Here is a 56706-nt window from a genome sequence, read left to right on the forward strand (position 1 = left end):
GTCGCGGGCTCATCGTTCGGCGGCACGCTCTCCGACCGCACCGGCAGGCGCAAGCCGTTCGTGCTCGGCGCCGGCCTGGTCGTCGCCGCCTCCCTCGTGATCATCGCGTTCGCCCACAGCTTCCCGCTCTTCCTGGTCGCGGCCGGGCTGTTCGGCGTCGGCGAGGGCGTCTACCTCGCGGTCGACCTGGCCCTGGCCACCGACGTACTGCCGGACCCGGACGACGCCGCCAAGGACATGGGCGTGCTGAACATCGCCAACGCGCTGCCGCAGTCCCTCGTCCCGATCCTGGCCGCGCCGATCCTCGCGATCGGCAGCAGCGACAACGCGAACTACAGCCTGCTCTTCCTGCTCGGCGCGGTCGTCGCGGTGGCCGGATCGCTCCTGGTCCAGATGGTCCGCGGCGCTCGCTGAAATCCCCTTGGAGTAGAGATGCACCCCTACCGGAACCCTGAGCTCGGCATCGAGGAGCGGGTCACCGATCTGCTCGGCCGGATGACCCTGGCCGAGAAGGCCGGCCTCATGTTCCACACGATGGCCGCGATCAACCCGGACGGCACCCCCGCGGCCGGCGACGCGATGATCCCGGCCACCGAGGAGCTGATCCGCAACGGTCAGCTGAACCACTTCAACATCCTGACGTTCGGCCCGGTCACGCCCCGGAAGATCGCCGAGTGGCACAACCGGATCCAGGAGATCGCCGCCGGCAGCCGCCTCGGCATCCCGGTCACCGTCTCCACGGACCCGCGCCACGGCGTGATCGACAACCCCGCCGCGTCGGCCGCGGCCGGTGGCTTCTCGGCCTGGCCCGAGCCGATCGGGCTGGGAGCCACCAAAGACCCTGATCTGGTACGCCGTTTCGCCGACATCGCGCGGCAGGAGTATCTGGCGGCCGGCATCCGGGTCGCGCTGCACCCGATGGCCGACCTGGCCACCGAGCCGCGGTGGGCGCGCACCAGCGGCACGCTCGGCTCCGACGCCGATGTGGTGTCGGCGCTGATCACGGCGTACGTGCAAGGTTTTCAAGGACCCTCGCTCGGGCCGGACAGCGTGGTCGCGATGGTCAAGCACTTCCCCGGCGCCGGCCCGCAGAAGGACGGTGAGGACGCGCACTTCGCCTACGGGCGGGAGCAGGTCTACCCGGGCGGGAGGTGGGACTACCACCTCAAGCCGTTCGAGGCGGCGTTCGCGGCCGGGGCGGCGCAGATCATGCCGTACTACGGGATGCCCGTCGACACGACGTACGAAGAAGTCGGGTTCGGCTTCAACCGGCAGGTGATCGAGGGGCTGCTGCGCCGGCGGTACGGCTTCGACGGCGTGGTCTGCACCGACTGGGGCCTGGTCACCGACGCGGAGATCATGGGCTCGCCGATGCCGGCCCGCGCCTGGGGCGTCGAGCACCTCGACCGGCACGCCCGCGTCCTGAAGATCATCGAGGCCGGCGCGGACCAGCTCGGCGGCGAGCAGTGCCCGGAACTGATCATCGAGCTGGTCTCCTCCGGCCGGCTCGGCGAGTCCCGGATCGACGTCTCCGTCCGGCGGATCCTGCGCGACAAGTTCCGGCTGGGGCTGTTCGACGAGCGGCGGTTCGTCGACCCGGAGGCGGCGGAGAAGATCGCCGGGCAGGCGGCCTTCCGGGCGGAGGGGCTGGAGGGGCAGCGGCGCTCGATCGTCGTCCTCACCGACCGCCCCTCTCCTTCGGTGGGGCCGGTGCTGCCGCTGGCCGAAGGGATCACCGTCTACCCGGACGGGGTCGACCCGGTGGTGGCGGCCGCCTACGCCAAGGTCACCGACAACCCGGCGCTGGCCGACGTCGCGATCGTCCGGCGGGCCGCGCCCTACGAACCGCGCGGCGGCGGCTTCGAGGCGTTCTTCCACGCCGGCCGGCTCGACTGGACCGACGACGAACTCGCCCCGGTCCTGCTCCTCGCCGGCACTCTGCCGACCGTCGTCGACGTCCTGCTCGACCGTCCCGCCGTCCTCACCCCGCTCGCCGGGAAGGCCGCCGCGCTGGTCGGCACGTTCGGCGTCAGCGACGAGGCCCTGCTGGACGTACTGTTCGGCCGCGCGCCCGCGACCGGCACACTCCCGTTCGAGCTGCCGTCGTCGATGGCCGCGGTGCAGGCGTCCCGGGAGGACGTACCCAACGACACGGAAGACCCGCTTTTCCCGTACGGCCATGGTTTGCCGCTCTAGTTCCGCCGGCCGAACGCCCGGTCGCGCCTCTCGCGCGCCCGGGCGTTCGCCTTGTCCCCACCCCACGCCGCCCCTGGAAGCCGGCCGTGCTCGTCCGGCTGAGCCCGAGCGATGTGTCCGGGAACGCGAAACACCCCCGAGAGCCGGCCGGGGACAGCGGGCTGGGCCTCAGGGGTGTCTCAGCAGGGAACTACGACGTCAGTGGGCCATCGCGGGCGGCGCGTCCGGGTCCACGTCCAGCGGACCGGTCCGGAACAGCACCGCCGCCACCACCGCGGCCAGCACGAAGAACCCGGCCGACCACCAGAACACCGTGTGGTAACTCTCCAGTGCCGCCTGCGCCTGCACCAGCGGCGTCGGCTGCTTCCCGGCGATGTAGTCGGTGGCCGCGTTCGCCGCGAACGAGCTGAGCAGCGCGGTGCCGATGGAACCGCCGATCTGCTGCACCGTGTTGATCATCGCGGAGGCCACGCCCGCGTCCCGGTGCTCGACGCCCGAGGTGGCGGCGTTCTGCGTCGGGGCGAAGACCAGGCCGAGGCCCAGACCGATGACGATCAGACCGGGGAGGACCCCACTGGCGTACGTCGAGTCGAGCCCGAGCCGGGTCAGGAAGACCATGCCGCCGGCGGCGACGAGCGCGCCGACGGGGACGAGCGGGCGCGGCCCGACCCGGGGGGCCAGGATCGAACCGGCCGTCGTCGCGGTCAGCATGACCGAGCCGAGCATCGGCAGGAACGCGAGGCCGGTCTTGACCGGGGTGAAGTGCAGGATCGACGACAGGTAGTAGGTGAGGAAGAGGAAGATGCCGAACATACCGGCGCCGGCAATCGCGATCGACGCGTAGGACCCGCCGCGGTTGCGGTCGAGGACGACGCGCAGCGGCAGCAGCGGGTGCTCGACCCGCAGCTCGATCAGCACGAAGACGATCAGGGCGACCACGCCGACGGCGATCGGGCCGAGCGTCCACCCGGCGGTCCACCCGTCGGTCTCCGCCTTGCCGAGACCGTAGACCAGGCCGACGAGGCCGACGACGGCCGCGATCGTACCCGGGATGTCGATCCTGCCGTGCGCCTTGACCGGCTCGTCCTTCAGCTTGATCAGCGCGCCGGCGACGGCGATCGCGGCGATGACCAGGTTGACGTAGAGGCACCAGCGCCAGGACACGTACTCGGTGAGCACGCCGCCGAGCAGCAGGCCGATGCCGCCGCCGGCGCCGGAGATCGCGCCGAAGATGCCGAACGCCTTGCCGCGCTCGGCGGGCTCGGTGAACGTGGTCGAGAGCAGCGAGAGCGCGGCCGGGGCCAGCGCCGCGCCGAACGCGCCCTGCAGCGCGCGAGCCACGATCAGCAGCTCGAGGCCGTTGGCCGCGCCGCCGAGCGCGGAGGCCAGGGCGAAACCGATCAGGCCGATGAGGAACATCTTCTTGCGGCCGAAGAAGTCCGAGAGGCGACCGCCGAGTAGCAGCAGGCTGCCGAAGGCGAGCGCGTACCCGGTGACGACCCACTGGCGGTCGGCGTCGGAGAAGCCGAGGTCGGCCTGAGCCGTCGGCAACGCGATGTTCACGATCGTGGCATCAAGCACCACCATCAGCTGCGCTAGAGATAGAACGACGAGCGCCCACCAGCGCCCGCTATCGGACGGCGCGCCGACCGGCGCCTCACGTCCGGCTCCCCGGGGTCGATCAGTAAGCGTGCTCATCATTGCCTTTCCGAAAGTTGAGGTACGCCCTCCACTTCGGCAGGTTAGCAGCCGAAGTTGAGGAATAACCTCCGCTTAGTTGTAGGCTTGGACACATGACAGAGACCGCCCGCCCGCTCCGCCGCGACGCGCAGCGCAACCGGGAGCGGATCCTCCTGGCCGCGCACGACGCGTTCGCCGCCCGAGGGTTCGCCGCGACCCTGGATGATGTGGCGCAGCTCGCAGGCGTCGGGGTCGGCACCGTCTACCGGCGGTTCCCCACCAAGGAGGCGCTGATCGAGGCGCTCTTCGCCGACCGGCTGGAGGATCTGGTCTCCCTCGCCGAGGACGCGCTGGCCCTGCCCTCCGGGTGGGACGGGCTGACCATGTTGCTGCGGCGCTCGATCGGCATGCACGCCGTCGACCGCGGGCTGCGCGACGCGGCGCTCTGCATCGGCATCGACAAGCACCAATTCGCCAACGTCGGCGAGCACCTGTTGCCGCTGGTCCAGGAAATCTTCGACCGCGCGCACGCGGAGGGCTCGCTGCGCGCCGACGTCGGCATCCACGATCTGCCGATCATCCTGGCGACCGTCACCGACCTGGCCCGGCACACTCCCCCGGGCCGGCCGGAGATCTTCCGCCGGTTCCTCGAGCTGATCATCGACGGGCTGCGCGCCCGGCCCGACAACGGCGATCTCGGCCCGGCGGTCACCCAGGCGGACGTCGAGGCGATCGTGCACGACTGCGTGCCGCCGATCGACTCCCGCCGTCGCTCCTGACGATCACGATCAAGAGCCGCTTTTCCCGTACGGCGTCAGCAGTCGCTTTTCCACGACCCGCTCGGCCCGCCCGTCAGGGAGCGGGCTTTTCGGACACGCCCGCGCCACGCACGATCAGGGCTGGGCTTTTCGGACACGCCCGCGCCACGCACGATCAGGACTGGGCTTTCTCGGACACGCCCAGCATCGTCTGCCAGCGGGCCAGGTTGTGCCGGGCGTCCACGAGCGCGTCGTGCCGACCGGACATCTCGGGCAGCGTGGGCCGCCCGAGATCGTCCCACCGCTGACGCAGGTCCTTGGTGAACCGGGGGATCTCCCGCGGCAGCGCCGGCATCGCCCCCCACAGCTGGGCGAGCGCGACGTGGTCATACGCCGCGTACCACGCCCAGAGCTCCATCTGCTCGGAGCGACCCCGCAGCGGTTCCATCAGGAACTCGTAGAGGTCGTCCCGGATCCGCTCCCGGCTGCGCCAGGACTTGTCGGAGGGAGACGGGAGCTTGTCGAGGACGTTGCGGCGCACCCAGGGCACGGCGCGGCTGTCGTCGAACTCCGTGGACACCGCGTAGAACTCGCGGCCGAACTCGTCGACGACACCGATCGAGACGAGGTCGACCAGGCGGCCGTCCTCGATGAACTCGCAGTCGTAAAAATACCGGTACACCATTGCCGTACATCCTCGCCCATCGTCACCCGGGCATGGACTCCAGGGCCTCCCTCGCCAAGTCCAGGCCGGTCAGGCAGCCCCAGCGCGCCGATCGGTCGGCCAGCACGGCCCACCGCAGCCGCAGCAGGACGGGCAGCGCCACCTCCAGCTCGTCGGCCGCGACCGGTCCGCTCGCGCGGTAACTGTCCAGGAACTCCTCGGCCCGCTCGATCCCGCCCGCGTAGAGCACCGCCGCCGCCACGTCGTAGACGAGCGGGCCGGTCCCGCACGCGCCGCAGTGCATCAGGCCGGAGCGGCCGGTCGCGGCGTCCAGCACGAACGCGTCCGGGGCAGGGTCGCCGTGCAGGACCCCGTACGTCAACCGGTCCGTGACCGTCAGCCGGGTCGCCGCCGTGACCGCCCCCGCGACCGCACGCCGCAGCCACGGTTCCGCGTCGAGGTGCGGCGCGTCCGGGTCGATCGGCTGCCACGGACGCAGCCCCGGGTGCCGGAAGCCCTCCAGAGCCCGGTGCACGGCTCCCAGCCGCTCCCCCCACCACTGCTGGTCGACCGGGTCCGCACCGTCCAGGTGACGCCCGGGCGGCCGCCGCAGCACCGCCAGCGCCCCGTGCGCCGTCTCCACGGTCAGCGCACCGCCCAGCGTCCGCACCGGCTCGCCGGCCTCCATCCGCACCCCACGCAGGTGGACAGCGGCGGCCAGGCCGGCCTCGACCGGCAGCCGCGCGGCGCTCTCGGCGAGCCGGGCCACATAGCGGTCGCTCCCGGCGAGGACCTCCCAGCCGCGCGACATCACCGCCATCGGGAGCTCGGTGATCTCGGACGGAGAAAGGTGCCACTCGTCGCGGAGCACCGTTCGCACAATCTCGTCTTCCGGCACCGCGGGATTATCGCGGCACACCACTCAAATCCGACGGACAGCCAGGGCGACAATCACAGAAGGCGATGGGGTGTTTACAGAAAGCGACCGAAGGGACATGATCGTGGGTGGCGAGCTTCGATGTCCGGAGTAGAAATGGCGTTCGGAGCGCGTCATGTGCTAAGAGTGATCGTTCGCGTCGTGGGGCCGGCGCTCGCCGGGTCGACGCGGTCCCCAATCGGGGGAGGGATTAACGTCGTGGACCATCGCCTGCCGGATTCCGGCGACGCACTGACCGGCGTGGAGATGTTCGCCGGGCTTGAGCCGGACGTGCGACAGCGGGTCATCGCCACGGCGGTTCCTCGCCACTACCGGAAAGGGCAGATCCTCTTCGTCGAGCACGACCCCGGGGACTCCCTGATCATCATGAAACGGGGTGCGGTCGCGGTCTTCCGCACCGCGCCGACCGGTGAACGCGCGGTCCTCACCGTCGTGCGACCACCCGACGTCCTGGGCGAGGTGTCGCTGCTGGACGCGTCCACCCGCAGCGCCTCCGCCGAGGCCATCGAGGACTCGCAGGCGCTCTCGCTGTCCCGCGCCGCGTTCATGGACCTGGTCCACTCCAACCCGCGCATCCTGGACGCGGTGATGCGCTCCGTCGGCGGCCTGATCCGCCGCCTCACCGAGCAGAACGCGGACCACGTCTTCCTCGACCTGCCCGGCCGTGTCGCCAAGACCCTGGTCCGCCTCTCCGGCGAGAGCCAGGCCCCGATGATCACCATCGAGCTGAACCAGAGCCAGCTCGCGGAGATGGCCGGCGGCTCGCGCCAGAGCGTCAACCAGGCGATCGGCTCGTTCGCCAACCGCGGCTGGCTCCGGACCGAGGGCCGCCGCATCGTCGTCACCGACGTCCAGGCCCTCAAACGCCGCGCCGGTATGAACTGACGCTGGTCACTTCAGGTCCGGGCCGCTGCCGGTCCGGGCCGCTTCGATTTGCGCGTACGGCCGGAGCGGCGCCCGCCGCGACCCGGCCTCCCGTCCGTGTGCACGCGGCCACCGCTGTTGGTCCGGCCCCGGCCGCGCTCCCGGCCCCCGGCCCCGGCCGCGCTCCCGGCCCCGGCCGCGCTCCCGGTCCCGGCCGCTTGTCGCCACCGGGCACGCCGCTGACCGGCGGGCGCCGCAGCCGACGGTCGCCGCGTGGGGCCCGGGCGGCATGGGCCTACGCCGGCACCGGCCGGCGGGCGCCGCGCCGGGGCGCCGTGGCCGAATGTTGTCGCGGGCCGGCGGTCGGCGGGGTGGGACGCCGTGGCCGAGTGTTGTCGCGGGCCGGCGGTCGGCGGGGTGGGGCGCCGTGGCCGAGTGTTGTCGCGGGCCGGCGGTCGGCGGGGTGGGGCGCTTCAGGGCGTACGCGCCGATGGGCGGGAGTGGGGTCAGGCGGGCTGGGGGTCTTTGAGTTTGGCGGCGTAGACGTCCACGTACTCACGACCGGAGAGAGCCATCAGCTCGAACATGATCTCGTCGGTGATGGCACGCTCGACGAAGCGGTCGCCGCGGGACTGGGCGTAGCGGGAGAAGTCCAGCGGCTGGCCGATGCGCATGCGGACGCGCTTGACCGTGGGGATCAGCGTGCCCGTGGGCTGGATCTCGTCGGTGTTGAGCAGGGCCACCGGGACGACGACGGCGCCGCTCTCCAAGGCCAGCCGGGCGACGCCGGTCTTGCCGCGGTAGAGGCGGCCGTCGGGCGAACGGGTTCCCTCCGGGTAGATGCCGGCGATGTTGCCCTCGCGCAGCACCCGCAGGAGCGTGTCCAGCGCCGCCTGGGCCGCCTCACCGCCCGAACGGTCCACCGGGATCGTCCCCGCGCCGACGAAGAACATCCGCGAGAACCACCCCTTGATCCCCTTGCCGGTGAAGTATTCAGCTTTGGCGACGAAGGTCACTTTCCGCTTCATCACCAATGGGGTGAATATCGAGTCGGAGAACGAGAGATGGTTGCAGGCCAGGATCACCGGACCGGAGCGTGGCACGTTCTCCAGGCCCTCGACCTCGGGGCGGAAGACAAGCTTCAGTACGGGTCCGAGGACCACCAACTTGAGCAGCCAGTAGAACACTGCCGTCCTTTCAGCGGATGCCGCCGGCGTCCCGGGGCGCAAGAAGGGTACGAAGCGGGGGCGGCGCGCCACAACGCACTCCCGCAACAGGCGTCTGCCGTGTCACCATTCAAGGCACGGTCGGCTGGGAGGGTGTGCATCGGTGACAGCGGGCGGCGCCCGTCGCGGGCGGCGGGACAACGGACTCGACGCGACTGACTATGCGGTCGCGGGCGACGTGGACCCACGCGTGGGTGAGCACCTGCTCGACGTGCTGGCCGCCGGCGGCATCGCGGCCTATCTGCAACCCACGGCGGATCTGAACCCGATTCTGCGGGCGACGACCCTCCCGGCTCGGCCGATCGACCGGCTCTACGTCGATCGCACCCACCTGGATACCGCGCGGGAGCACCTTCAGCAGGTGACCGGCGGCCTGCCGGCGACCCCGCCGGCCGAGCCCGCTCCGGCGCCCCGGCCACAGGCCGAGGTGGACGCCGAGTGGGAGAAGATCATCGCCGGCTTCCACACCACGGTCGAGCCGGAGGCGGCGTCCTGGCCCGAGGCCGAGGGCACCACGTCGGACACGAAGGCCCGGCCGGTCGACGAGGAGGGGCGCCCGCTCAACCGGCGGCGCACCGACCCCCCGCCGGAGCCGGTCTTCTACCCGGTGCTGGACCCGTTCGGCTTCCCCGACGTGGCCGACGACGACGAGCGCTACGTTCCGCCGCCGCCCCCGCCGCTGCCGAAGATCTCGAAGTATGCGGCGTTCGGCATCCTCGGGGTGATCTTCGGGTTCGTCCTGTTCCTGTGCCCGACGCTGCTCCCGATCGACTCGTTCTTCGTGATGCTCTTCGGCTTCGCGGCGATCGTGGGCGGGGCGGCCACGCTGGTGTGGCGGCTCCGGTCCGGCGATGACGACGACGAGTTCGACGACGGCGCCGTGGTCTGAAGACGGCGCCGTGGTCTGAATCGGTCACGCTGCCCGGCCGCCGGGGGCATCGACAATCTTCGGTACGCGACCGGTAACCTACGGTGATGCGTCAGAGTTCGCTCGTCGTCGTCGCCAACCGACTGCCCCTCGATGACAGCGCCGCGCGGGACGGTGCCTGCGAGTGGCGCCGCAGCCCCGGCGGGCTCAGCGGGGCCCTGCACGCGATCCTGCAGCAGACCCCGGCCACCTGGGTCGGGTGGGACGGCGAGATAGGCCTGTCCCCCCGGCTGCCCGACATCGGCAGTGTGCGGCTGCGGCCGGTCGCGCTCTCCGCCGAGGAGCAAGCGGGTTACTACGAGGGGTTCGCGAACTCGACGCTGTGGCCGCTCTACCACGACGCGGTGCAGCAACCCGTGTTCCAGCGGGAGTGGTGGGAGACCTACCGGTCGGTCAACCAGCGCTTCGCCGAGGCCGCCGCCGAGGTGGCCGGCAAGCACGCCGCGGTCTGGGTGCAGGACTACCACCTGCAACTGGTGCCGCGGATGCTCCGGGAACTGCGGCCCGACCTGCTGATCGGCTTCTTCATGCACGTGCCGTTCCCGCCGCCCGAGCTGTTCATGCAACTTCCCCGCCGGGTCGAGCTGCTGCGCGGGATGCTCGGCGCCGACCTCGTCGGCTTCCAGCGCGAACAGGCCGCGCACAACCTGGCCCAGCTGGCGCAGAAACTGCTCGGGGCCGACGCCACCGACGACGCGATCACCGTCGGCGGGCGGACCGTGCGGACCGGCGCGTTCCCGGTCTCGATCGACGTCGGGGAGATGCGCGCCCTGGCCACCCGGCCCGACGTGGTCGCGCAGGTCAAGCAGCTCCGCCACGACCTCGGCGAGGCGAAACGGGTGCTGGTCAGCGTGGACCGGCTGGACTACACCAAAGGGATCGAGCACCGCCTGACGGCGTACCGGGAGTTGCTGCGGGACGGGCACGTCAAAGTGCGGGACACCGTGCTCGTGCAGGTGGCGGTGCCCAGCCGGGAACGCGTCGAGAGCTACCGGGACCTGCGGGACCGGATCGAGGGCGAGGTCGGGCGGATCAACGGGGAGTACGGGCGGGTCGGCGAACCGGCCATCCACTACCTGAACCAGCCGTTCTCACGGGCCCAGCTGGCGGCGCTCTACCAGACCGCGGACGTGATGGTGGTGACGCCGCTGCGCGACGGGATGAACCTGGTCGCCAAGGAGTTCGTGGCCGCCCGGGAGGACGGGGCGGGAGCGCTGGTGCTCAGCGAGTTCGCCGGGGCGGCGGCCGAGCTGTCCCAGGCCTACCTGGTGAACCCGCACGACGTGGATGATCTGAAACAGACACTGCTGCGGGCGCTGGAAGCCGGTCCGGAGGATCGGGCCGCGCGGATGGAAGCCATGCGGCGGCACATCGCCGAGCACGACATCCTGGCGTGGGCGCGAGCGTATCTGACCGAGTTGGATCACACGGGGCGGCTCGCGCGCCGCTTCATCGGCCGCCCCTGACCGCCGCCTCCGGCGACCGGCCACCGTGCCGGCGCCGTCTGCCGCGCGTGACCGAAGGCGACGGGAACGGTGACGAGGCGGGGGTGTGGACGGGTTTGGTGCTCTGAGCGGGACCACCCACGGACGTCGCCCTTGCGGGCCTCGCGTTCAGGGCCGGCCACGGCCCTGCGAGGACCGGAAGGGTCCCCGCGGGAGCGACGATCGGGACCACAGCGGAGACAGGCAATGGATCTCTTTTATTTGATCTGTTCGGTGAGCCAGTCGAGGATCGCGTCGATCGGTTCGGACCAGCTCAGCTCGAGCATCAGGTCGTGGCCCATGCCGGGGAACATCAGCGGGGCGCCGGAGTAGGCCGCGGCGGCGCGGTCGAGGGCTTTGCGGGAGACGACGCGGTCGTCCGGGCTGCCGATGACGAGCACGGGCGGGGCGCCGACCGGGCGGGGCGGTGCGGTGCGGCGGAGCAGTTCGGCGCGGGGTTTCGGGTCCAGGCGGGACAGGTAGTCGGTGGCCTGGTCCGCCGGGAGAGGCGCCTGGTCCGCCGGGAAAAGGGCCTCATCGGCGGGGGCAGTGGGCTGGTCAGCGGGGTGAGGACGCTGGGTGGCCGGCGGGCCGGAACGGAACAGCTGGCGGGCGGAGAGGCGGAGGCGGCCGCCGACCAGGGCGGGCACGGTGCCGGCCGGGTTGGCGCGCAAGGCTGAGCCGAGGGTGGACCAGCCGCCGAGCACCGGGGCGGACAGCACCGCGGCGCGGGCCGGGTAGCGGCCGAGGGCCCGGGCGACGACGAGCGCGCCGACACCGTGACCGACGAGGACCGTCTGGCGGGGCAGGGACGCGGCGGTCTGGACCACGTCGTGGACCTGGGTGCGCAGGTCACCGCCGGGGCGTGGGGTCAGGGCGTGCGCCGGGAAGCCGCGGCCGGCGGTGTGCGGGAGCCAGTGTTCGGCGAACGCCCAGGCGCCGTGGCCGAGGCCGGGGACGAACAGGATCGGCGGACGGCCCTCGTCGTCGTCCGGGAGCAGGGAGACCACCTCGCGGTCGGCGGGCGGGACCGGGTTCGTCCAGTCGTCGAAGCGGAGCAGATCGAAAGCGGTCACGACAACTCCAGGCCGATGCGGAGCAGATGGACAACGGTCAGATCGACAGTGGTCACGCCGGTTCCATCTCGTCGAGCAGGCTCTGCAGCGAGCGCAGATAGTCCAGGTGGTCGACCTCGAACCAGTGCCGCTCGGTCTTGATCACGCGCCGCTTCGACCAGGACCCCAGCGGCTTGGCCGACTCCTTCTGCTGGACCGCCGCGGCCTTCGCCGGGTCGGTGAGGCGCAGCCGCAGCCAGCGCGCGGTGGCCACACTCTGCCAGTGGGCGAGCGGGAACACGCCGGAGTCGGGCTGGACGAGGCCGATCACGGCGAGTGTCGGGTTCTTCCGGGCGAATGTGTGCAGGTGCAGGTCGGGGCGTCCGTGCTCGTCGGCGTCGAGCAGCTCGGGGGCGAGGAACTCGAAGCGCGGACGGTAGCCGGTCGCGGTGATCACCAGGTCGGGCTCGATGCGGCGGCCGTCGGCGAGTTCGACCGCGGCGTCGTCGAACGCGGTCACGTCCGGTACCGGGGTGATCCGGCCGTGGCCCAGGTAGTACGGCAACTGGCTGTTGACGATCGGGTGGCTCTCGTACGGCTGGTGGTCCGGCGACGGCAGCCCGAAGCGGGTCAGGTCACCGGTGGTCATCGCGACCGTGCGCCGGTACAGCCACTGGCGCAGGCGCAACGGCAGCCGCCACCGGAGCAGGCGGTCGTTGACCTGGTCGGCGGGGCGGCCGAGCACGTACTTGGGGGCGTACCAGTACCCGCGGCGCGTCGAGTGCCACACCTGGCGGGCCTGCTGGGCGGCTTCCACGGCGATGTCGCAGCCGGTGTTGCCACCACCGATGACCAGCACTTTCCGGTCGCGCAGGAGCGACGGATCCTTGTACGCCGAGGAGTGCAGCACCCGCCCCCGGAACTCCCCCGGGATCGACGGTTTGCGCGGGTCCCAGTTGTGGCCGTTGGCGACGATCACCGCGGCGTACCGGGACGTCCGCGACGATCCGCCGCCGGTCGACTGCGTGGTCACCTCCCAGCCGCCGTCACCGGCCGGGACCGCGGACACCACCTCCATCCCGAACCAGATGTGCTCGCCCAGCCGGAAATGCGCGGCGTACCGCTCCAGGTAGGAGAGCACCTGACTGTGGTGCGGGTAGTCCGGCCAGGTGTCCGGCATCGGGAAGTCGGGGAACTCGGTGAGCGGCCGCGACGAGATCAGGTGGGTGCCGGCATAGACCGGGCTGCGGTCGTGACGCCAGTTCCAGGCGCCGCCGACGGCGGTCTCCCGCTCGTAGCAGTCGACCTGGAAGCCCAGCTCGAGCAGGTTCTTGACGGCGGTCAGGCCGCTGGCGCCGGCGCCCACGACGCACACGGCGTCGCGACGGTCGCCCGGGTCCGGGGAGTCGTGCACCCGGCGATCCTGCCAGACGTGAGGCTCAGCCGGAAGGGAGCGAAAGGTCCGCGAGGACCGGTAAATGATCACTCGCGGCACGTGCCCGATCCGTCGCGATGATCTCGTAACGTTCGATGGTGATGTCCGGGCTGACGAAAAGCCCGTCGATGCGCCGGCTCGGCGCGGCCGCCGGGAACGTCGGCTCGTCGTCCTTCGTGGTGGCCAGCCCGTCCTCGACGGTGCGCCAGGCGCCACCGCCCGGGCCCTCGTTCAGGTCGGCCGCCACGATCAGCGGACCCTCGACCCGGCCCAGCTCGGCCTTCCACGCCGCGGCCTGCGCCGGGCGCTCGGCCGGATCGGTGGCCAGGTGCGAGCCGGAGACCGTGAACGACCCGCCCCGCACCCGGCACCCGGCGAAGAACGCGCCCCGCAGGTGCCGGCCCGGGGTCAGCGGATAGCGCAGATTCCACGTCTCACCGATCGCGACGCGCAGGCTGACCAGCAGCAGGTTGCCCAGCGCGGGCAGCCCCCCGGCGGCCACCACCAGGCCACACTCGCCGGCCAGGGCGGCCGACTTCTCCCGCCAGCGGAACCGGCGTGGGGCCTCCTGCACGACCAGGACGTCCGGGGCGAGCTCACGGACCAGGCCGACGAGTTCGGCGCGGTCGTCCTTCAACCCGTGCACGTTCCAGCTCAGCACGCGCAACGGCACCCCGGACATTCCGGCTTCCCCCGCCTTACCCGCGCCGGGCCAGGTCGGCCGCACCGACCACGCCGGCCACGTTGCCCATCTGGGCGGCGCGCACCTCGGCGACCGGGAAACGGTCACGCTGGGCGAGCTGATCACGGTACGTCCGCTCGGCCGGGCCCATCAGCAGCGGACCGGCGTCGACCACACCGCCGCCGATCACCAGGATCTGCGGGTCGAGGCTCTGCGCCAGGTCGGCCAGGGCGACCCCGAGCCAGTAGCCGATCTGCGCGAACGCGTCCATCGCGACACCGTCGCCACCCCGGGCCGCCTCGGTGATCTGCCGGCCGGTGATCGCCAGCGCGTCCCCGCCGGCCAGCTCCAGCAGCTTCGCGGCGCGCTCCGGCTCCTGCCGCGCGCCCGCCCGGGCGAAACGGACCAGGGCGTTACCGCTCGCGTACTGCTCGAGGCAACCGAGCCGGCCGCAGCCGCACGGGTGCCCGTCCGGCACCGACTGGATGTGACCCAGCTCGCCGGCGATGCCGTGCGCCCCGTGCCAGAGCTTGCCGTTCAGCACGATGCCGCCGCCGATGCCGGTGCCCACGGTGATCATCACCATCGAGTCGTCGGCGTGCTTGGCCACGCCGTAACGGAACTCGGCCCAGGCGGCGACGTTCGCGTCGTTCTCCAGCACCGTCGGCAGGCCGACCGCCTTCGACACGTAGTCCCGCAGCGGCTCGTCACGCCAGGCCAGGTTCGGCGCGAACAGCACGGTCGAACCGGCGGCGTCGATCCACGCGGCAGCACCGATCCCGACCGCGGTCGCCTGCGGGAACTGCGCCGCCAGCTCGGCGGCCACCTCGGCGATCGTGTCCCGGGTGCCGGCCGGGTCCTCCGCCGGTGTCGGCCGGCGCGTCGACGCCAGCACGTTGCCGTGCTCGTCGACCACCCCACCGGCCACCTTGGTGCCGCCGACGTCGATTCCGATGGTCAGCGTCACGCTGCCCGTCCCCTCTTCACACCGCGTCGTCGTCACGGGCGTCGTCGCCCGGTCGCACGCCACGATCCTCGGGCGCCTCGGCGCCCCGCTCATGATCCACGCTACGTCCCCCGGCCGCGCCGTCTGCGGCGGCCTCCGAGGTGACCACGGACCAGACATCACCACCCGGCTTGCGCCGGACATCCCCAGCCTTGCGCACTGCGGGCTTCCCGGCCGCCGGGTCCGCTTTTTCGTGCTCTTCCCGATTCGCGGGTACGGCCTGAGCCGCGCCCGTGGCGGCGCTCGAAGCCGCGCCCGTGGCGGCGCTCGAAGCCGTCCCCGCGGCGGCGCTCGAAGCCGTCCCCGCGGCGGCGCTCGAAGCCGTCCCCACAGCGGGGCTCGAAGCCGTCCCCACAGCGGGGCTCGAAGCCACGCCTGTGGCGGCCTCGCCGGGGGTGGCGCTCACCGGCGTGCCGGTGTCAGCCGTGCCGGGGACGGTGCTCGTCGCCGCGCCCGCGGCAGCGCTTCCGGCCGCCGCGCGGCGGGCGTCGGCCACCGCTTGCGCCACCGCACGCTCGGCGGCGCGCGCACGAGCCCGGGCGGCCTCGGCCTCACGGGCGCTCTCGGCGGTCGCGGCCGCCCACGCGTCGGCGGCCGGATCGGGCGCGGACGTCCCGGACGGCGCGGACCGGGGCGGGGCGGTCGCGCGAGTGGCGGCGGACCACGCCTGGTCGGGGCTCGGCGCGTGCCGGGCCGCTCCCCCACCGGGTGATTTCGGGGCGGGGCGGTCGTTCAGCACCGAGCCGGCCAGCGCGGAGAAGCCGCGGAGCATGCCGGCCGCGCCCGCGGCGATGTCACCGGCGCCGGTGGCGACCTTGAACACGGTTTCCGGGCTGGGGTTGCGGGCCGCCGCGATCGCCTTGCAGACCGGACAGACGCAGCACTCGGCGCTGCCGGTGGCCCAGCCGCTGCCGGGGTGGGCGGGATCACCGGGCTCGGGGCGGGACTCGCCGCGGGCCACGTTGTTGAGGGAGCCGAAGAAGCCGTCGACCAGGTTGCCGACCGCGGTCGCGGCACCGGAGACGGCCGAACCTGAACTGGACCCGCGCGAGCGGGAGGAGCCGGAGCCGGACGCACGTGAACGGGACGAGCCGGAGCCGGGAGAGCCAGACGAATCGGGCGAATCCGCGGCAGGGTGGGCGGCTGACGACGTACCGCCGACATTCATGGAGTCGCGAAAACCGCGAGTCGCGGCCGCCGAAGCGGCCCTCGCGAGGATCGCGGCCACCAGGCGCTCGGCCTCATCACGTGCCGAACCGGCCATAACGCCCTCCCCCAAGACGCCCGCGGGTCAGGCCGCGGGCAGGCTCTCCACGCGACGCTTGAGCTCTTTCAGCGCCGTGTCGATGATCATTTTCTCGGCCTTGCGGCGGAACATGCCGAGCATCCCGATCGCGAGGTCCACCGCCAGCGTGTACGTCACCGTGGTGGTGCCGTCGGCGTTCTCCACCAGGTCGTAGGAGCCCTCCTGGGACTTCTGCGTCTTGGAGGGCGCGACCAGGTGCCACTCGATCCGGGAGAGGTCGTCGGCGTAGGCATACTCCAACGTGTACTCGTCGGCCATCACGCCGGCGTCGATGCGGAAACAGACCTGGGCGGCGAAACCGTCCTCATACTCCTCGAGGACGGTGACCTGCTTGATCGCCTCCGCCCACTCGGGATAGCTCGGGAAGTCGCAGATGACCGTGGCCACCCGGGCCATGGGGGCAGCGACCTGGATCGACTGGGTCGTGGTGTCCGCCATGCACGGCAGGCTACCCGCTGCGTACGACAAAGCTCGCGACCGCCCCGTCGCCAGGAGGCCGTTTCGCGCCATCCCCGCTACCATCCGTGACGTGCCAGCCCTTACCAGCGGATCCACGCGTATCCGTCCGCTCGAAGCCGCGGCCCGCGTGATCATGCTCGCGCTGGTCGCCGTGCTCACCTACATCGCCACCAACGACGCCCGGCAGCTGGGCTGGGTCGCCCTGCTGGCGGTCGCCGCCCTGCCCGCCTTCGTGGCCCGGCGCCACCCCGTCCTCGCTCCGGCCGGCCGGTTCGCCGAGGTGATCGTCACCGGGGTGGCCGCCGGTTTCATCGCCCACGCGGCCAGCGGCGTGGCCGAGGGGTTCGGCGCCGAGGCGATTTTGCCGTACCTGGCCGTGCCGTTGCTCACCGCCGCGCTGCGCCGCCGGGTGACTGAGGGCGCGGCCCTGCTCGGCGTCGCCGCCGTGGCGATCGTGCTCGGCGGCGCCGTGACCGATCCGAAGACGGTGCTCGCCGGCACGGGCTATCTGGCGGCCGGCGGGCAATGGCTGGTGCTGGGCGCGATCGTGACGTTCGCCGCCGAGGCGATGCGTCAGTTCCTGCAGCCGGCCGAGATCACCCCCCAGCCCTACGCGGAGGCGACGCGCCTGCTCACGCAGCTGCGCAGCGTGGCCCGGTCGCTGCCGGGGGCGACCCTGGACCCGGGCGGCATCTCCGAGCACCTGCTGGAGGAGCTGCGCGCGGTCGCCCCCGGTCATCGCGCCGCGGTCCTGTCGGCCAGCGGCGGCGGCCGCCTGGTGGTGCTGGCGCAGACCGGCGCCGAGCGGGTCGACTGGGAGACGACGCTGGACGCGGATTCCGCGATCGCCGACGCCTGGGCCACCCAGCAGCCGCACGTGGCGAGCCGGTCGCAGGCCCGTACGCATCGCGGCGGCGAGGTGTCCTCACTGGTCATCCCGCTGGTCGCCGGCGTGCGCACGATCGGCCTGGTGATCCTGGAGGCGGACGCCCCGGGGGCGTACCCGCCGGCGGTGGTGCAGGCGGTGACCGAGGTGACCGATCCGGCCGCGCTGCGCCTGGAGGCGGCACTGCTCTTCGACGACGTGCGCTCGCTGGCCACCAACGAGGAGCGGCAGCGCCTGGCCCGGGAGATCCACGACGGCGTCGCCCAGGAACTGGTGATGGTCGGCTACGGGATCGACAACGCCCAGGCCACGCTGCCGGAGGGCGCCGAGGAGACGGCCGAGGAACTGCGGGCGCTGCGCGGCGAGGTGACCCGGGTGATCACCGAGCTGCGGCTGAGCCTGTTCGAGCTGCGCTCGGAGGTCGACCGCAACGGCGGGCTGGCCGCCGCCATCGCGGAGTACGCGCGGACGCTCGGCACCAGCGCCGGGCTGCGCGTGCACTTCACGTTCGACGAGTCGACCGCCCGGCTGCCGGCCGCGACCGAGGCCGAGCTGCTGCGCATCGCCCAGGAGGCGATCACCAACGCGCGCAAACACGCCGGGGCGTCGAATCTGTGGGTCACGTGCACGGTGGATCCGCCGTACGCGGAAATCGAAGTCTCTGACGACGGCAAGGGTTTCGCCGACAATCGACCCGATGGCCGGTACGGTCTCACCATCATGGCCGAGCGGGCCGAGCGCATCCGGGGTCGTCTCAAGATCACCCCGCGACACCCCAGCGGGACAACCGTCGCCGTAGTGCTCGGAACCCCGCCTCGGCGCGATAGCGTGCGGGATAGCGTTTCCGCTCCAGAAGGGGAGTAACCCGAGCATGTCGACCAGTCCTGCGCCGACGACGCGCACCAAGGTCCTCCTTGTCGACGATCACGACTTGATCCGTAAGGGGCTGCGACACGCATTCGAGCGCGACCGGCAGTTCGAGGTCGTCGGCGAGGCGGCGACGGCCGCGGAGGCGGTGCGCCAGGCGGGCGCGCTGCAGCCCGATGTCGTGATCATGGATCTACGGCTGCCCGACGGCAGCGGCCTGGAGGCCACCCGCGCCCTCCGGAAGAACAACTCGAACATGGGCATCGTGGTCCTGACCATGTATGCCGGCGACGACCAGCTCTTCGGCGCTCTCGAGGCCGGGGCCAGCGCGTTCGTGCCGAAGACGGCCCCCGCGGACGAGGTGGTGGCGGCCGCCCGGCACGCCGCGTCGGCGCCCAGCGCGTTCACCGCCGCCGACCTGGCCGAGGCGATGAAGCGCCGGCTCGCCCCGTCCGGCCCGCAGCTGTCCCCGCGCGAGGGTCAGGTGCTGCGGCTGCTCGCCGACGGCATGAGCGTCGCCGGGATCGCCAAGCAGCTGTTCGTCTCCGAGTCGACGGCGAAGACCCACATCTCGAAGCTCTACGAGAAGCTGGGCGCGGCGAACCGGGCCCAGGCTCTCATGACGGCCCTGCGCCTGGGGCTTCTGGAAGCTCCCGACGCCCCGAAGTTCTAGGCATTACCGACACTTTCGGCGTTTCTGCCTGTCAGCCTACGAATCCCCAGATAGGCCTCGCAGCCCAGGCACAACCCGAAAGCAGCGTTGAGGAACGCCGCGAGCAGCCCGAACGCCGCGGCGACAACGCCGAGAGTCTCCGCGCCCGTGAGGTATCCCCCCGCGGAGACGCTCAGGAACACGAAGCCGACCAGTTGCGCGAAACGGACCGGCGCCGCGGGCTCCTTCTCGCCGCTCGGCGTCCAGAAACGTCGGTAGACGAGGGCATAAGGGCCCCGCTTCGGGCGGTACGCGGTGATCGCGAAGACCACCGCCTGCGCCAGTGCGAGCCAGCCGGAGCCGGTGATCAGCACGAGCGCGACGACGATGCTGGTCATGGCCGCGGCGAAGCGCTGGCCGCGTGGGTCGATGTCCATGAACCCATTATTCCCCCAGGGATAGTAGGACTTTGCGCAGCAGGGCGTTGAGCTGCCTCAACTCGTCCAGTGAGAGCGCCCGCAACGCCTCCTGATCGCGCTCCATGCCCTGGAAGATGTAGCTGTTCCACTTGTCGCGCCCGGCGGGCGTGGGCCGGATCAGCACCCGGCGCCGGTCATGGGCGTCGATGGTCCGGGTCACCAGCCCGGCCGCCTCCAACCGGTCCAGGCGGCTGGTCATCGCCGCCCGGGTCACGTTCGCCGCCTCGGCCAGCTGCGCGGGAGTCGCCTCAGTGGGCCACGGCTGGACCATCAGCACATGCAGGGTCTTGTAGTCCTGCAACGTGAAGTCCTCCTCGCCGCGGGCGAACGCGGCCGCGTCGGCGCGCTCGATCCACCGTGAGATGTGCTTCATCCGCACGAGCGCGCCCTCGACCTCCGGCGCGAACTTCGGCTCGTCCTTCCAGAACGACGCCCACCGGGCCACGTGCTGGTCCACACCGTCTTCCATGACTCGATTCTGCCACGCGTCTGATTATTAGTTGCTTGATAGTTAGACGGTGAATTACTTTGACGGCATGACACGCGACTTCCGCCTCCTCGCCGCCGGGCAGACCCTGTCCTGGCTGGGCAACGGCTTCCAGACCGTGGCCCTCGTGGTCGCCGTCGTCACCCACGGCGGCACCGAGGACCTCGGCCTGGTCATGGCCGCCTCGATCCTCACCATGCTGGCCGGGGCGCTCTTCGGCGGCGTCTGGGCCGACCGGCTCCAGCCCCGGCACGTCATGGTCTTCTCCGACCTGGTCCGGCTCGTCGCCACGGCCGGGATCGCGATCATGTTCGCCGGCGGTGGCTACCACCTGGGGCTGCTCTGCGCGCTCACCGTCGTCTCGGCCGGCGCCGGCGCGTTCTTCACCCCGGCCATGAGCTCGCTCAAACCGCTGCTCGTCCCGGCACCGCAACTCCAGCGCGCCAACGCAACGCTGAGCATGCTGCAGACCGGCTGCGGCATCGCCGGCCCGGCCCTCGGCGGCCTCACCGTCGCCGCCTTCGGCGCGCCGACCGGCTTCGCGATCAACGCGCTCAGCTTCCTCCTGTCCGGGGTCGCGGCCGCTCTTCTGCGCGTACGGGCGGAGCGCGGCTCCCGCTCGCCCATGCTCCGTGAGCTGGCCGCGGGATGGCGGGAGATCCGCGGGCGGGACTGGCTGATCGGCGGCCTGCTCGGAGCGACCGTCTACCACGTCGCCAACGGGATGATCCTGGTGCTCGTCCCGGTCGTCGCCATGCATCGCCTCGGCGGGGCACACGCGATCGGCTGGATCTCGGCGGCCGAAGGGCTCGGCGGGCTGATCGGATCCGGGCTCGCGCTGCGCTTCCAGCCGCGGCGGCTGCTCCGGGCCGGATGGTTCACGCTGCTGCTGATGCCGTTCTGGGCGTTGTCGTACGTGTGGCCGGGCGTGCTCACCGCCGTCCTGGCCGGGGCGATCATCGGGTACGGCGGGCTGATGTTCTTCGGCGTGGCCTGGGAGACCGCCATCCAGGACCACGTGCCGCAGGCCATGCTCGGCCGGGTCGCCTCCTGGGACTACCTGACCTCGTTCCTGGCCATGCCGCTGGGGAATGCGCTGGCCGGGCCGCTGGAGGCGCACTTCGGGACGGACCGGGTGCTGGTCGCGTGCGCCCTCGTCCTCTTCCTCTCGGCCGCCTCCCAGCTGCTGATCCCCGGCTCCCGCAACCTCACCCGCGCCCCCGGGCCCGAGCCCGCCCCGGCCCTCGCCGCCGCCTGACGCCCGCTCCCCGACTGGTGCTCATCGTGGTTCCGAGGCACGAACAGCCACGGTGAGCACCGGCGGCCGGGAACGGGGCGCGGCCGCGAAGCGACCAACCGGCCACCTCGGAGGCTTCGACGGGCGGACTCCGCGGCCGCTTGAGCGCGTCGACGGGCGGCGGCGCCGGACCGGAGCCGGGGCGGGAGCCGTGGACGGGTTCGGTGCTCTGAGCGCGACCACCCACGGACGCCGCCCTTGCGGGCCTCGCGTTCAGGGCCGGCCACGGCCCTGCGAGGCCCGGAAGGGTCCCCGCGGGAGCGACGGTCCGGACCACGGCGGACCCAGGACATGAAGATCTTGATCTTTATCGGTCAGGCGGGGAGGAGATCGGCCAGGGCGGCGATCAGGTGCGGCTTGGTCGGAACGCCGGTGGCGCGGCGGGTGACCCGGCCATCGGCGTCGAGGATCAGCAGGGTCGGGGTGCGCCAGATGTTGAGCAGGCGGACCTCGTCGAGGTGGCTCTCGGCGTCGACCTCGACGTGCCGGATCTCCGGGAGCAGGGCGGCGACCTCGGCGCTGACGCGGCGCACGGCGCGGCACGGGGCGCAGAACGCGCTGGAGAACTGCAGCAGCGTGACCCGGCCGGGCTCGGCGCCGAGCCGTTCCAGCAGAGCCTGGTCCAGCTTGTCGATCGTGTCGGTCTCCGCGGCGTCGGTCATGCCGTCAGTCTGCTCCGGCCGGACGCCCGGCAGCACCGTGCTGTCCGCCACGCCGGGCTTCCGTTCCGAGGACGAGGACGAGGACGACGGCGGCGGTGCTGTGGTGACGGGGCGGAGGCGGCCGTCGGTGCGACGGCGCCACCAGCCGGCCGCGGTGCCGGCCGCGAGCACCACGCCGACGACCGTTATCCCTACCGTTTCCATGGGACTACTGTGACACTTGATCAGGCGGATTGATAGGCACTGGCCTGCAGAGTGAACAACTGGGAGTACAACCCGGCAGCCGCCATCAGCTCGTCGTGGTCACCCTCCTCGACGACCCGGCCGTGGTCGAGCACGTAGATCCGGTCGGCCTCGCGGACGCTCGCCATGCGATGCGTGATCAGCACGACGGTGCGGCCCTCGGCCAGTTCCCGCAGCCGGCGGTAGACCTCGTGCTCGGCCCGCGCGTCCAGGTTCGCGGTCGGCTCGTCGCAGATCAGCAGCGGCGCGTCGCGGTGGAAGGCGCGACTGACGGCGAGGCGCTGCCACTGGCCGCCGGACAGATCCGCGCCGTCGGTGAAGTGGCGGGACAGGATCGTGTCGTACGTCCGTGGCAGTTCCATGACGAAGTCGTGCGCGTCGCCGGCCCGTGCCGACTCCTGCACCTCGGCCAGCGAGGCGGGCCGGTCGTGGCGCCCGATCGCGATGTTGGCGCGGGCCGACAGCGGCCAGCGGGTCGGCTCCTGCATCACCACCGCGACCCGTTCGCGCAGCGTCTCCGCGTGGTATCCGGTGACGTCCTCGCCGTCCCAGGTGATCGTGCCCTCCTGCGGCCGGTACAGGCCGGCGAGCACCGCGGCCAGCGTCGACTTGCCCGAGCCGTTCTCGCCGACGAGCGCGACGATCTCGCCCCGGCGCAGGGTCAGGCTCACACCGTCGACGGCCGCGCGTTCGGCGTCCGGGTAGCGGAACGTCACGTCCTCGACCCGCATCTCGGTGAACTCGGCCGGGGCGCTGCGGTCCCGGGCCGGCTCGGCGCGCGCCTCGGAGAGCTCGCAGAAGCCCTGGAAGTCGGCGAAGTACAGGCCGTACTCGTATACCCGATTCGCGGAGAAGGCCAGTTCGCGCAGTTTTCCGATGCCGATGTTGATGGCGTACGCGGCGGCGCCGCCCGCGGCCAGCGCCATCCGGCCGGTCCAGAGCAGCCAGCAGAGCATCACGTAGGCGAGCCCGGTGAACAGGCCGCTCAGCGCCTGGCCGTACAGGTTCGTGCGGACCTGCCGGGTCACCACGCTGATCTCCTCCAGGGTGGAGATGCGCAGCAGGCGGGCGACCTCGGCCAGCAGGAACCGCCGGACCGTGAAAGCCCGCAGCTCGGCCGCCGGCTCGCGTGCCGCCAGCAGGTAGGCGAGCATCCGCTGCCGCCGCCAGACCGCGATCAGCCGCAGCCGGCTGCGATAACCGCTGCGGGCCGCGCGCACCGCCGCCCAGCCGGTCGGCACCACCGCCAGGATCAGCAGCGGCAGCAACGCCGGGTGCAGCACGGCCAGCACCCCCGCGGCCGCGATCAGCCCGATCAGGTGGGTGAGCACCTCGATGCCGAAGTCGACGACCTGCTGAGCGGCGTCGATGCCCCGGTCGCGGGCGCGTTCCATGGCGTCGCGCCAGTCCGGGTCGTCGAAGGTGGCCAGGTCCACCCGGGTGGTCAGGTCGAGCAGGCGGTTCTCGGCGGTCTCGTAGACCACCGGTGACAGCCGCCCGTGGGCCGCGGTCGCCGCGGCGGCCAGCAGACCCCGCACGGCCAGAGCCGAAACCAGAAAGATCAGCGACGGTACGGCGGCCCGCACGCGCTCCGGCGTCGGACCCGCCTGCAGCAGGCCGTCGAACACGCCCACCACGCTGATCAGTCCCAGAGCGCCGGCCACCCCGGCCGCGACCTGGAACACCAGGACCGCCGCGGTGGTGCCCGGGCTGGCCCGCCAGGCGAGCAGCCAGGCGTCCCGCAGCAGCCGCGGCAGCCGCCGCAACATCTGCAGGAACGTGGTGTCGGCGGCTTCCTGGGTGCTGGTCAGCCAGTACGGCAGGGCCAGCTCACCGTCGTCCTCGGAGTTCAGGACGTTCGCGTCGTCGGCAGGGGGATGGTCGTCGTCAGTAGGTCGGGCGGGGCTGGCGTCCGGCATCGGCGGCCTCCGGTCAGGGGTCCCTCCGTTCCGTTCCTACGCCGCCGGGGCGGGGGCTGTCCATGCTCATTCATGTCGTACCCCCCGGTTAGTGTCCCGGGCCATGACCACGATCCTTCCGACCGCGGCCGACGAGGCCCGGTTCTGGGCCCTCCTCGAGTCGGCCTGGGCCGCGCTCGGCGACGAGCCGAACCGTCTGCGCCGCGAGCTGCTCGACCCGCCGGCCGGTGCCGACCGCTATGCGATCGACGCCTGGCTGGACCGGTTCCTGGAGCAGCTCGCCACGCTCTGCGCCGACCTCTCCCCGGGCGAGCTGACCGAGCTCGACCGGGTGCTGGAGCGCAAGCTCTACGACATCGACCGCGAGGACATCCACGAGGTGACCGACGGGTCCGACGACGGGTTCCTCTACGCGCGGGGGTACATCGTGGCGCTCGGCCAGGCGTATTACGAGGCGGTCGCGGCCGACCCGGCGAAAGCGGTGCCGGACGCGGAGTGCGAGACGATGGGCTACTTCTTCGGTCAACTGCATCTGAAGCGGTTCGGTGACTGGCCCGAGCTGGGGTCCGGGATCAGCCGGGAGAGCGGCTCGAACCCGGACGGCTGGAGCGAGTAACCCTCGGGCGGGGCCGTCGGGCCGGGCCGTCCAGCCGGGTTTTTGAGGCTGGCCGGGCCGTCGGGCCGGGCTTTTGAGGCTGGCCGGGCCGTCGGGCCGGGCTTTTGAGGCGGGCCGCCTGACGTCGCGACGTCAGGCGGCGCCGTCGAGCAGGGCGTCCAGGCGGGCGGCCTGGGTTTCCCAGCGCCACTCCCGCTCCACCCAGGCCCGGCCCGCCTTGCCCATCGCCCGGGCCTGATCGGGATCGGACAGCAATCCGACGAGGCGGTCGGTGAGGGCGGCCACGTCGGTGCCGCCGACGACGTAACCCGTCTCGCCCTCGCGGACCGCGTCCGGCGCGCCGCCGGAGTCGCCGCCGACGACCGGCAGCCCGGTCGCGGACGCCTCGAGGTAGACGATGCCCAGCCCCTCGACGTCGAGCCCGGCGGCCCGGGTGCGGCACGGCATCGCATAGACGTCGCCGGCCGCGTAGTGCTCGGGCAGCTCGGCCCACGGCACCGAGCCGGTGAACACCACGTCCGCCTCGACGTCGTGGTCGCGGGCCAGCTTGGCCAGCGTCTTCCGGTACGGCCCGCCGCTGACCAGCAGCAACGCTGCGCCCGGGACCCGACGGCGGATCTCCGGCAGGGCGCGGATCAGCATGTCCTGCCCCTTGCGGGGGACGAGCCGGGACACGCAGACGATCACCGGCCGATCGGACAGGCCGTGCCGGGCGCGGACCGCGGACCCGTCCACCCCGGGGTGGAACGTGTCCACGTCGACGCCCGGCGCGAGCCGCCGCAGCTCGGTCAGGCCGTGCAGCGCCTTGTCCAGGCGCATCCGCTGGTACTCCCCCAGGTAGGTGATCACGTCGTTGCCCCGGGCGATGCGGCGCAGCAGCCCACGGGCGCCGGGCAGCGCCGCCCAGCCGATCTCGTGCCCGTGCGTGATGCCGGCCGCGCGGGTGATCCCGGCGTTCTTCCGGAGACTGTGGGCGAGCAGCCCGAGCGGGGCGGCCGCGCCGAACAGCACCCGGTCACAGCCGTGCGACCGGGCGATCTCGGCCGCCCGCTTGGCGACCGCGGGCGTGGGCAGCAGCATCCCGGTGGCCTCGCGCACCACCTCGAACGGCTGCTCGGCGTCGAATGCGGCCGCACCCTTCCACGTCGAGGAGTAGACGACGACGTCACCGGCCGGCCGGCGCACGGCCAGGTTGTGCACGAACTGCTGGATGCCGCCGGGCCGGGGCGGGAAGTCGTTGGTGACCAGGAGGGTGCGGGCCATCAACGCTCGCCCCGGGCCCAGGCGCGGGCCGCGGCCATCCGCTGCACGGTCGACGGATGCGAGGCGAACATCAGGAACTCCCAGGTCGGCGGATCAGGATCGGACAGGTTGACGGAGCCCAGGCGCCGCTGCATCGCCTCGAAGGTCTGCGGGTCGCCGGTCAGCTCCAGCGCGTGCCGGTCGGCACGGGCCTCGATGTGCCGGGACACGAACGCCTGCCCCGGCCCGGTCACCAGCCCGGCGAGCGCGGCCACGGCCAGCAGCAGGGCGATCGCGCGGGGCTCGCCGATCGCATCCACCCCGGCCAGCCGCAGCAGCCCGGACCACGCGCCGAGCAGGTAGATCGCGACGACCGCCAGCGCGGCGCCGAGTGCCCCGAGGATCGTGCCGGTGAGCACGTCACCGTCCTTGGCGTGGCCCAGCTCATGCGCGGCGACCGACACCACCTCGTCCGGCGTGGCCTCGGTCAGCATCGTGTCGTAGACGACGATCCGGCGGGTCGGGCCCAGGCCCGAGACATACGCGTTGACCGCCCGCGTCCGTCGTGACGCGTCCGCGACCAGCACATCCTTGACCGGCACCCCGTCCCGGTCGGCCAGCGCGATCAGCTCGGTGCGCAGCGGCCCGTCCGCCATCGGCGTGAACTTGTTGAAGATCGGCTCGACCACGACCGGGAGCACGAACGACAGCAGCACCACCAGCCCGGCCGCGCCGGCCGCCCCGAACGCCCACCACCAGCGCGGCGCGACATGCGTGACCGCGAAGAAGCCGGCCAGCGCGAGCCCGCCCAGCACCACCGCGACGGCGAACGACTTCAGCAGGTCGGCGCCCCAGCCGCCCCACGACTGGGTGGAGATCCCGTAGCGCACCACGATCGTGTGCCGCCACGCCGCGAACGGCAGCGTGAGCAGCTCGCCGGCGAGCACCACGAGCAGGCCGCCGAGCACCGCGCGAGCCAGCCAATGATCGCCGAACGGCCGCCCGGCCACCTCGACGAGCCGCGCCCCGATCGGCGTCAGCCCCAGCACCAGCGCGATGACAAGACCCACAACCATGCTTGCGTACGTCGTGGGCCGCAGCTCCGACCGGAACTGTCGCGCCCGGGCGACCTGCTCGGACGGGAACTGGCCGAGCGCGGCCACCTGATCGGCGCGCGGGGCCGGCGCGCGATGCCACGGGACGGTGAGCGCGGCGACGACGACCAGCGCCACGAGCAGCACCCCGAACGTCACGAGGGCCCACAACCGGGGAGTCATGTCGAAAGATCCTAGGCCCCGCCCACACCGGTCACGCGCTGCCCGAACCCGCCTCCTCCCCGGGGCGCGCAAGACGCCGCCCCGCCCCGCCCCGATCCGCGCCCGAGCCGAACGGCACCGCCACCCCGCCCCGCCCCGCTCGTTCCGCCCCGATCCGCGCCCGAGCCGAACGGGACCGCCGCGCCGCCCCGCCCCGATCCGCGCCCGAGCCGAACGGGACCGCCAGCCCGCCCCGCCCCGATCCGCGCCCGAGCCGAACGGGACCGCCGCCCCGCCCGGACCCGCCTCGCGCACGGCTCATGATCACGCCACGTGGCGGCGGAGCGGGACGATCGCCGGTGGCTCCGGCGTCTCCAGAAGCTCCACCTCGAAGCCGGCCAGCTCGAACGTCTCGATCGCCCGCAACTCGCCGGGAGTCAGGTCGGCGATCCCGTCAGGTGTGTCGGCGAGCAGACTGACCAGGCACCCGGTGCACTCGGCAGTCCGCTCGACGCAACGACCACAATCGATGATCATTACCCCTCCTCGACCGGGAGGGCCGGCCCGCGCAACGAGCCGGTCACCTCAGGTGACCGTCACGCTATGCGAGGGGTACGACAAAAACTCCGCTCACGATCGGGCGAGGCGGCGCAGCAGCGAATCGGCGCCCATCGGGTAGGCGCCGTGCCGGCGCACGCCGTCGGCCACCTCCCGGTCCGACGAGACGACGACCAGCGGACGGCCCGCCGGCTCGGCCCGGACCAGCTGACGGATCAGCTCGTCGGCGGTCATCCCCTTGCGGGAGAAGAGCACCCGGACCCCGCGCGGCGCCGGCGGCAGCCCGTGCACCCGCTCGGCCCCGTCGAAGACCACGGTCACCTCGTCACCGGTCTGCGCGGCGATCCCGCCGAGGCCGGTGATCAGGCGTTTGCGCTGCTGCTCCAGGGACATGTCGGCGAAACCGCGCTTGGTCACGTTGTACCCGTCGACGATCAGGTGCGCCCGGGGCAGGGCCAGCAACTGGTCGAGGCGGCCGGGGTCGTCGGTGTCCTGCGCGCGGGCGCGGGCCCGCTCGGGGGCGCCCGGACGGTCGGCCGCGGCGTCGGCCACGAAGTCGGCGGGCAACTTGTCGGTCGGGCCGAGGGCCAGCTCACGGCGCAGACCGGTGGCGGCCTGCCCGATCGTCTCCAGCAGCAGCCACAGCCGCGCATCGTCGACCGACCGGGCCTCCTTGGCCGCCTGTTTACCGGTGGCCGCGGCGGTCTCGGCGTCGGCGAGGCGGGACTTCAGCCGCCGTACCTCGGTCTCGTGGTCCTGAGCGATGCGCGACGCGCGCCCCTTCTCGGTGGCGAGCAGGTCGGCGGCGCGTTTCTGGGCGGCCTGCGCCTCGCGCAGCGCCTTCGCCGTGGTGCGGGCCTCCTCGCGGAGCTGGCCGAGCTCCTCCCGGACCCGGGCCAGCTCGTCGCGGAGCTTGTCGGCCTCGACGCGGGCCACCGTCCGGTCGTGGTCGGCGCGGGTGGCGCGCTGCTCGGCGGCGCGGATCCGGTCGGCCAGGGCGGCACTGTCGGCGTCGGCCCGGACCACGTCGCCGGCCGCCTCGATCAGCTCGCGCCAGCCGTCCGGCCGGGCCAGATAGGCCAGGGCGGCGACCTCGACCGGGTCGGCCGCGGCCGGGGCGACACCGCCGACCACCGCGGCGCCCAGGTCACCGGCCTCGGTCACGATCCGCGCGCCGATCCGCTGCCGGAACAGCGGGTCGGCGGTGAGCTGGGCGGCGATCTCGCGACCACCGAGGCGGGCGCGCCGGTTCGGCGCGAAGCGGGCGACCCGCCGGAGCACCACCGGGATCTCGTCGCCGGGCAGGCCGGGCAGCGCCGCGGCGGTCAGCGTCATGATCCGCTGACGGACGGGCTCGGGCAGGACGGGTTCCACCGCGATCTCCGCAGCCTCGGACGCCGCCTCCTCTACGGGGCGGTCATCGGGCTCGAGCGGCGCGGACATCTACCCATTCTCACACCGTGGCCCGCGAAAACGCTTGCTGAGGCAAGTGATCTTTTCCAGGTGGGTTCGGTTTATGTCGTACCCCCGCTCTAGTGTTGCCCGCCGTGGCACAACCGGCTTACGTGCAGGGCACTCTGGACACGCTGCTGTCCGCCGACGGCTCGGTCGATCCGGCCGCGGTCTCGCTGTCCGACACCACGTTCGTGGTGCTCGACCTGGAGACCACCGGCGGCGCTCCGGACGGCGGCGGCATCACCGAGATCGGCGCGGTCAAGGTGCGCGGCGGTGCGGTGCTGGGCGAGTTCGGCACGCTGGTCAACCCGGGTGAGCCGCTGCCGCCGTTCATCACCGTCCTGACCGGCATCACCGAGGCGATGCTGCGCCCGGCCCCGCCGATCGAGACGGTGCTGCCCACGCTGCTGGAGTTCTTGCGCGGCGCGGTGCTGGTCGCGCACAACGCGCCCTATGACGTGGGCTTCCTCAAGGCGGCCTGCGCCCGGCACGGCTACCCCTGGCCGTCGCCCCGCGTGCTGGACACGGCGGCCCTGGCCCGCCGCGCGCTGACCCGTGACGAGGTGCCGAACCGGAAGCTCGGCACGCTGGCGCACTTCTTCCGGTCCACCGTCGAGCCGAATCACCGCGCCCTCGACGACGCGAAGGCGACCGTCGACGTGCTGCACGGGCTGATCGAGCGGCTCGGCAGCTTCCGCATCCACACGCTCGGCGACGCGATCGAGTTCGCCAAGGCGATCACCCCGGCGCAGCGCAACCGGCGGCATCTGGCCGACAACCTTCCGCACGTGCCGGGCGTCTACATCTTCCGGGCCGCCGACGACCGCCCGCTCTACGTCGGCACGTCGAAGGACGTCGCGACCCGGGTGAAGAGCTACTTCACCGCCGGGGAGAAACGGGCCCGGATCTCCGAGATGCTCACCGCCGCGGTCCGGGTGGAGGCGGTCGAGTGCGCCCACTCGCTGGAGGCCGAGGTGCGGGAGTTGCGGCTGATCGCGGCGCACTCCCCGCCGTACAACCGAAGGTCCAAGTTCCCCGAACGGGTGGTCTGGCTGAAGTTGACGGCGGAGGCGTTTCCCCGCCTGTCGGTGGTCCGGCGCTTCGCCGAGGACGGTGCGACCTACCTCGGCCCGTTCTCGTCGCGCCGCACGGCCGAGCTGGCCGCCGCCGGGGTCTACGACGCCGTCCCGCTGCGCCAGTGCAACCACAAGCTCTCGCTGCGGACCAGGACCCCGGCGTGCGCCCTGGCCGAGTTGGGCCGCTGCCCCGCCCCGTGCGAGCACGAGATCACCCCGGAGGAGTACGACGTGCGCGCCGCCCTCCCGTTCCGCACCGCCACCTCCGGCGACCCGGGCCCGGTGATCGAGGCGGTCCTCGCGCGGATCGAGGCGCTCAGCGACAAGCAGCGGTACGAGGAGGCCGCCACTGTCCGGTCCCGCCTGATCGCCCTGCTGCGTGCCCTGATCCGGATGCAGCGGCTGGAGGCGCTGACCCGCCTGCCGGAGATCGTCGCGGCCCGGCGCGACGACAAGGGCGGCTGGGAGATCGCGGTGATCCGGCACGGCCGGCTGGCCGCCGCGGCCACCTCCCCGCCGCGCGCGCACCCGCGGCCCACGCTGGACGCGGCGCGGCTGACCGCCGAGACAGTCCTTCCCGGACCGGGCCCGGTGGCGTCGGCCACGGCCGAGGAGACCGAGCGGATTCTGGCGTGGCTGGACCGGGTGGACACCCGCCTGGTGGAAACCTCCGGCGACTGGGTGTCACCGGCTCGTGGCGCGGCGCGTTTCTCCACCCTGCTCACCAGGGCCGAATCGGCCACTTCAGTCCAAGACTCGACCGTTCGCCTATCGGTAACTGACCGTTCGGATGACGCCCGCTCGCTTAGGCTGTAAGGCACGCGCGGACTCGGGGTGATTCAGCCACCGCGGTTCGCGTGCCATGCTTCGTCTCAAGAAACATGGGCGATCGGTGAGGGGGTGTCCGGGTGGACGTCGACGCCGGCCACGGCGCCGCTCTCGGTCGTGCCCTACCGGCCGCCACGTCCCCGAGCCCGCTCAGCTTCACCCGGCGGCTCCGCTCACTGCTGAGCTTCCAGGGGAACGACGACGATCCGGTCTCGACTCTGGCCAAGACGCATCGCAGCATCCACCCGTCGGCCGATGTGGCCCTGCTGCGCCGCAGCTACGGGATCGCCGAGAGCATGCACCGCGGCCAGTTCCGCAAGTCCGGCGATCCGTACATCACGCATCCGCTGGCCGTCGCGCAGATCTGCGCCGAGCTCGGTATGGACACCACCACCCTGGTCGCCGCGCTGCTGCACGACACGGTGGAGGACACCAGCTACACGCTGGAGGCGCTCGAGGGTGACTTCGGCCCCGAGGTGACCCACCTGGTCGACGGTGTCACCAAGTTCGACAAGGCGTTCTACGGCAAGGCCGCCGAGGGCGAGACGATCCGCAAGATGATCGTCGCCGCCGGCAAGGACGTGCGGGTGCTGGTGATCAAGCTGGCCGACCGGCTGCACAACATGCGCACGCTGGACGCCCGCTCCCCCGCCTCCCGCGCGCGCATCGCCAACGCCACGCTGGACGTGCTGGTCCCGCTCTGCGACCGGCTCGGCATCCAGGCTCTCAAGCGCGACCTCGACGACGTGGTGCTCTTCCACCTGGAGCCGGAGTCCTACGCGCGGATCGACGAGCACGTGCAGAACCGTCCCGGCTGGAACGAGTACCTGGCCGACGTCTCCACGAAGGCGCGCGCCGCGCTGCGCCGCTCCCGGGTCGACGCCGACGTCACCCCGCGCCCGCGGCACTACTACTCGATCTGGAAGGACACCGTCGCCGGCGGCCACACCGTGCCGCTCGACCTGCCCCGGATCGCGGTGGTGGTCGACGGGCCGGAAACCGACTGTTACGCCGCGCTCGGCGCGATCCACGGCCGGTGGCGGCCGGTGGCCGGCCGGTTCAAGGATTTCATCGCCTCGCCGAAGAACAACCTGTACCGCTCGCTGCACACCACCGTGGTCGGCCCCGAGGGGCGCCTGGTCGAGGTGCTCATCCGCACCGAGACCATGCACCGATATTCGGAGTACGGGGTCGCCACCAGCTATCGATATCCCAAGGTGTCCGACGAGCCACCCGGCGCCGACCAGCTGACCTGGCTGAAACGAGTACTGGACTGGCAACAGGACACCACCGACGCGGCACAGTTCCTCGACTCGCTCCGATGTGACCTGTCCGAGGCGCAGATCACGGTCTTCGCCCACGGCAACGCATATGAACTGCCCAGCGGTTCCACCCCGGTCGACCTGGCGTACGAGTTGGGCCCCTCGAAGGGTGACCAGTGTCTCGCCGCCACCATCAACGGGCGTCTCGCCCCTCTGAGCTCCCCACTGCGTGACGGTGACGTCGTCGAGATCTTCTCGGAGAACGACGGGCACGTCGAGGCCGAGGCGAACTCGCCGCGCGGCCCCCGGCGGGAGTGGCTCGGCTTCGTCAAGTCCAGCCAGGCGCAGATGCAGATCAACCGCTTCTTCGACGAGCGGAACGCGCCCGGCATCAGCATCACCGACAAGGTCCGGCTGGGCCGCGCCACCATCGGGCTGACCCTGCGCAAGCACGACCGCGGCCTGGCCAGCGAGGTGCCGCTGCGCCGCCTCGCCGAGGACATGGGATACCCCGACCTGGAGACGCTGCTGGTCGCGGTCTGCGAGCGCACCGTCGAGCCGGACAACGTGGTCGAGCAGCTCATCGCCATGGTCGACCACCCGGACTGATCCGGACAGGCAACTTTCAGCGCGTCCCGCTAGCCTTACGCGCGTGAACATTCATCGGCAGCTGCGTGGCCTTGCGTACCAGGTTTTCTACGGCCTCCCCCTGCCGGTGCGCCGCCGTCTGGCCCGCGCGGTCTCCCCCAAGTTCCTGGTCGGTGCGGTCGCCGTCATCCGTGACTCGGAGGCGCCCGAGCCGGGCCGTCTCCTGCTGCTGCGCCAGCCGTCGAGCCGGGGGTGGAACCTGCCGGCCGGGCTGCTCAAGCGGGGCGAGATGCCGGCCGTCGGCGCCGCCCGCGAGCTGTTCGAGGAGGCCGGCGTCCGGATCGAGCCGGGCGACCTGCGCCCGGGCAATCCGAATGCGATCCTGCAACCGTCCTCGGCCAACGTCGACATGGTGTGGTTCGGCTGGGTGCCGGCGTCGACCACCCCGCTCGTGATCGACGGCGGCGAGGTGCTCGAGGCGCGCTGGTGGCCGCTCGACGAGCTGCCCGGGCTGACCTGGCCGACGGCGCGGCTGCTCGGCGTCTACGGGCTCGGGCCGCGTGCGGGTGAGCTGCCCGCGTCGGTGCCGCTGTCGGACATCGCGCCGAGCCGCCCGACGCCTGCCGCATGATCGTGTCCGCGCCCGGCTGCGCCGAAGCCCGCGTGACCGGTTGCGTCGTTCCTGCCGCCGCCGCTCCTGCTGTCGCCGCCGCTCCTGCCGCCGCCGCAGCCGCTCCTGTCGCCGCCGCAGCCGCTCCTGTCGCCGCCGCGGCCGTTGTCGTTCCCGTCGCCGTCACCCATCGGAGAGCTTCGTGACCATCCCGGAGATCTGTGGCGTCGTGCTCGCCGCGGGCGAGGGCCAGCGCCTGCGCCCGCTCACCGCGACCGTCCCCAAAGCGCTCTGCCCGGTCGGCAACCTGCCGCTGCTCGACCACGCGCTGCGCCGCCTCGCCGGCCTCGGCCTCATCGGCCCCGACCAGGTCGGTGTCAACGCGGCGTACCTGGCCGACCAGGTGGTCATGCACGCCACCGGCCGCGCGCACCTCTCGGTCGAACTGGACGGCCCGCTCGGCACGTCCGGCGGCGTCGCCCGGCTGAAGAAGTGGATCGACGGCCGCGGCGTGCTGGTCGGCAACGCCGACGCGTATCTCGACGATCCGTTCCGCGAGCCCGGCAAGGACATCGCGGCGCTGCTGGCCGGCTGGTCCGGCGACACGGTGCGCATGCTGACGAAACCCTGCCGCCCCGGCGAGACCGGTGGCTTCAGCGGAAACCGTTTCGCCGGCTTCTCCCTGATCCCATGGCGCTTCGTCGCCGACCTCGACGATCAAAACCACGATTTGGTACGTACGGTGTGGCGCCCGGCCGAGGCCGAGAACGCGCTCGAACTCGTCGGCTACGAGGGCCTCTATCTGGACACCGGCACGCCCGCCCTCTACCTGGAGGCGAACCTGCACGCCGCCGGCGCAGGCCTGACCGACCCGTCGGCCGAGATCACCGGCACCGCCGTCGAGTCGGTCATCGGCGCGGGCGCTCACGTCGCCGGCAGCGTGACCCGTTGCGTGATCTGGCCCGGCGCGACCGTCGAGGCTCACGAGACGCTCACCGGCGTGATCCGCGCCCCCGGCGGCCTCACCGTCCCGGGAGCCTGATCGACTCGGCGCCGGTGTGGATAGCATGGTCACGGAATGTTCGGCCTCATGGGTGAGGAGACCTCAGGTGAATACCGCGATCGTCCACATCGACTGCGCCACCGACTCGATTCCTGAGGTCGCGGAAGCGCTCGCCGCCCTCGACGGGGTCAGCGAGGTGTATTCGGTGGCCGGCAACGTCGACCTGATCGCGATCGTGCGGGTGCCGCGCTTCGACGACATCGCCGAGGTGATCGCGGGGCGCATCTCCAAGACACCCGGGGTGATCAACACGGAGTCGCACATCGCGTTCCGGGCGTATTCGAAGCACGACCTGGAGGACGCGTTCGCCATCGGCCTCCCCGACGCCGACTGACAGAGCCCAGCCGGCCTCCGGCGACGCCACCAGCCCCTCCGGAACACTCCTGGGGCCCCGCCAGCCCCACCGGCTGGCCTTCAACCCCTCGAAACACCCCTGGAGCCGAGCCGAGCCCCCACCGACTGGCGTCCAGCGGTGCCACAGCCCTTTGAAGCACCCCAAGGGCCCAGCCGGGGCCACGGTCGTACCAGCAAATCGGTGACATGGGGCACGGCGGACCGTGACGGGAAAGCGAAGCGGCCCGCCGGCGAAAGCCGACGGGCCGCACTCGTTGGATCATCTCAGCGCTTGGAGCCGATCTCCTCGCGCTTCGAACCGGTGATCGGCGCCGGCGAGACCGGGATCTCGGCCGGCTTCTCGACCGGGTAGAAGAAGCCCTTCACGGCCGGCGCGAGCGCGCCGATCTTGTTCATCTTCTTCGGCACGACCCAGCCCCGGTACTCCAGGGGGATCGGGTGGCCATGCTCGTCGACCGGGCCGAGCGGCTGGTGGACCTCGACGAACTGCCCGTTCGGCAGGCGCTTGATGATGCCGGTCTCCACGCCGTGGGCGAGCACCTCGCGGTCGTGCTGCTGCAGGCCGAGGCAGATCCGGACCGACACGTAGTACGCGATCGGGGGCAGGATCAGCAGGCCGATGCGGCCGGCCCAGGTCATCGCGTTCAGGCTGATGTGGAACTTGTCGGCGATCACGTCGTTGCCACCGGAGATGGTCGCGACGAGGAAGAACGACAGTGCCATCATGCCGATGCCGACGCGCTCCGGGTTGTCCCGCGGGCGCTCCAGCAGGTGGTGCGACCGGGTGTCCTTGAGCTTGCGGGCTTCCAGCCACGGGTAGAGCATCGGCAGCGTGAACAGCGCGCCGAGGCCGACCACGGCGGGCCAGAACAGCGGCGGGAGGCTGTAGTTGCCGAAGTAGATCTGCCAGTTCGGCATGAGACGGACCAGGCCGTCCATGAACATGACGTACCAGTCGGGCTGGGACGCCGAGGAGACCTCGGCGGCACGGTACGGCCCGAAGTTCCAGATCGGGTTGATCTGGAACATGCCGGCCATGAACGCGATGACACCGAAGACGGCCATGAAGAAGCCGCCCTGCTTCATCGCGTACCGCGGGAACATGCGCTCGCCGACGACGTTCTCGTTGGTCCGCATCGGGCCCGGCCACTGGGTGTGCTTCTGCTTGAACACGATGCCCAGGTGGACGCTGATCAGCGCGAGCAGGATGCCCGGGATGAGCAGCACGTGCGCGATGTAGAACCGGCCGATGATCAGCTCGCCCGGGTACTCCCCGCCGAAGATCGCGGCGGACAGCCAGGTGCCGATGACCGGGAGGGACAGCATGATCGCGGAGGCGATGCGCAGACCCGTGCCGGAGAGGCCGTCGTCCGGCAGCGAGTAACCGGTGAAGCCGGCGAAGAACCCGAGCAGGAACAGCAGGACGCCGATCACCCAGTTGATCTCACGCGGCTTGCGGAACGCGCCGGTGAAGAAGACGCGGGCCATGTGCACGACGATCGACGCCATGAACAGCAGCGCTGCCCAGTGGTGCATTTGGCGCATGAACAGACCACCGCGCACCTCGAACGACAGGTGCAGCGACGACGCGTAGGCCGAGGACATCTCGGTGCCCCGCAGGGCCAGGTACGACCCGTCGTAGGCGACTTCCTGCATCGACGGGTCGAAGAACAGGGTCAGGAACACGCCACTGAGCAGAAGCACGATGAACGAGAACAGCGCGATCTCGCCCAGCAGGAACGACCAGTGATCAGGGAAGACCTTGTTCAGGAGCGCACGGAGCGGGGTGGCCGCTTGGAAGCGGTCATCGACGCCCTTGGCGAAGTTGGCTGTTGCCTCGGCTGGATCGAGCTTTCGGCGTTTCACGGCCGCTCCCAGAAGTCGGGTCCGACAGTGTCCTTGAAGTCAGACGTTGCCACAAAGAAACCTTCGTCGTCCACCGACAGCGGCAGCATCGGCAGACGCCGGGTGGCCGGACCGAAGATCGGCTGCGCGTTGTCGACGATGTTGAACTGCGACTGGTGGCACGGGCAGAGCAGGCGGTTGGTCTGCTGCTCGTACAGGCTGGCGGGGCAGCCGGCGTGGGTGCAGATCTTCGAGTAGGCGACGTAGTTGCCCCACATCGAACCCTTGTTGCGCCCGTTCTTGTCACCCTCGGCCGCCGTGCGCGCCTTCTGCGCGTCGTCGTCACGCAGGTGGATCAGCAGGGTCGGCGAGTCCGCGTACTTGTTCGTCGCACCGCCCGGGATGCCCGGGTAGACGGTCAGCTGACCGCCGGCGCTGACATCCTCGGGGCGGATCGGCGAGCCGTCCTCGCGGGACAGCCGGACCGGCTTGTTCCCGTTCGGGACCGGGTTGAAGCCGGTGCGGTACATCATCGGCTCGGGGTCGCCGTGCGGGTTCTTGATCAGACCGCCGACCAGGGGGGCCGCCGCGGCCAGGCCCAGCGGGGCCATGCCGAGCGCGATCGCACCCTTGAGCAGCGGACGCCGCTGCACCCCGAGCTCGTCCGCGACGTACATCGCGGTCTGGCCGGTGATCAGCCGGTCCTCGTCGCTGGACGGGTCGCCGTGGCGCTGCTGGATCGAGAGCTCGTGCGGCAGCAGCTTCTTCGCCCAGGCGAGGATCGCGATGCCGAGCGCGAACAGCGAGATGCCGAGCGTGATGCCCAGGATCGGGGTGTAGTAGTCGCTGCGCGTGTGGCCCATCTCGAACTTCCAGGGCCACACGATGTAGAAGACCAGGAAGGCGAGCGCGAACAGGCCGGAGATCAGGAACAGCAGGCTGATGCTGCGCACCATGCGCTTCTCGGCCTTGGAGTTCGCGCCCTGGAACTGCGACTCGTACGTGACGATCTCGATGTCGTCGCGCCGCAGGCCTTCCTTCACGATGTCGAAGCGCGTCAGCTTCGGATCGTGCACGTCGACCGGAGAGCCGGTCCCGCCGTGGTGCACCGTGGTCATGACTTCCCCGCAATCCAGAGCGACGTGAAGACCAGGATGGTGATGCCGACCAGGAAGATCGCCATGCCCTCGGTCGCCGGACCGTAACCACCCAGGTTGAAGACGCCACCCGGGTCCTTGTTCTCCTGCAGCTGCTGCGTGATGTACGTGATGATCTCGCGCTTCTCGTCCGGCGAGATCTGGTTGTCACCGAAGACCGGCATGTTCTGCGGGCCGGTCAGCATGGCCGCGTAGATCTGCTCGGCCGTGGCGTCGTGCAGGCTCGGGGCGAACTTGCCCGAGGAGAGCGCGCCGCCGGCACCGGTGAAGCTGTGGCAGGAGGTGCAGTTGACCCGGAAGAGCTCGCCACCACGGGCCAGCGCCTCGGGGTTGGTCTTCAGGTCGTCGGTCAGGTCGCCGGCCGGGATCTCCGGGCCACCGCCGATCTCCTGGATGTACTGCGCGAGCTGCTTGGTCTCGTCCGGAGTGAACTGCGGCTTCTTCTGCTCGGCCTGCGCCTCCTGGCGGGTCATCGGCATCCGGCCGGTGCCCACCTGGAACTCGACCGAGGCCGAGCCGACGCCGATCAGGCTGGGGCCACGGTCGGTGACACCCTGCCCGTCCCGCCCGTGGCAGGTGATGCAGCTTTGGTCGAACAGCTCCTTGCCCTGCTGCGCGGCGGTGGAGAGCTGGGTGTTGTCCTCGGCGAACGCACCGGGCGCGAAGGCGGTGTAGACGCCGCCGGCGAGCGCGAGCGCCGCAAGCATGCGCACCGCCGCGCCGATCCGCCGGCGTGCCCGGCTGGGCGCGCCGCGGCGCCGGGAGAACACCCGGTCGCGCCTACGGGCGGGGGTGTCAGAAGTCATGGGCTTATGTCCCTCTGGTTTGAACCTGAAGCTCAGCGGATTGCGGCGGCGTTCACTTAAGCCAATAGATCATGGCGTACAGCGCGATCCAGACGACGTCCACGAAGTGCCAGTAGTAGGACACGACGATCGCGGACGTTGCCTGCGCCGGGGTGAAACGCCCCATGGTCGTACGGATCATGTAGACGATGAAGGCGATGAGGCCGCCCGTCACGTGCAGACCGTGGAACCCGGTGGTCAGGTAGAACATCGAGCCGTACCCGTCACCGTTGAGCTTCACGCCCTCGTGCACCAGGTTGCGGTACTCGTTCGCCTGGCCGAGCACGAAGATCAGGCCCATCACGAAGGTGATCGTGAACCAGCGCCGGAGCGCGAACACGTCACCCTTCTCCGCCGCGAAGACACCCAACTGGCAGGTCACCGAGGAGAGCACCAGGATCGTCGTGAACGTCGTGGCGTACGGGATGTTGAGCTCTTTGGTGTGCTCCGCCCACATCTCGGGTGCCGCTGCGCGAATGGAGAAGTACATGGCGAACAACGCCGCGAAGAACATGAGCTCACTGGAGAGCCACACGATCGTCCCGACGCTGACCATGTTCGGCCGAGTGAGCGAGTGGATCCGGCTCTTGTCGATGGCTGCCGCTGTCACGGGCTCATTATTCCCCCGCGACAGGTCCAAGGTCAGGCGGGGTCCCTAATCCGGCACTGTGGGCAGCCCGGAATATTCGGTGACCAGGGGGTAGGTCTAGCTTCGAGGGGTGCAGTCAGTCGAAATGGCCCCGCTGGCGGACGCGAGCAGGGATACTGAACTTCCGCCGTTCACCGCGGCGGCCATCTTCACCCACTTCCACCTGATCAGCCTGATCGCCGTGGGGTTGCTGGTCTCGGCGGCGCTCTACCTCTACGGGGTCCAGCGCCTGCGGCAGCGCGGTGATCATTGGCCACCGGGGCGGACCGTGGCGTTCCTCGCGGGTGGGCTCGGCTCGATCGCGCTGGTGTCGGTGACCGGCATCGAGGCGTACGACACCACGCTGATCTCCGTGCACATGGTCCAGCACATGGTGCTCACCATGGTCGGGCCGATCTTCCTGGCCCTGGGCGCACCGACCACTCTGGCCCTGCGCGTCCTGCACGCGAAGCCGCGGAAGACCCTGCTCGCCGTGGTCCACAGCCGATACGTGCAGGTGCTGACATTTCCGCTGGTCGCGTTCGGCATCTTCGTCGCGAACCCGTTCGTCCTCTACTTCACCGGCCTGTACCGGCAGACCCTCGAGCACCCGTGGCTGCACGAGTTCGTGCACATCCACTTCCTGATCACCGGCTGCCTGTTCTTCTGGCCGCTGCTGGGCCTGGACCCGCTGCAGAACCGCTGGCCCTACCCGGGGCGGGCGTTGTTGATGGTGCTGTCTGTGCCGTTCCACACGGTGCTCGGGCTGACGATCATGCAGATGCCCGACCTGCTCGGCGGCGATTGGTACCCGAACCTGCACCTGAGCTGGATGGATCCGCACAGCGACCAGGTCACCGCGGGCGGCATCCTGTGGGCCGGCGGCGAGATCGTCAGCGTCACGATGCTCGGCATCCTGGTCATGCAGTGGATCCGGCAGTCGGAACGCGAGGCCCGGCGGATCGACCGCGCGCTCGACCGGCAGGAGCTGGCCGAGGCGGCCACCGCCGCGACGCCGGAAAAGGCCGCCCGACCGGACCCCGACGCCGGATAACAGATCCGATACGATCCGTGGGACCTCCGAGGTGAAGTGGGGCACAAAGATGAGCGACACTGCCACTAGTCAGTTCACGGTTCTGCTATACAGCGACGACGCCGCGGTGCGCGACCGGATCCGGCTCGCCATCGGCCCGCGTCCGGCGGCCGACCTCTCCGTCGAGTTCACCGACGCCTCCTCCTGGGAGGAGTGCCGCCGGCTGCTCGACGACTACGAGATCGACCTGATGGTGCTCGACGGTGAGGCGACCCCCGCCGGCGGGCTCGGCGTCGCCCGTCAGACCAAGGACGAGTACCAGGACCCCCCGCCCACCTGCGTCGTCATCGCCCGCGCGGCGGACCGCTGGCTGGCGGCGTACTCGCAGGTCGACGCGACCCTGCTCGCCCCGCTCGACCCGGTCACCACCGGGCAGACCGTGGCGAAACTGCTCCGCGACCGCAAGGCCGGTGCGGTGCCGCTGGGCGCCCTGCCCCGCACCTGACTCCCGTGAACTGACACCCCCCGACGGAGGCCCCGCCATGGGTGCACGCACCTGGCCCAACCTGACCATGTCCCTGCTCCGCGGCGAGGAGCTCGCCACCACGGACACGGCCTGGGCGATGGGCGAGATCATGGCGGGCAACGCCACGCCGGCCCAGATCGCCGGTTTCGCGGTGGCGCTGCGCGCCAAGGGCGAGACGCCGGCCGAGCTGGCCGGCCTGGTGCAGGCGATGCTGGCCAACGCCACCCTCGTCGAGCTGCCGGCCGAGGTCCGTACCTCCGCGGTCGACGTGGTCGGCACCGGCGGCGACCGGGCCAACACGGTCAACATCTCCACGATGGCGGCGATCGTCACCGCCTCCGCCGGGGTCACGGTGGTCAAGCACGGCAACCGGTCGGCGTCGTCCACCACGGGCACCGCCGACCTGCTGGAACACTTCGGGATCCCGCTGGACCTGGGCCCGGCCGGGGTGAACCGGACGGTGGCCGAGGCCGGCATCGGCTTCTGCTTCGCCGCCCGCTACCACCCCGGCATGCGGCACGCCGCGGTCACCCGGCGCGAGCTGGGCGTTCCCACGTTCTTCAACATGCTCGGGCCGCTGACCAACCCGGCCCGGCCCACCGCCGCCGCGGTCGGCTGCTTCGAACCGCGGATGGCGCCGGTGATGGCCGAGGTGTTCGCCCTGCGCGGCGACTCCGCCCTGGTCATGCGCGGTGAGGACGGGCTCGACGAGTTCACCACCGCGGCACCCACCCGGGTCTGGATCGCCCGCGACGGCAAGGTGGAGGAACTCCTCGTCGACGCCACCGAGCTCGGCCTGGCCCGCAGTCAGCCGTCCGACCTGCGCGGTGGGGACGTGGCCTTCAACGCGGACGTGGCCCGGCGCGTGTTCGCCGGCGAGCACGGCCCGGTCCGCGACGCGGTGCTGGTCAACGCGGCGGCGGCATTCGCGGCGCGCAGTGGTTTCCCCGGCGACTTCCGGGACACGCTGCGGGCCGGCATCGCGCGGGCCGCCGAGGCGATCGACTCGGGGGCGACGACGGCGCTGCTGGAGCGGTGGGTTGCCGCTGCCCGGGCCGCCAAAAAAGCCGAATAACCCCTTCCCGTACGCCGTCGAGCCGCCCGTCCGCACCCGCCGCCCGCCGGCACCACCCCGCACAGCTCCCAGCCTCGCCTCAGGCTCCGGCTGGCACTCGGGGGTGCTTCCCATGCCCGGGACAGCGCTGAGTACCAGCGCCTCCGACGCAGTCCCCCACCGCCACCCGGGTGAAGGTCGGGGTTATCGTCGGCGCCGTGCGGGGGATGGAGTTGAGGTGTGGGAGGCCGGAGCCGGAGTCACTGCGGCACTACTTGCTGAAAAATCCTGAAAAAGACCGCAACACGCCGCTGGTGATGCTCGGCATCCGCCGGTGGACGTGACAGCGTCTGAAGGACATTCGGGTAATCCCACCTTCCGAACGAAGGAGAAGCCCGTGCACGAACGCGAACAGCGCTGCGTCATCTGCGACGGCGACATGCTCTTCGAGACGCCGCCCTGCGAGGACGGTCACGACGACTGCCCCGAACTGGTCTGCACCCGCTGCGGTGCGGCCGAGGTGATAGCCCCGATCGTCGTGCATCTGTGGATGGAACCCCAGGACCGTCCGCGCCGGGTCGCCCCGCAGCAGCGCACCGCCGCCGCCTGACCCGCATCCGACCGGAGCCCGCGCCCACCAGCGCGGGCTTCGTCGTCCCGGCGCCCGCTCCGCCCCAAGCCCCAGCCCGCGCCCACCAGCGCGGGCTTCGTCGTCCCGGCACCCGCTCCGCCCCAAGCCCCAGCCCGCGCCCACCAGCGCGGGCTTCGTCGTCCCGGCACCCGCTCCGCCCCAAGCCTCAGCCCGGCCTCCCGAGCAGCCCTCCCGGCCGCCGAACCACCTCTCAGCACCGGCTGAGGAGCACGGGCTGGGCGTCACAGGAGCTGATACGCCCCTGCGAGCCAGCCGGGAGCGGGGGCGCGCTGCCACCGGACGCCCGGCTCGCCGGCTCCGAGAAGCGGGACTTCCCCGGCTACGGATGCTGGGGGCGGGTTTGTTGCTCTGACCGTGACCACCCACGGACGTCGCCCTTGCGGTCTGAGCGTTCTGGGCGCCCTGCGCCCTGCTCGGACCGGAAGGGTCCCCGCGGGAGCGACGATCGGCGACCACAGCGGAGCTGGGACATGAAGAATGTGATCTTGACTGGAAGTGATCGGACAGCACGAAGCCCGCGTCCCTGAGAGGGCGCGGGCTTCGCGGTGAGACCGAAGATCAGTGCTCGGCGGGCTGCCGGGTGCTGGAGTAGTACTCGAAGAGCATGCCGCACGCGGTGAAGATCACCGCGATCAGGCCGACGGCCAGCAGCCACCACATCCAGAAGACCAGGCCCAGGCCGGCGACCGCGGCGGAGAGCGCGATGCCGAACGGCCAGTACGAACCGGGGCTGAAGAAGCCCAGCTCGCCGGCGCCCTCGGCGATCTCGCCGTCCTCGCGGTCCTCCGGGCGGAGGTCGATGCGGCGGGCGACGAACCAGAAGAAGCCACCGCACATCGAGCAGAGCAGACCGGAAAGGATCAGCGCGACCGTGCCGACCCACTCGACGCCGCCCTCGAAGCTGCCGCTGACGCTCTCGCCGCCGTCGCCGCCGGGGGCGGTCGAGCCGGTGTAGATGCTGTAGACGGCCGCCGCGCCGAAGAGGAACAGGGCGACACCCATGAAGATCTTGTATTCGGTACGCATGTCAGTCCCCTACTTCCCCGCGGCGACGTTCGAGTCGCCCTGGTTCCAGCTGTGCGTGCCGCGGCGGGTGTTGAACGGCTGGGTCTTCGTCGCGTAGGGCTCCTCGCCGATGGCGGTCAGCGCGTCCTGAGTCGACTTGCCGGCCTTCTTCGCCGCGAGGAACTGGTCGAACTTGTCGGGCGTGGTCGCGACCAGCTCGAAGTTCATGAACGCGTGGTACGTCCCGCAGAGCTCCGCGCAGCGGCCGACGTAGCGGCCCTCCTTGTCGAGGGTGACCTCGAAGACGTTGCGGATGCTGCCCGGCATGACGTCCCGCTTGAACAGCAGCTCCGGCACCCAGAACGAGTGGATGACGTCGGCGCTGGTCTCCTCGAAGCGGATCTTCTCGTGGGTCGGGACCACCAGGATCGGGATCACGTCCGACGAGCCGATGGTGGACGCGACCGTGCCCGCGTCCTTACCCATGCCGTCCCGGTAGTTGAACTGCCAGTTCCACTTGAACGCCTTGATCTCGACGATCTGGTCCGGGTTCTTCGACAGCTTGTCCACGTCGGTCTGCACGATCGCGGTGTAGTAGAAGAGCACCGCGACGATCAGCACCGGCGTGACCGTGTAGAGGACCTCCATGGGCATGTTGAACCGGGTCTGCACGGGCAGCTCTTCGCCGCGCTTGCGGTACCGGATGACACACCAGAAGATCAGGCCCCAGACGCCCACGCCGACGATCAGCGCGGCGATCACCGAGGCGATCCACAGGTCGTACATCTTGTGCGCCTGAAGGCTCACACCCGGGCCGGGCCATCCGAAGTGGCCGAACTTGCTCCCGACGTCCTCGACCGAGCACCCGGCGAGCATCGCCAGCAGCAGCGCGCCACCGAGACCCAGCCCGGCCGCCCGGCCAATCGCCCGCGGCCGTGTGGCCGAACTCCTTGCGCCCACCTGCTTCTGCCTCCTTAGCAGCGCCGCCCGCGTGGCCGAAACCGGACACCTAGCGGCAAGGCTCACCGACGGTCGCACACTACTCGACCTGGAGCTGGCTACCCGCCACCGGGGGCCTCACGCCAAGGTCGGTGAAGAAAGACCAGTCAACCGGACGATACCGTTCCCTCTGTGGATTACACAGGCGATCCGGCCGTCTACATGGACGCGGCCAGCGCCGCGCCGCTGCATCCGATGGCGCGGGAGGCCCTGCTCGCGGCGCTCGCCGACGGCTGGGCCGACCCGTCACGGCTCTATGCGGCCGGGCGGCGGGCCCAGCAGCTGCGCGAGGCGGCCTCGGCGGTGGTCGCCGAGATCCTGGGGGTACGGACGGACGAGCTCTCCTTCTGGCCCTCCGGCACCGCCGCGGCGCAGGCAGCGGTGCTCGGCGGCCTGGCCGGGCGCAAGCGGGCCGGTCGCGTCCTGGTGCACTCGGCGATCGAGCACTCCACAGTGCTGCACGCGGCCGGGACCACTGAGGCCCGTGAGGTGGGAGTGGACCGCCTCGGTCGCCTCGACCTGGGCGCCTGGTCAGCCGCGGTCGCCGGGCCGGGGGTCGCGCTGGCCGGCCTGATCAGCGCGAGCCACGAGGTGGGGACGATCCAGCCGGTGGCCGCCGCCGCGGAGTACTGCGCGGAATCCGGGGTACCCCTGTTCGTCGACGCCGCCCAGTCGGTCGGTCGCGTGCCGGTGCCGCCGGGCTGGTCGCTGCTGAGCGCGAGCGCGCACAAGTGGGGCGGCCCGCCGGGCGTGGGCCTGCTGGTGGTCCGCAAAGGGGTGCGATGGATCTCACCGTCCCCGCAGGATGATCTTTATCGCCCCCACGCGCCGGGCACGGCCGACCTGCCGGCGATCGTGGCGGCGGCGGCGAGCCTGCGGGCGGTGGTCGCGGAGGCCCAGAGCGAGGCGGTACGGCTGAGCGCGCTCGTCGACCGCATCCGGGAGCGGGTCGCGGCCACCGTCGAGGACGTCGAGATCGTCGGGGATCCGATCGAGCGGCTCCCCCACCTGGTGACGTTCAGCTGCCTCTACGTGGACGGGGAGGCGCTGCTGCACGCGCTGGACCGGCACGGGTTCGCGGTGTCGTCGGGTTCGTCGTGCACGTCGTCGACGCTGCGGCCGAGTCACGTGCTGGAGGCGATGGGCGTGCTCAGCCACGGCAACGTGCGGATCTCGCTGCACCGGGACACGACACCGGAAGAGGTCGATCGGTTCCTGGCGGTGCTGCCCGGCCTGGTCGCGGAGATCCGGAAGGAGGCCGGGTTCTGATCACCCTGAACTGCCTGGGGCAGAAGTGTCCGTTGCCGATCATCAAGCTGGCCAAGGCGATGCCCGGGGTGGCGGTCGGCGAGATCGTGCGGGTGCTCGCCGACGACCCGGCCGCGGCCAACGACATTCCCGCCTGGTGTCGCATGAAGGGGCAGGAGTTCGTCGCCGGCCACGGCCAGACGTTCGACGTGCGCCGGATCAGCTAGCCATCGCCGCCGAGCGCAGCGGAGCAATCAGGCCAGGTAGGAGACGACCTGGGGAACCGGGTCCTTCGCGAGGTACGTGTCGACGACCAGGCGCGGGCCCAGGTACGGCTCGTACTCCGACTGGCGTTCCAGGACCCGCACCCAGTCGGGCACGCCGTCGTGGTCACGGGCCTCGTAGCGCGACTCGACCCGCCGCCGGTGCTCCGCGTCGTCGCCGCAGACCACCTCGACCACGCGCAACGGCACCGCCATCCGCTCGGCCAGGTCGATCCACAGGTCGCGGGCCGCCTTCACCGGGTTCACCGCGTCGATGATCACGTGGTGACCGATCTTGAGCTGTTCCTCGGCGAGGGCGGCCACGACGCCGTAGGCGGCATGACCGGGGCGGGACTCGTGCACGGCGTACCGCTGCAGGCTGAAGTCGACGATGTCGACGGCGAGCACCGCGGCCGGCAGCTCCTTCGCCACGGAGCCGGCCAGGGTGCTCTTGCCGACCCCGGGCAGGCCGGCAAAAACGGCTAGGACCATGGTTGGAGTGTCTACCCTCAGGCGGGCAGGTGCGGCGCGATCTCGGCAGCGGCCGGCTCGCCGTAGGCGGCGGTGAAGCGCTTGAGGAAGTCGGCCGGCTTGATGTCGTACTCCTGGGTACCGACGGTCTCCAGCACCAGGGCGGCGACCAGCGAGCCGACCTGGGCCGACCGCTCCAGGCCGAGACCCCAGGACAGGCCGGAGAAGAAACCGGCCCGGAAGCCGTCGCCGACACCGGTCGGGTCCTCGCCGATCACGTCCGGGACGACCGGCACGTGGAGGCGCTCGATGCCCTTGCCGGTGATCTCGACGCCGTCCTTGCCGAGCGTGGTGACCCGGATCCGGACCTCGTCGAGCACCTGGTCGGAGGTGAGGCCGGACTTCGACTCCAGCAGGGAGCGCTCGTACTCGTTGCAGAGCAGGTACTCCGCGCCGCGGATCAGGCTCAGCACGTCGGACCCGTCGACCCGGGCCAGCTGCTGCGACGGGTCGGCGGCGAACTTGTAGCCGCGGGCGCGGCACTCCTGCGAGTGGCGGATCATCGCGGCCGGGTCGTTCGCGCTGATCAGGACCAGGTCGATGCCGCCGAGGCGCTCGACGACCGGGGCCAGCTCGATGTTGCGGGCCTCCGACATCGCGCCGGCGTAGAACGAGGCGATCTGGTTCAGGTCGTCGTCGGTGGTGCAGACGAACCGGGCGGTGTGGGCCACGTCGCTGATGTGCACCGAGTCACAGTCGACGCCGTGCCGCTCGAGCCAGGACCGGTAGTCGGCGAAGTCGGCGCCGACCGCGCCCACCAGGATCGGCCGCAGACCGAGCTTGCCCATCCCGAACGCGATGTTGGGGGCGATGCCGCCGCGGCGCACGACCAGGTCGTCGACGAGGAACGAGAGCGAGACCTTGTGCAGCTGGTCGGCGATGAGCTGGTCCGCGAACCGGCCCGGGAAGTGCATCAGATGGTCGGTGGCGATCGAGCCGGTGACGGCGATCTTCATGGCGGCCCTCAAGGATTGGGAACGGGGTCGTTACGCCCAGAGCCTACCGGGCGGTTACGCAGAACAGGCCGCCCCGTGAACGGGACGGCCTGCACCGGGAAAACCGATCAGTGGAACGAGTCACCGCAGGCGCAGGAGTTCTGCGCGTTCGGGTTGTCGATGGTGAAGCCCTGCGCGTCGATCCGGTCGGCGAAGTCGATGGTGGCGCCCGCCAGGTACGGCGAGGACATCCGGTCCACCACGACCTCGACGCCGTCGAAGTCGCTGACGACGTCGCCGTCGAGCGACCGCTCGTCGAAGAAGAGCTGGTAGCGCAGGCCGGAGCAGCCACCGGGCTGTACGGCGATGCGCAGGCGCAGGTCGTCGCGCCCTTCCTGCTCGATCAGGGCCTTGACCTTCACCGCGGCGACGTCGGTGAGGATGACGCCGGTCGGGGCGGTCGCCTCGGTCGACTCGGTGTGCGCTTCTGTGGTCACGTAGGTATCTCCCTGCCAGGTTCAACGCGATTTTGCCCGGGTTTCCGCTGCGGGTAAACACAGGCGTGTGCCGTACCAGGCAACGCTAACTCCATTCCGGGAGATTCCCAATCTCAGCCGTCACAGTTCACCGCCCGGCCGACCACCCCGGCCCCCGCCCTTGAAACGGACTAGGGGCGACTCCACTGACGGGAGATGCGTTCCGCGAGTTCGCGCAGGCCGCGCGCGGGTTCGGCCATCGCCTGCCCGACCGAACCGAAATGTTCCACGAGCGTGTGCGTCTCGGTCACCCCGGCCGCGGACGCCTCCCGGTGCCCGGTCTCGTTGCGCCCGGCCAGCACCACGCAGGGCAGGCCACGGTCGCGAGCGCCGGCCGCGATCCCGGCGACCACCTTCCCGCGCAGCGACTGGTGGTCGAAACTTCCCTCGCCGGTGATCACCAGGTCGGCCGCGTCCAGTTCGGCGTTCAGCCCGATCAGGTCGCCGACCAGGCCGATCCCCGACGTGACCTGCGCGCCGAGGGCGATCAGGGCGGCACCGAGCCCGCCGGCCGCGCCTCCCCCGGGCCGCGACGCGAGACCCTCGAGATCAAAGGCCTTCTCCAGTACGCCGGAGAAGTGCTCCAGCGCGGCATCGAGCCGCAGCACGTCCTCGCGGGTCGCGCCCTTCTGCGGGCCGAAGACGTTGCTGGCGCCGTGCAGGCCGGTCAGTGGGTTGTCCACGTCGGTGGCCGCGACCAGCGCGACCTGACGGAGCCGGGGCACGCCGCCGAGCGCGACCGCGGTGATCAGCGGGGCGCCGCCGTAGGGCAGGGCGTACCCGGCCGCGTCGATCGGGGCGGCGCCCAGCGCGGCGAGCATGCCGGCGCCCGCGTCGTTGACCGCGGAGCCACCCAGTCCGACCACCACCCGCGTGGCGCCGCTCTCGACGGCCGCGGCCAGGAGCAGGCCCAGGCCGTACGACGTAGTGGTGCCGGGATTTCGCTCCTCGGCGGTGAGCAGGTGCAGGCCGCACGCCTGAGCGCTCTCCACGTAGGCCGTGCCGCCGGTGAGCAGGATCTCGCCGCGCGCCGGACGTCCCAGCGGGTCCACGGTGCGCACCTCGATCCGGCGCCCGTCCAGCGCGGCGGCCAGCACCTCGACGAAGCCGGGGCCGCCGTCCGCGATCGGGCGCAGCACCAGCTCGTCGGAAGGGACGGACCACCCGTCGGCGACGGCACGGGCCACTTCGGGGGCGGAAAGGGTACCGGCGAACTTGTCCGGACAGATCAGTACGCGCACCCCAGGAGTGTGGCAGCACACAGCCGCCTTCTCAGCCCCTGTGCAACGATGATTTCGTGACGGCGACCTGGACCGAACCCGGAAACACCCCTGTCGCGCTGCTCCTTCTCGGCAAGGGCACCGACCCGGCGAGCGAGCGGGGCGTCGACTGCCCCGGCGACCTGCCGGCCCCCAGCGACCCCGACCTGGTCGCCCGCGCGACGGCGGCCAAGGCCGCTCTCGGCGACCGGGTCTTCGTGCTGGGCCATCACTACCAGCGCGACGAGGTGATCCAGTTCGCCGATGTCACCGGCGACTCGTTCAAGCTCGCACAGCAGGCCGCGGCCCGGCCGGAGGCGGAGTTCATCGTCTTCTGCGGCGTGCACTTCATGGCCGAGAGCGCGGACATCCTGACCAAGCCCGAGCAGCGGGTCATCCTGCCCGACCTGGCGGCCGGCTGCTCGATGGCCGACATGGCGGTGCTCGGTCAGGTCGAGACGGCCTGGGAGCACTTCCAGGACCTCGGCATCGCCGGCGACATCGTCCCGGTGACCTACATGAACTCGTCGGCCGACATCAAGGGCTTCGTCGGCCGCAACTCCGGCGTGGTCTGCACCTCGTCGAACGCCAAGCGCGCGCTGGACTGGTCGTTCGAGCAGGGCTCGAAGGTCTTCTTCCTGCCCGACCAGCATCTGGGCCGCAACACCGCGGTGCTGGAGATGGGCTTCGACCTGGACGACTGCGTGCTCTACGACCCGCACAAGCCGCACGGCGGGCTGACCGGCGAGCAGCTGCGCAACGCCCGGATGATCCTGTGGCGCGGGCACTGCTCGGTGCACGGCCGGTTCACCATCGACAGCGTCCGTGAGGTGCGCGAACGGGTGCCGGGCGTGAACGTGCTGGTCCACCCCGAGTGCCGGCACGACGTGGTCCGCGCCGCCGATTACGTCGGCTCGACGGAGTACATCATCAAGGCGCTGGACGCGGCCCCCGCCGGCTCGGCCTGGGCGGTCGGCACCGAGCTGAACCTGGTGCGCCGGTTGGCCCTGGCCCACCCGGACAAGCAGATCATGTTCCTCGACCGGACGGTCTGTTACTGCTCGACGATGAACCGGATCGACCTCCCCCACCTGGTGTGGACGCTGGAGGAGTTGGTCGCCGGCCGGGTACCGAACGTGATCACGGTCGACGAGAAAACCGCGCGCGAGGCGCGTGTCGCGCTCGACCAGATGCTCGCCCTTCCGTAACTCTCCGTAGCCGGGCGATTCCCGTACCGTTGGGTAATTGCCCGGCTACTTCGTTTCCCCGCCGCGCCAGGACTGGCGAACTTGTCACTCAGCGCTATGCTTCCCCGGTTGCAGAAACGGGTACCCCCGCCCGAGTTCCTGCCCCTCGATCACCGGGCGAACACGCCCGCCGGCTGGAGGTTACGTTGACCGACGATGTCCTGATCGTGCACGGCGGTACGCCGCTGCAAGGACAGATCCGGGTCCGTGGCGCCAAGAACCTCGTCTCCAAGGCGATGGTCGCCGCCCTGCTCGGCGAGTCGCCGAGCCGGTTGTACGACGTCCCCCGCATCCGCGACGTCGAGGTGGTCCGCGGTCTGCTCGGGCTGCACGGCGTCAAGGTCAGTGACGGCGCCGAGGACGGCGAGCTCGTCATGGACCCCACGAACGTGGAGAGTGCCAGCACCGACGAGATCAACGTGCACGCCGGCTCCAGCCGGATCCCGATCCTGCTCTGCGGCCCGCTGCTGCACCGGCTCGGGCACGCGTTCATCCCGGACCTCGGTGGCTGCCACATCGGGCCGCGCCCGATCGACTTCCACATCAAGGCGCTGCGCGAGTTCGGCGCGATCGTCGACAAGACGCCCGAGGGCATGCACCTGAGCGCCCCGAACGGGCTGCACGGCGCCAAGCTGGAGCTGCCCTACCCGAGCGTCGGCGCGACCGAGCAGGTGCTGCTCACCGCGGTCCGCGCGGAGGGCGTCACCGAGCTGCGCAACGCCGCGATCGAGCCCGAGATCATCGACCTGATCTGTGTCCTGCAGAAGATGGGCGCGATCATCACGGTGCACACCGACCGGGTGATCGAGATCCAGGGCGTGCCCAAGCTCTACGGCTACGAGCACAAGCCGATCCCGGACCGGATCGAGGCCGCCAGCTGGGCCGCCGCCGCGCTCGCCACCCGTGGCGAGATCGAGGTGCTCGGCGCCCGGCAGGCCGACATGATGACGTTCCTCAACGTCTACCGGAACATCGGCGGTGAGCTGAAGATCACCGACGACCGGGTGGCTCGCGAGGGCGTCACCGGCGCCGAGGGCGGCATCAAGTTCTGGCACCCCGGCACCGAGCTCAAGGCCGTGGCGCTGGAGACCGACGTGCACCCGGGCTTCATGACCGACTGGCAGCAGCCCCTCGTGGTCGCGCTGACCCAGGCGCGCGGCATCTCGATCATGCACGAGACCGTGTACGAGCAGCGGCTCGGCTACACCGAGGCGCTCAACTCGATGGGCGCGACCATCCAGGTCTACCGGGACTGCCTCGGCGGGACCCCGTGCCGGTTCGGCCGCCGCAACTTCATGCACTCCGCGGTGATCGCCGGCCCGTCCAAGCTGCACGCGGCCGACCTGGTCATCCCCGACCTGCGGGCCGGTTTCGCGCACCTGATCGCGGCGCTGGCGGCCGAGGGCACGTCCCGGGTCTACGGCGTGGACCTGATCAAGCGGGGCTACGAGGACTTCGAGCAGAAGCTGGCGGCGCTGGGCGCTCACGTCGAGCGTCCCTGAGCCTTTTAGCTGCGGTTTCGTTGCGATCAACGGCGCGGTGTGTGGCACACCGCGCCGTTTGGCTACGCTCGTGTCGTGTCCCCGCTGTTTCGCCGTAAGGCTGCCGACCTCGTCGAAGACGCCACCACCTCGGTAACCGAGGAGGCGTCGGCCGACAACCGCCGCAAGAACTACACCCCGAGCAAGAAAGAGCTGGGTGTGGTCACGCCGAAGCGCGCCCCGCAGGGCCGCCGGGTGGAGGCGGCGCCGGCCGACCGCAAAGAGGCGGCCAAGGTGATGCGCGAGAGGCAGCGCGTCGAGCGGGCCGAGGCCTCCGAGGGCATGCGCAACGGCGACGAGCGTTACCTGCTGGCCCGCGACCGCGGCCCGGAGCGCTCACTGGTCCGCGACATCGTCGACTCCCGGCGCACCGTCGGGTCGTTCTTCATCGCCGGCGCGGTGGTCGTGATGGTCGGCTCGGTGGTCCGGCTCCAGGTCGTCCAGATCGCCAGCAACATCCTGTGGGCGCTGCTCGCGCTGGCCGTCGTCGTCGACAGCATCTTCATCTCGCAGCGGATCAAGAAGGTCGTGAAGGCCCGCTTCCCGGAGACCGGGCAGCGGATGGGGTCGCTCTACCTCTACGGGATCATGCGGGCGCTGACGTTCCGCCGGATGCGTGTCCCGAAGCCGAAGGTCGAGCTCGGCGCGAAGATCTGACCCGGTCGAGGTCGGGCCCGGCGACCACGTGACGGTCCCGGGCGACGTGCCGCACCGTTACGAGGCCCTTCGAACCCTCCTGGGCGGTCCTCGTCATGGAACACCGCTAACCGGCGTAGAGGCGGGCCACCACGTCCTCGATGTCGGGCTCGACGACCGACAGGTCACGGATCGAGACGGCGGCGACCAGGTCGGCCACGGCGGCGCCGGCGGTCACGCCGTCCAGCGCGAACGTGACGCGGTGACGGTCCGCCTCGACGGCCACCAGGGTGGCGCCGGGCAGCTCGAAACCGTCCGGGAGCGGGGACGACAGGTCGGCGACGAGGCTGCGACGAGAACCGTACCGGGCGTGCAGGGCCTCGATCGTCCCGTCGTGCACCACCCGGCCGTGATCGATCACCACCAGGCGCTCGCAGAGACGCTCGATGTCAGCCAGGTCGTGGGTGGTCAGGACGAGCGTGACGTCGCCGGTCTCGCCGAGCTCGGCCAGGAACGAACGGACCGCCTGCTTGCTGACCACGTCCAGGCCGATCGTCGGCTCGTCCAGGAACAGCACCTTCGGGCCGTGCAGCAGCGCCGCGGTCAGCTCGCCGCGCATCCGCTGACCCAGTGACAACTGGCGGACCGGGGTGGCCAGGAAGTCGTCGAGGTCGAGCAGCTCACGGCAGCGGCGCAGCCGGGCGGCGTGCTCCGCGGCCGGCACCCGGTAGATGTGCCGGAGCAGGGTGAACGACTCGTGCAGGGGCAGATCCCACCAGAGCTGTGAGCGCTGCCCGAAGACCACGCCGATGCGCAGGGCCAGCTTCGTGCGCTGCGGGACCGGGCGCAGGCCGCACACCTCCACCGAGCCACCGGACGGGGAGAGCACGCCGGTCAGCATCTTCAACGTGGTGGACTTCCCGGCGCCGTTCGGCCCGATGTAGCCGACCATCTCGCCACCCGCGATGCTCAGCGAGACTCCGGCGACCGCCTCGACGGTGCGTTTCTCCCGCCGGAAACGGCCGCTTTTCACGCGTACGGCGAAATCTTTTCGAAGGTCTTCGGTTTTGATCATGAGCCGGTGCTCCTGTACTGACGGATGCCGATGCGCCAGACGATGGCGGCAAGGCCGGCCGCGGCCAGCGCGACCAGCGGAGAGGCGAACCCGGCCCAGGCCGGGAGACCGAGCGGATCGGCGCGGCCGAGAAGCGCCAGCGCGGGCTGATAAGAAACAAAGGCAAAGCCCAGCGCGTACGCGAAAAGACCGCGGAACGCCGGCCCGTAAACGGTGATCGGATAGGACGCGAAGTCGCGCCCGCCATAGGTGAACGCGCTCCCGATCTCCCCCGACTCGACCCACCAGAACGCGAGGCTCGCACTGATCACGAAGATCGCGCCCATGAACACCGCACAGGACAGCGGCGCGAGCGTGAGCAACAACACCCGGGACGGGGTCCAGGCGATGTCGTTGAGGCCGAGCGCGACCCCCAGCATCGTCAGGCCGAACACCACCCGCAGCACCTTGCGCAACGGCAGGTCCATCAGCACCAGCTGCGGCAGCGCGCCCAGCGGGCGGACCAGCACCGCATCCAGGGTGCCGGCCCGGACGTACGTCTTCAGGCGGTCCACGTTCCCGATCGTGAAATCGGCCAGCGAGAAACCGGCCGACGTGAGGCTGGTCATCAGCAGCGCCTCCGGCAGCTCGAAACCACCGATCCGGTTCGTCGCCCGGAACAGCACCAGCACCGTGAGCACGTCGAAGAAGGTCGCGCCGACGTTGACGGCCATCTCGACCACGAACGACACCCGATAGGAGAAGGCCGCCCGGGCCTGGGCGCCGGCCAGCGCCACGTACGCCCTCAGCTCACCCACCCTGCACCACCAGGCGACGCTCGGCGCGTTTCTGCACGAACCAGGCCAGGGTCAGAAGTACGACCGCCCAGGCGGCCTGAAGCGCGACCAGCCCCGCCTGCAGGGCGAGCCCGTCCCGCTCGGCCGCCACGTCCAGCGGCGTCTGCAGGATGCTCGGCATCGGCGTGGCCAGCCACAGCGTCACCGCCAGCCAGTGCGGCAGCAGCCGCAGCGGGAAGTAGAGCCCGCCCAGCACCCCCGCGCAGAGCACCCACAACAGAATCGGCCCGCGGGCATCCTGCAACCAGTAGGCCGACGCGTTCACCAGATAGCGGCAACCGAAACTGACCACCACCGCCAGCAGCACCGACACCAGGAACAACGGAACCGTCGACCAGCGCCCCGGCAGGTGCAACGGGAAACACAGGGCGCCGACCACCACCGGCACGACGAACCGCGTGAGCATGCCGTGCGCGGCCCGGCCCAGGTCAGCGGCCAGGTAGGTGATCAGCGGGGAGACCGGACGTAACAGATCGGCCGCGACGTCGCCCGTCCGGATACGTTCGGCGAGCTCCGACCAGCCCCACAACATGACCACACTCAGTAGTCCCTGGCCCAGCCAGACGTACGTGGCGAGCTGCTCCGCGTCGTACCCCGCGGGCCGGCCGCCGAAGGTGCTCGCCGCCACCGCCAGCAGGACATAGCAGCGCAGGTAGCCGAAGACAACATTGGTGAACGTTCCGGCTATGGTGGCCTGACGATAGGTGGTCCAACGCCGGAAACCCGACCCGGCCAGTGCACCGAAAGTAGTAATCGAGAAGCGCTTCGGACCGTCCGGAGAGATCGTGAGCACGCTGGCGTCCTTCCCGGCCACGCCGCTAGTCTCCTTTCCACCGACCCGCAGTGAGCCGGGAGACTCTACCCGGGTCTCCGGTCCTTTTTTGATACCCCCATGGAGTTCGCCGTGACGGTGCGTTGCCAATCGCCGGGCCCGGTCGCCCGATGAACGGTTGGAGCTCCCGCCCGGGCGGCGAAGGCTGGGACGACGAGCCCGCGTGGGTCTACGAGATCACCTGGGAGTGGGAGCCGCTCCCCGGACAGCGCTACCCCGGCGACCCCGGGCGTCGTAAGGCCGTGCACACCCCGGTCTACGAGGCGTCCCGCGGCGGTCAGCCCGGATCGGCGCCGGTCAGTTCGGCGCCGGGCGGCCCCGGTCACCCGGGTGGTGCGCAAGGCGGCCCGGGTCAAGGCGGCGGCGCGGCCCAAGGTCGCGGCCGGATCCCGGCCGAGGATCCGCAGCGGTACGGCGGAGGGCCGCGCGACTCGCGCGACGACCCCTCCTGGAACCGGCCGTACGGGGAGCAGCAGCGCCATGGGAGCACGCCCGTCTACGGGCGCGGAAACCCGCCGTCGGTGCCGGTGACGCCGGGACGCGTGCCCGGGGCGTCGGCTCCCGTCTCGCCGGGACGGCCCTCGTCCGGGCCGGTCTCGCCCGGACGGCCCGGAGCGTCCGGGGCGGCTCGGGTGCCGCAGTCGCCGGGGCAGCGGCCTCAGGAGAACTGGGGTGGGCGGCCGGCGCAGCCCCAGCAGCAGCCCCAGCAGCGGCCTCAGCAGCCGCAGCAGCAGCCCCAGCCGCAGTGGAATCGGGACGGGTACGAGTCGGCTGGTGGGCGGGCCGGGTTCGGGCCTGGACCTCAGCGTGGGCCGGTTCCGCCCGGACACGGGCAGGCCGGTCATCCGCAGTCCGGCTCGCGGTTCGTGGAACAGCCCGGGGTACAAGGGCGGCCACCTCAGGGGCGGCCCGACTCGACCTACGGGAGCGCGCGCCCTGCTCC

55 protein-coding genes (1 of these 55 only partly in view) are annotated in these 56706 nt (G+C 71.3%); 24 read left to right on the forward strand and 31 right to left on the reverse strand.

Annotation, left to right across the window (positions count from 1 at the left end):
- Window positions 1–414 carry the 3' portion of an MFS transporter gene (locus ACH442_RS02060; RefSeq protein ID WP_396120688.1) on the forward strand. It extends 861 nt beyond the left edge of the window, so the window shows 414 of its 1275 coding nt (coding positions 862–1275); the start codon falls outside the window, past its left edge; its stop codon occupies window positions 412–414.
- Window positions 415–432: 18 nt separating this feature from the next.
- Window positions 433–2196: a glycoside hydrolase family 3 protein gene (locus ACH442_RS02065; protein ID WP_396120689.1), complete on the forward strand. Its 1764-nt coding sequence runs from the start codon at window positions 433–435 to the stop codon at window positions 2194–2196.
- A gap of 198 nt (window positions 2197–2394) precedes the next feature.
- On the opposite strand, the gene ACH442_RS02070 is transcribed toward ACH442_RS02065, so the two are convergent.
- The gene (locus tag ACH442_RS02070; RefSeq protein ID WP_396121020.1) at window positions 2395–3894 is read right to left on the reverse strand and encodes a DHA2 family efflux MFS transporter permease subunit; all 1500 of its coding nucleotides are present in this window, start codon (window positions 3892–3894) and stop codon (window positions 2395–2397) included.
- 95 nt (window positions 3895–3989) lie between these two features.
- Between ACH442_RS02070 and ACH442_RS02075 the strand changes: the two genes are divergently transcribed.
- Window positions 3990–4655: a TetR/AcrR family transcriptional regulator gene (locus ACH442_RS02075; RefSeq protein ID WP_396120690.1), complete on the forward strand. Its 666-nt coding sequence runs from the start codon at window positions 3990–3992 to the stop codon at window positions 4653–4655.
- A 154-nt stretch (window positions 4656–4809) separates the two neighbouring features.
- Here the strand turns inward: ACH442_RS02075 and ACH442_RS02080 are convergent, their stop codons facing one another.
- Window positions 4810–5319 carry a polyadenylate-specific 3'-exoribonuclease AS gene (locus ACH442_RS02080; RefSeq protein WP_396120691.1) on the reverse strand — a complete coding sequence of 170 codons (510 nt, stop codon included), beginning with the start codon at window positions 5317–5319 and terminating at the stop codon, window positions 4810–4812.
- A gap of 22 nt (window positions 5320–5341) precedes the next feature.
- Complete coding sequence (locus ACH442_RS02085) at window positions 5342–6196, reverse strand: phosphotransferase enzyme family protein (RefSeq protein ID WP_396120692.1); 855 nt, start codon at window positions 6194–6196, stop codon at window positions 5342–5344.
- A gap of 237 nt (window positions 6197–6433) precedes the next feature.
- Between ACH442_RS02085 and ACH442_RS02090 the strand changes: the two genes are divergently transcribed.
- A complete protein-coding gene (locus tag ACH442_RS02090) occupies window positions 6434–7120 on the forward strand; it encodes a Crp/Fnr family transcriptional regulator (protein ID WP_014441566.1) in 687 nt (228 codons plus the stop codon).
- A 485-nt stretch (window positions 7121–7605) separates the two neighbouring features.
- On the opposite strand, the gene ACH442_RS02095 is transcribed toward ACH442_RS02090, so the two are convergent.
- Complete coding sequence (locus tag ACH442_RS02095; RefSeq protein WP_396120693.1) at window positions 7606–8286, reverse strand: lysophospholipid acyltransferase family protein; 681 nt, start codon at window positions 8284–8286, stop codon at window positions 7606–7608.
- A gap of 142 nt (window positions 8287–8428) precedes the next feature.
- On the opposite strand from ACH442_RS02095, the gene ACH442_RS02100 reads away from it, so the two are divergent.
- Window positions 8429–9214: a DUF308 domain-containing protein gene (locus ACH442_RS02100; protein WP_396120694.1), complete on the forward strand. Its 786-nt coding sequence runs from the start codon at window positions 8429–8431 to the stop codon at window positions 9212–9214.
- An 86-nt stretch (window positions 9215–9300) separates the two neighbouring features.
- Window positions 9301–10719 carry a trehalose-6-phosphate synthase gene (locus ACH442_RS02105; protein WP_396120695.1) on the forward strand — a complete coding sequence of 473 codons (1419 nt, stop codon included), beginning with the start codon at window positions 9301–9303 and terminating at the stop codon, window positions 10717–10719.
- 236 nt (window positions 10720–10955) lie between these two features.
- Here ACH442_RS02105 and ACH442_RS02110 read toward each other — a convergent pair whose 3' ends face one another.
- From ACH442_RS02110 to ACH442_RS02135, 6 genes are read right to left on the reverse strand one after another with little or no spacing between them, the layout of a single operon-like run.
- Window positions 10956–11813: an alpha/beta hydrolase gene (locus tag ACH442_RS02110; protein ID WP_396120696.1), complete on the reverse strand. Its 858-nt coding sequence runs from the start codon at window positions 11811–11813 to the stop codon at window positions 10956–10958.
- Window positions 11814–11865: 52 nt separating this feature from the next.
- Complete coding sequence (locus tag ACH442_RS02115; protein ID WP_396120697.1) at window positions 11866–13206, reverse strand: flavin-containing monooxygenase; 1341 nt, start codon at window positions 13204–13206, stop codon at window positions 11866–11868.
- A 25-nt stretch (window positions 13207–13231) separates the two neighbouring features.
- Window positions 13232–13909: an endonuclease/exonuclease/phosphatase family protein gene (locus ACH442_RS02120; protein ID WP_396120698.1), complete on the reverse strand. Its 678-nt coding sequence runs from the start codon at window positions 13907–13909 to the stop codon at window positions 13232–13234.
- A gap of 16 nt (window positions 13910–13925) precedes the next feature.
- Complete coding sequence (locus tag ACH442_RS02125; RefSeq protein ID WP_396120699.1) at window positions 13926–14876, reverse strand: ROK family glucokinase; 951 nt, start codon at window positions 14874–14876, stop codon at window positions 13926–13928.
- A gap of 16 nt (window positions 14877–14892) precedes the next feature.
- On the reverse strand, window positions 14893–16179 hold the full coding sequence (locus ACH442_RS02130) for a hypothetical protein (RefSeq protein WP_396120700.1): 1287 nt from the start codon (window positions 16177–16179) through the stop codon (window positions 14893–14895).
- Window positions 16180–16206: 27 nt separating this feature from the next.
- Complete coding sequence (locus ACH442_RS02135; RefSeq protein WP_396120701.1) at window positions 16207–16659, reverse strand: SRPBCC family protein; 453 nt, start codon at window positions 16657–16659, stop codon at window positions 16207–16209.
- 91 nt (window positions 16660–16750) lie between these two features.
- Between ACH442_RS02135 and ACH442_RS02140 the strand changes: the two genes are divergently transcribed.
- The gene (locus tag ACH442_RS02140) at window positions 16751–18430 is read left to right on the forward strand and encodes a GAF domain-containing sensor histidine kinase (protein ID WP_396120702.1); all 1680 of its coding nucleotides are present in this window, start codon (window positions 16751–16753) and stop codon (window positions 18428–18430) included.
- A 7-nt stretch (window positions 18431–18437) separates the two neighbouring features.
- Window positions 18438–19106, forward strand: coding sequence for a response regulator (locus ACH442_RS02145; protein ID WP_221326355.1), 669 nt, complete (start codon window positions 18438–18440; stop codon window positions 19104–19106).
- On the opposite strand, the gene ACH442_RS02150 is transcribed toward ACH442_RS02145, so the two are convergent.
- Both ACH442_RS02150 and ACH442_RS02155 read right to left on the reverse strand, forming a co-directional pair.
- The gene (locus ACH442_RS02150; protein ID WP_396120703.1) at window positions 19103–19522 is read right to left on the reverse strand and encodes a DUF4395 domain-containing protein; all 420 of its coding nucleotides are present in this window, start codon (window positions 19520–19522) and stop codon (window positions 19103–19105) included. The genes ACH442_RS02145 and ACH442_RS02150 overlap by 4 nt on opposite strands.
- 7 nt (window positions 19523–19529) lie before the next feature.
- Entirely contained in the window at window positions 19530–20033 is a 504-nt protein-coding gene (locus ACH442_RS02155; RefSeq protein ID WP_396120704.1) for a MarR family winged helix-turn-helix transcriptional regulator, read from the reverse strand.
- Window positions 20034–20100: 67 nt separating this feature from the next.
- Here ACH442_RS02155 and ACH442_RS02160 point away from each other — a divergent pair, with 67 nt between their 5' ends.
- Window positions 20101–21309, forward strand: coding sequence for an MFS transporter (locus ACH442_RS02160; protein ID WP_396120705.1), 1209 nt, complete (start codon window positions 20101–20103; stop codon window positions 21307–21309).
- Window positions 21310–21662: 353 nt separating this feature from the next.
- On the opposite strand, the gene ACH442_RS02165 is transcribed toward ACH442_RS02160, so the two are convergent.
- Window positions 21663–22214 carry a TlpA family protein disulfide reductase gene (locus ACH442_RS02165; protein WP_396120706.1) on the reverse strand — a complete coding sequence of 184 codons (552 nt, stop codon included), beginning with the start codon at window positions 22212–22214 and terminating at the stop codon, window positions 21663–21665.
- 20 nt (window positions 22215–22234) lie between these two features.
- A complete protein-coding gene (locus tag ACH442_RS02170) occupies window positions 22235–24172 on the reverse strand; it encodes an ABC transporter ATP-binding protein (RefSeq protein ID WP_396120707.1) in 1938 nt (645 codons plus the stop codon).
- A 103-nt stretch (window positions 24173–24275) separates the two neighbouring features.
- On the opposite strand from ACH442_RS02170, the gene ACH442_RS02175 reads away from it, so the two are divergent.
- Window positions 24276–24788, forward strand: coding sequence for a DUF4240 domain-containing protein (locus ACH442_RS02175; RefSeq protein WP_396120708.1), 513 nt, complete (start codon window positions 24276–24278; stop codon window positions 24786–24788).
- Window positions 24789–24920: 132 nt separating this feature from the next.
- Here ACH442_RS02175 and ACH442_RS02180 read toward each other — a convergent pair whose 3' ends face one another.
- From ACH442_RS02180 to ACH442_RS02195, 4 genes are all read right to left on the reverse strand, one after another.
- On the reverse strand, window positions 24921–26051 hold the full coding sequence (locus tag ACH442_RS02180) for a glycosyltransferase family 4 protein (protein WP_396120709.1): 1131 nt from the start codon (window positions 26049–26051) through the stop codon (window positions 24921–24923).
- Window positions 26051–27307, reverse strand: coding sequence for a M48 family metallopeptidase (locus tag ACH442_RS02185; protein ID WP_396120710.1), 1257 nt, complete (start codon window positions 27305–27307; stop codon window positions 26051–26053). Before ACH442_RS02185 ends, ACH442_RS02180 begins: the two co-directional genes overlap by 1 nt.
- A 303-nt stretch (window positions 27308–27610) precedes the next feature.
- Entirely contained in the window at window positions 27611–27823 is a 213-nt protein-coding gene (locus ACH442_RS02190; RefSeq protein WP_396120711.1) for a hypothetical protein, read from the reverse strand.
- A gap of 93 nt (window positions 27824–27916) precedes the next feature.
- Window positions 27917–29287 (reverse strand): NYN domain-containing protein, encoded by a 1371-nt coding sequence (locus ACH442_RS02195; RefSeq protein WP_396120712.1) that lies wholly within the window; start codon window positions 29285–29287, stop codon window positions 27917–27919.
- Between the two features lie 104 nt (window positions 29288–29391).
- Here ACH442_RS02195 and ACH442_RS02200 point away from each other — a divergent pair, with 104 nt between their 5' ends.
- The 5 genes from ACH442_RS02200 (at window position 29392) to ACH442_RS02220 (ending at window position 35060) form a co-directional block, all read left to right on the forward strand.
- Entirely contained in the window at window positions 29392–31191 is a 1800-nt protein-coding gene (locus ACH442_RS02200) for a DEDD exonuclease domain-containing protein (RefSeq protein ID WP_396120713.1), read from the forward strand.
- A gap of 92 nt (window positions 31192–31283) precedes the next feature.
- Window positions 31284–33074, forward strand: coding sequence for a RelA/SpoT family protein (locus ACH442_RS02205; RefSeq protein WP_396120714.1), 1791 nt, complete (start codon window positions 31284–31286; stop codon window positions 33072–33074).
- A 43-nt stretch (window positions 33075–33117) separates the two neighbouring features.
- Complete coding sequence (locus ACH442_RS02210; RefSeq protein WP_396120715.1) at window positions 33118–33684, forward strand: NUDIX hydrolase; 567 nt, start codon at window positions 33118–33120, stop codon at window positions 33682–33684.
- A gap of 181 nt (window positions 33685–33865) precedes the next feature.
- Complete coding sequence (locus tag ACH442_RS02215) at window positions 33866–34705, forward strand: NDP-sugar synthase (RefSeq protein WP_396120716.1); 840 nt, start codon at window positions 33866–33868, stop codon at window positions 34703–34705.
- Between the two features lie 67 nt (window positions 34706–34772).
- Window positions 34773–35060 (forward strand): Lrp/AsnC family transcriptional regulator, encoded by a 288-nt coding sequence (locus ACH442_RS02220; protein WP_185040226.1) that lies wholly within the window; start codon window positions 34773–34775, stop codon window positions 35058–35060.
- Window positions 35061–35344: 284 nt separating this feature from the next.
- Here ACH442_RS02220 and ACH442_RS02225 read toward each other — a convergent pair whose 3' ends face one another.
- The 4 genes from ACH442_RS02225 to ACH442_RS02240 are packed head-to-tail and all read right to left on the reverse strand — an operon-like array spanning window position 35345 to window position 39537.
- Entirely contained in the window at window positions 35345–36946 is a 1602-nt protein-coding gene (locus ACH442_RS02225) for a cytochrome bc complex cytochrome b subunit (protein WP_396120717.1), read from the reverse strand.
- Window positions 36943–38043, reverse strand: a complete 1101-nt coding sequence (locus tag ACH442_RS02230) for a ubiquinol-cytochrome c reductase iron-sulfur subunit (RefSeq protein WP_396120718.1) — start codon at window positions 38041–38043, stop codon at window positions 36943–36945. The genes ACH442_RS02225 and ACH442_RS02230 overlap by 4 nt, the downstream gene beginning before the upstream one ends.
- Window positions 38040–38888 carry a c-type cytochrome gene (locus ACH442_RS02235; protein ID WP_396120719.1) on the reverse strand — a complete coding sequence of 283 codons (849 nt, stop codon included), beginning with the start codon at window positions 38886–38888 and terminating at the stop codon, window positions 38040–38042. Before ACH442_RS02235 ends, ACH442_RS02230 begins: the two co-directional genes overlap by 4 nt.
- Window positions 38889–38940: 52 nt before the next feature.
- Window positions 38941–39537, reverse strand: coding sequence for a heme-copper oxidase subunit III (locus tag ACH442_RS02240; RefSeq protein ID WP_396120720.1), 597 nt, complete (start codon window positions 39535–39537; stop codon window positions 38941–38943).
- A gap of 124 nt (window positions 39538–39661) precedes the next feature.
- On the opposite strand from ACH442_RS02240, the gene ACH442_RS02245 reads away from it, so the two are divergent.
- The 4 genes from ACH442_RS02245 to ACH442_RS02260 all read left to right on the forward strand — a co-directional run bounded on the left by ACH442_RS02245 (window position 39662) and on the right by ACH442_RS02260 (window position 42778).
- Window positions 39662–40609 (forward strand): cytochrome c oxidase assembly protein, encoded by a 948-nt coding sequence (locus ACH442_RS02245; RefSeq protein WP_396121021.1) that lies wholly within the window; start codon window positions 39662–39664, stop codon window positions 40607–40609.
- A gap of 49 nt (window positions 40610–40658) precedes the next feature.
- A complete protein-coding gene (locus ACH442_RS02250) occupies window positions 40659–41093 on the forward strand; it encodes a hypothetical protein (RefSeq protein WP_396120721.1) in 435 nt (144 codons plus the stop codon).
- A gap of 37 nt (window positions 41094–41130) precedes the next feature.
- Complete coding sequence (trpD, locus tag ACH442_RS02255) at window positions 41131–42189, forward strand: anthranilate phosphoribosyltransferase (protein WP_396120722.1); 1059 nt, start codon at window positions 41131–41133, stop codon at window positions 42187–42189.
- Window positions 42190–42565: 376 nt separating this feature from the next.
- The gene (locus tag ACH442_RS02260; protein WP_396120723.1) at window positions 42566–42778 is read left to right on the forward strand and encodes a hypothetical protein; all 213 of its coding nucleotides are present in this window, start codon (window positions 42566–42568) and stop codon (window positions 42776–42778) included.
- A gap of 600 nt (window positions 42779–43378) precedes the next feature.
- On the opposite strand, the gene ACH442_RS02265 is transcribed toward ACH442_RS02260, so the two are convergent.
- Together ACH442_RS02265 and coxB are read right to left on the reverse strand one after the other, a co-directional pair.
- Window positions 43379–43846 carry a cytochrome c oxidase subunit 4 gene (locus tag ACH442_RS02265; RefSeq protein ID WP_396120724.1) on the reverse strand — a complete coding sequence of 156 codons (468 nt, stop codon included), beginning with the start codon at window positions 43844–43846 and terminating at the stop codon, window positions 43379–43381.
- A gap of 9 nt (window positions 43847–43855) precedes the next feature.
- Entirely contained in the window at window positions 43856–44701 is an 846-nt protein-coding gene (gene coxB / locus ACH442_RS02270) for a cytochrome c oxidase subunit II (RefSeq protein ID WP_396121022.1), read from the reverse strand.
- 285 nt (window positions 44702–44986) lie between these two features.
- Here coxB and ACH442_RS02275 point away from each other — a divergent pair, with 285 nt between their 5' ends.
- Entirely contained in the window at window positions 44987–46093 is a 1107-nt protein-coding gene (locus ACH442_RS02275; protein ID WP_396121023.1) for a cysteine desulfurase family protein, read from the forward strand.
- On the forward strand, window positions 46090–46299 hold the full coding sequence (locus ACH442_RS02280) for a sulfurtransferase TusA family protein (protein ID WP_396121024.1): 210 nt from the start codon (window positions 46090–46092) through the stop codon (window positions 46297–46299). Before ACH442_RS02275 ends, ACH442_RS02280 begins: the two co-directional genes overlap by 4 nt.
- A 27-nt stretch (window positions 46300–46326) precedes the next feature.
- On the opposite strand, the gene ACH442_RS02285 is transcribed toward ACH442_RS02280, so the two are convergent.
- The 4 genes from ACH442_RS02285 to ACH442_RS02300 all read right to left on the reverse strand — a co-directional run bounded on the left by ACH442_RS02285 (window position 46327) and on the right by ACH442_RS02300 (window position 49578).
- Window positions 46327–46827, reverse strand: coding sequence for an AAA family ATPase (locus tag ACH442_RS02285; RefSeq protein ID WP_396120725.1), 501 nt, complete (start codon window positions 46825–46827; stop codon window positions 46327–46329).
- A gap of 17 nt (window positions 46828–46844) precedes the next feature.
- Window positions 46845–47822, reverse strand: a complete 978-nt coding sequence (locus tag ACH442_RS02290) for a carbohydrate kinase family protein (RefSeq protein WP_396120726.1) — start codon at window positions 47820–47822, stop codon at window positions 46845–46847.
- 107 nt (window positions 47823–47929) lie between these two features.
- Complete coding sequence (gene erpA, locus ACH442_RS02295) at window positions 47930–48298, reverse strand: iron-sulfur cluster insertion protein ErpA (RefSeq protein ID WP_203738649.1); 369 nt, start codon at window positions 48296–48298, stop codon at window positions 47930–47932.
- A 170-nt stretch (window positions 48299–48468) separates the two neighbouring features.
- Window positions 48469–49578 (reverse strand): glycerate kinase, encoded by a 1110-nt coding sequence (locus tag ACH442_RS02300; protein WP_396120727.1) that lies wholly within the window; start codon window positions 49576–49578, stop codon window positions 48469–48471.
- A gap of 56 nt (window positions 49579–49634) precedes the next feature.
- Between ACH442_RS02300 and nadA the strand changes: the two genes are divergently transcribed.
- The 3 genes from nadA (at window position 49635) to ACH442_RS02315 (ending at window position 53041) form a co-directional block, all read left to right on the forward strand.
- Complete coding sequence (gene nadA / locus ACH442_RS02305; protein WP_396120728.1) at window positions 49635–50804, forward strand: quinolinate synthase NadA; 1170 nt, start codon at window positions 49635–49637, stop codon at window positions 50802–50804.
- Window positions 50805–50989: 185 nt separating this feature from the next.
- Window positions 50990–52345: a UDP-N-acetylglucosamine 1-carboxyvinyltransferase gene (murA, locus tag ACH442_RS02310; RefSeq protein WP_396120729.1), complete on the forward strand. Its 1356-nt coding sequence runs from the start codon at window positions 50990–50992 to the stop codon at window positions 52343–52345.
- 75 nt (window positions 52346–52420) lie between these two features.
- Window positions 52421–53041 carry a DUF3043 domain-containing protein gene (locus ACH442_RS02315; RefSeq protein WP_396120730.1) on the forward strand — a complete coding sequence of 207 codons (621 nt, stop codon included), beginning with the start codon at window positions 52421–52423 and terminating at the stop codon, window positions 53039–53041.
- 106 nt (window positions 53042–53147) lie between these two features.
- Here the strand turns inward: ACH442_RS02315 and ACH442_RS02320 are convergent, their stop codons facing one another.
- Genes ACH442_RS02320 through ACH442_RS02330 form a run of 3 tightly spaced genes read right to left on the reverse strand, consistent with a single transcriptional unit; the run spans window position 53148 to window position 55745 of the window.
- Window positions 53148–54095 carry an ATP-binding cassette domain-containing protein gene (locus tag ACH442_RS02320; RefSeq protein ID WP_396120731.1) on the reverse strand — a complete coding sequence of 316 codons (948 nt, stop codon included), beginning with the start codon at window positions 54093–54095 and terminating at the stop codon, window positions 53148–53150.
- Complete coding sequence (locus ACH442_RS02325) at window positions 54092–54892, reverse strand: ABC transporter permease (RefSeq protein ID WP_396120732.1); 801 nt, start codon at window positions 54890–54892, stop codon at window positions 54092–54094. The genes ACH442_RS02320 and ACH442_RS02325 overlap by 4 nt, the downstream gene beginning before the upstream one ends.
- Window positions 54885–55745 carry an ABC transporter permease gene (locus ACH442_RS02330; protein WP_396120733.1) on the reverse strand — a complete coding sequence of 287 codons (861 nt, stop codon included), beginning with the start codon at window positions 55743–55745 and terminating at the stop codon, window positions 54885–54887. The genes ACH442_RS02325 and ACH442_RS02330 overlap by 8 nt, the downstream gene beginning before the upstream one ends.
- Window positions 55746–56706: the final 961 nt, after the last annotated feature.

This window comes from Actinoplanes sp. NPDC020271 (genome assembly GCF_044388125.1).
GTDB lineage: Bacteria > Actinomycetota > Actinomycetes > Mycobacteriales > Micromonosporaceae > Actinoplanes.

Excerpts from the sequence above, each read along its gene's own strand:
- ACH442_RS02065 (WP_396120689.1), top strand. The coding sequence starts at position 433 with ATGCACCCCTACCGGAACCCTGAGCTCGGCATCGAGGAGCGGGTCACC.
- ACH442_RS02070 (WP_396121020.1), bottom strand. The coding sequence starts at position 3,894 with ATGAGCACGCTTACTGATCGACCCCGGGGAGCCGGACGTGAGGCGCCG.
- ACH442_RS02075 (WP_396120690.1), top strand. The coding sequence starts at position 3,990 with ATGACAGAGACCGCCCGCCCGCTCCGCCGCGACGCGCAGCGCAACCGG.
- ACH442_RS02080 (WP_396120691.1), bottom strand. The coding sequence starts at position 5,319 with ATGGTGTACCGGTATTTTTACGACTGCGAGTTCATCGAGGACGGCCGC.
- ACH442_RS02105 (WP_396120695.1), top strand. The coding sequence starts at position 9,301 with ATGCGTCAGAGTTCGCTCGTCGTCGTCGCCAACCGACTGCCCCTCGAT.
- ACH442_RS02120 (WP_396120698.1), bottom strand. The coding sequence starts at position 13,909 with ATGTCCGGGGTGCCGTTGCGCGTGCTGAGCTGGAACGTGCACGGGTTG.
- ACH442_RS02130 (WP_396120700.1), bottom strand. The coding sequence starts at position 16,179 with ATGGCCGGTTCGGCACGTGATGAGGCCGAGCGCCTGGTGGCCGCGATC.
- ACH442_RS02135 (WP_396120701.1), bottom strand. The coding sequence starts at position 16,659 with ATGGCGGACACCACGACCCAGTCGATCCAGGTCGCTGCCCCCATGGCC.
- ACH442_RS02145 (WP_221326355.1), top strand. The coding sequence starts at position 18,438 with ATGTCGACCAGTCCTGCGCCGACGACGCGCACCAAGGTCCTCCTTGTC.
- ACH442_RS02150 (WP_396120703.1), bottom strand. The coding sequence starts at position 19,522 with ATGGACATCGACCCACGCGGCCAGCGCTTCGCCGCGGCCATGACCAGC.
- ACH442_RS02155 (WP_396120704.1), bottom strand. The coding sequence starts at position 20,033 with ATGGAAGACGGTGTGGACCAGCACGTGGCCCGGTGGGCGTCGTTCTGG.
- ACH442_RS02160 (WP_396120705.1), top strand. The coding sequence starts at position 20,101 with ATGACACGCGACTTCCGCCTCCTCGCCGCCGGGCAGACCCTGTCCTGG.
- ACH442_RS02165 (WP_396120706.1), bottom strand. The coding sequence starts at position 22,214 with ATGGAAACGGTAGGGATAACGGTCGTCGGCGTGGTGCTCGCGGCCGGC.
- ACH442_RS02170 (WP_396120707.1), bottom strand. The coding sequence starts at position 24,172 with ATGCCGGACGCCAGCCCCGCCCGACCTACTGACGACGACCATCCCCCT.
- ACH442_RS02175 (WP_396120708.1), top strand. The coding sequence starts at position 24,276 with ATGACCACGATCCTTCCGACCGCGGCCGACGAGGCCCGGTTCTGGGCC.
- ACH442_RS02180 (WP_396120709.1), bottom strand. The coding sequence starts at position 26,051 with ATGGCCCGCACCCTCCTGGTCACCAACGACTTCCCGCCCCGGCCCGGC.
- ACH442_RS02185 (WP_396120710.1), bottom strand. The coding sequence starts at position 27,307 with ATGACTCCCCGGTTGTGGGCCCTCGTGACGTTCGGGGTGCTGCTCGTG.
- ACH442_RS02190 (WP_396120711.1), bottom strand. The coding sequence starts at position 27,823 with ATGATCATCGATTGTGGTCGTTGCGTCGAGCGGACTGCCGAGTGCACC.
- ACH442_RS02195 (WP_396120712.1), bottom strand. The coding sequence starts at position 29,287 with ATGTCCGCGCCGCTCGAGCCCGATGACCGCCCCGTAGAGGAGGCGGCG.
- ACH442_RS02230 (WP_396120718.1), bottom strand. The coding sequence starts at position 38,043 with ATGACCACGGTGCACCACGGCGGGACCGGCTCTCCGGTCGACGTGCAC.
- ACH442_RS02235 (WP_396120719.1), bottom strand. The coding sequence starts at position 38,888 with ATGACTTCTGACACCCCCGCCCGTAGGCGCGACCGGGTGTTCTCCCGG.
- ACH442_RS02245 (WP_396121021.1), top strand. The coding sequence starts at position 39,662 with ATGGCCCCGCTGGCGGACGCGAGCAGGGATACTGAACTTCCGCCGTTC.
- ACH442_RS02250 (WP_396120721.1), top strand. The coding sequence starts at position 40,659 with ATGAGCGACACTGCCACTAGTCAGTTCACGGTTCTGCTATACAGCGAC.
- trpD (WP_396120722.1), top strand. The coding sequence starts at position 41,131 with ATGGGTGCACGCACCTGGCCCAACCTGACCATGTCCCTGCTCCGCGGC.
- ACH442_RS02265 (WP_396120724.1), bottom strand. The coding sequence starts at position 43,846 with ATGCGTACCGAATACAAGATCTTCATGGGTGTCGCCCTGTTCCTCTTC.
- coxB (WP_396121022.1), bottom strand. The coding sequence starts at position 44,701 with ATGCTCGCCGGGTGCTCGGTCGAGGACGTCGGGAGCAAGTTCGGCCAC.
- ACH442_RS02275 (WP_396121023.1), top strand. The coding sequence starts at position 44,987 with ATGGACGCGGCCAGCGCCGCGCCGCTGCATCCGATGGCGCGGGAGGCC.
- ACH442_RS02285 (WP_396120725.1), bottom strand. The coding sequence starts at position 46,827 with ATGGTCCTAGCCGTTTTTGCCGGCCTGCCCGGGGTCGGCAAGAGCACC.
- ACH442_RS02290 (WP_396120726.1), bottom strand. The coding sequence starts at position 47,822 with ATGAAGATCGCCGTCACCGGCTCGATCGCCACCGACCATCTGATGCAC.
- ACH442_RS02320 (WP_396120731.1), bottom strand. The coding sequence starts at position 54,095 with ATGATCAAAACCGAAGACCTTCGAAAAGATTTCGCCGTACGCGTGAAA.